General features: G+C 65.7%; 52 protein-coding genes and 3 pseudogenes (2 of these 55 cut by a window edge). 22 read left to right on the forward strand and 33 right to left on the reverse strand.

The window, feature by feature from the left end:
* From DEU38_RS29435 to DEU38_RS22670, 3 genes are all read right to left on the reverse strand, one after another.
* Positions 1-66, reverse strand: partial view of a DUF1214 domain-containing protein gene (locus DEU38_RS29435; RefSeq protein WP_258558109.1) — the 5' end (the start) only. The gene continues 528 nt to the left of window position 1, outside the view; 66 of the gene's 594 nt are visible here — the first part of the coding sequence; it begins with the start codon at positions 64-66; its stop codon lies off the left edge, out of view.
* Positions 67-300: 234 nt separating this feature from the next.
* On the reverse strand, positions 301-450 hold the full coding sequence (locus tag DEU38_RS29440) for a hypothetical protein (protein WP_258558110.1): 150 nt from the start codon (positions 448-450) through the stop codon (positions 301-303).
* Positions 451-477: 27 nt separating this feature from the next.
* The gene (locus DEU38_RS22670) at positions 478-1,395 is read right to left on the reverse strand and encodes a TauD/TfdA family dioxygenase (RefSeq protein ID WP_114723653.1); all 918 of its coding nucleotides are present in this window, start codon (positions 1,393-1,395) and stop codon (positions 478-480) included.
* A 479-nt stretch (positions 1,396-1,874) separates the two neighbouring features.
* Between DEU38_RS22670 and DEU38_RS22675 the strand changes: the two genes are divergently transcribed.
* Positions 1,875-2,411: an MFS transporter gene (locus DEU38_RS22675; RefSeq protein ID WP_254622788.1), complete on the forward strand. Its 537-nt coding sequence runs from the start codon at positions 1,875-1,877 to the stop codon at positions 2,409-2,411.
* Here the strand turns inward: DEU38_RS22675 and DEU38_RS22680 are convergent.
* Positions 2,354-2,986, reverse strand: coding sequence for a TetR/AcrR family transcriptional regulator (locus DEU38_RS22680; RefSeq protein WP_254622787.1), 633 nt, complete (start codon positions 2,984-2,986; stop codon positions 2,354-2,356). The two genes, DEU38_RS22675 and DEU38_RS22680, sit on opposite strands and share 58 nt — an antisense overlap.
* A gap of 179 nt (positions 2,987-3,165) precedes the next feature.
* On the opposite strand from DEU38_RS22680, the gene DEU38_RS22685 reads away from it, so the two are divergent.
* Complete coding sequence (locus DEU38_RS22685) at positions 3,166-5,505, forward strand: arylsulfatase (protein WP_114723655.1); 2,340 nt, start codon at positions 3,166-3,168, stop codon at positions 5,503-5,505.
* 67 nt (positions 5,506-5,572) lie between these two features.
* On the opposite strand, the gene DEU38_RS22690 is transcribed toward DEU38_RS22685, so the two are convergent.
* The 6 genes from DEU38_RS22690 to DEU38_RS22715 form a co-directional block, all read right to left on the reverse strand.
* Positions 5,573-6,742 carry a lipid-transfer protein gene (locus tag DEU38_RS22690; protein ID WP_114723656.1) on the reverse strand — a complete coding sequence of 390 codons (1,170 nt, stop codon included), beginning with the start codon at positions 6,740-6,742 and terminating at the stop codon, positions 5,573-5,575.
* Entirely contained in the window at positions 6,739-7,161 is a 423-nt protein-coding gene (locus DEU38_RS22695; protein ID WP_114723657.1) for a MaoC family dehydratase, read from the reverse strand. The genes DEU38_RS22690 and DEU38_RS22695 overlap by 4 nt, the downstream gene beginning before the upstream one ends.
* Positions 7,162-8,157, reverse strand: coding sequence for a bifunctional MaoC family dehydratase N-terminal/OB-fold nucleic acid binding domain-containing protein (locus tag DEU38_RS22700; RefSeq protein WP_114723658.1), 996 nt, complete (start codon positions 8,155-8,157; stop codon positions 7,162-7,164).
* Entirely contained in the window at positions 8,154-9,302 is a 1,149-nt protein-coding gene (locus DEU38_RS22705; protein ID WP_114723659.1) for an acyl-CoA dehydrogenase family protein, read from the reverse strand. Before DEU38_RS22705 ends, DEU38_RS22700 begins: the two co-directional genes overlap by 4 nt.
* Positions 9,287-10,360, reverse strand: coding sequence for an acyl-CoA dehydrogenase family protein (locus DEU38_RS22710; protein WP_114723660.1), 1,074 nt, complete (start codon positions 10,358-10,360; stop codon positions 9,287-9,289). The genes DEU38_RS22705 and DEU38_RS22710 overlap by 16 nt, the downstream gene beginning before the upstream one ends.
* 128 nt (positions 10,361-10,488) lie before the next feature.
* Positions 10,489-12,690 (reverse strand): acyl-CoA dehydrogenase, encoded by a 2,202-nt coding sequence (locus DEU38_RS22715; protein ID WP_114723661.1) that lies wholly within the window; start codon positions 12,688-12,690, stop codon positions 10,489-10,491.
* Positions 12,691-12,783: 93 nt separating this feature from the next.
* Between DEU38_RS22715 and kstR the strand changes: the two genes are divergently transcribed.
* Both kstR and otsB read left to right on the forward strand, forming a co-directional pair.
* Complete coding sequence (gene kstR / locus DEU38_RS22720) at positions 12,784-13,422, forward strand: cholesterol catabolism transcriptional regulator KstR (RefSeq protein ID WP_114723662.1); 639 nt, start codon at positions 12,784-12,786, stop codon at positions 13,420-13,422.
* Between the two features lie 68 nt (positions 13,423-13,490).
* Positions 13,491-16,052 carry a trehalose-phosphatase gene (otsB, locus tag DEU38_RS22725; protein WP_114723663.1) on the forward strand — a complete coding sequence of 854 codons (2,562 nt, stop codon included), beginning with the start codon at positions 13,491-13,493 and terminating at the stop codon, positions 16,050-16,052.
* A 7-nt stretch (positions 16,053-16,059) separates the two neighbouring features.
* On the opposite strand, the gene DEU38_RS22730 is transcribed toward otsB, so the two are convergent.
* A complete protein-coding gene (locus DEU38_RS22730; RefSeq protein WP_114723664.1) occupies positions 16,060-17,151 on the reverse strand; it encodes a LacI family DNA-binding transcriptional regulator in 1,092 nt (363 codons plus the stop codon).
* A gap of 180 nt (positions 17,152-17,331) precedes the next feature.
* On the opposite strand from DEU38_RS22730, the gene DEU38_RS22735 reads away from it, so the two are divergent.
* The 7 genes from DEU38_RS22735 (at position 17,332) to DEU38_RS22765 (ending at position 21,954) form a co-directional block, all read left to right on the forward strand.
* Entirely contained in the window at positions 17,332-18,285 is a 954-nt protein-coding gene (locus DEU38_RS22735; protein ID WP_258558111.1) for a metal ABC transporter solute-binding protein, Zn/Mn family, read from the forward strand.
* Positions 18,282-19,154, forward strand: coding sequence for a metal ABC transporter ATP-binding protein (locus DEU38_RS22740; protein ID WP_114723665.1), 873 nt, complete (start codon positions 18,282-18,284; stop codon positions 19,152-19,154). The genes DEU38_RS22735 and DEU38_RS22740 overlap by 4 nt, the downstream gene beginning before the upstream one ends.
* Positions 19,151-20,032, forward strand: coding sequence for a metal ABC transporter permease (locus DEU38_RS22745; RefSeq protein WP_114723666.1), 882 nt, complete (start codon positions 19,151-19,153; stop codon positions 20,030-20,032). Before DEU38_RS22740 ends, DEU38_RS22745 begins: the two co-directional genes overlap by 4 nt.
* Before the next feature lie 204 nt (positions 20,033-20,236).
* Positions 20,237-20,704 (forward strand): SRPBCC family protein, encoded by a 468-nt coding sequence (locus tag DEU38_RS22750; RefSeq protein ID WP_114723667.1) that lies wholly within the window; start codon positions 20,237-20,239, stop codon positions 20,702-20,704.
* Positions 20,701-21,039 carry a metalloregulator ArsR/SmtB family transcription factor gene (locus tag DEU38_RS22755; RefSeq protein ID WP_114723668.1) on the forward strand — a complete coding sequence of 113 codons (339 nt, stop codon included), beginning with the start codon at positions 20,701-20,703 and terminating at the stop codon, positions 21,037-21,039. The genes DEU38_RS22750 and DEU38_RS22755 overlap by 4 nt, the downstream gene beginning before the upstream one ends.
* 19 nt (positions 21,040-21,058) lie before the next feature.
* The gene (locus DEU38_RS22760; protein ID WP_114723669.1) at positions 21,059-21,502 is read left to right on the forward strand and encodes an SRPBCC domain-containing protein; all 444 of its coding nucleotides are present in this window, start codon (positions 21,059-21,061) and stop codon (positions 21,500-21,502) included.
* Between the two features lie 47 nt (positions 21,503-21,549).
* Positions 21,550-21,954 carry an amidohydrolase gene (locus DEU38_RS22765; protein ID WP_220181952.1) on the forward strand — a complete coding sequence of 135 codons (405 nt, stop codon included), beginning with the start codon at positions 21,550-21,552 and terminating at the stop codon, positions 21,952-21,954.
* A 111-nt stretch (positions 21,955-22,065) separates the two neighbouring features.
* On the opposite strand, the pseudogene DEU38_RS22770 reads toward DEU38_RS22765, so the two are convergent.
* The 5 genes and pseudogenes from DEU38_RS22770 to DEU38_RS22790 form a co-directional block, all read right to left on the reverse strand.
* Positions 22,066-22,238, reverse strand: a pseudogene (locus DEU38_RS22770) (IS701 family transposase); the annotation flags it as partial.
* Between the two features lie 52 nt (positions 22,239-22,290).
* Positions 22,291-22,760 (reverse strand): annotated as a pseudogene (locus DEU38_RS29895) (N-acetyltransferase).
* Between the two features lie 83 nt (positions 22,761-22,843).
* On the reverse strand, positions 22,844-23,026 hold the full coding sequence (locus tag DEU38_RS22780) for an SDR family oxidoreductase (protein WP_114723670.1): 183 nt from the start codon (positions 23,024-23,026) through the stop codon (positions 22,844-22,846).
* 231 nt (positions 23,027-23,257) lie between these two features.
* Positions 23,258-23,677 carry a hypothetical protein gene (locus DEU38_RS28665; protein WP_181818901.1) on the reverse strand — a complete coding sequence of 140 codons (420 nt, stop codon included), beginning with the start codon at positions 23,675-23,677 and terminating at the stop codon, positions 23,258-23,260.
* Positions 23,678-24,422: 745 nt separating this feature from the next.
* Positions 24,423-25,064 (reverse strand): nucleoside hydrolase, encoded by a 642-nt coding sequence (locus DEU38_RS22790; protein WP_309473109.1) that lies wholly within the window; start codon positions 25,062-25,064, stop codon positions 24,423-24,425.
* Positions 25,065-26,185: 1,121 nt separating this feature from the next.
* Here DEU38_RS22790 and DEU38_RS22795 point away from each other — a divergent pair.
* Entirely contained in the window at positions 26,186-27,793 is a 1,608-nt protein-coding gene (locus DEU38_RS22795; RefSeq protein ID WP_114723700.1) for an AMP-binding protein, read from the forward strand.
* Between the two features lie 133 nt (positions 27,794-27,926).
* Here DEU38_RS22795 and DEU38_RS28670 read toward each other — a convergent pair whose 3' ends face one another.
* Positions 27,927-28,358 (reverse strand): hypothetical protein, encoded by a 432-nt coding sequence (locus DEU38_RS28670; RefSeq protein ID WP_181818902.1) that lies wholly within the window; start codon positions 28,356-28,358, stop codon positions 27,927-27,929.
* Positions 28,359-28,384: 26 nt separating this feature from the next.
* On the opposite strand from DEU38_RS28670, the gene DEU38_RS22810 reads away from it, so the two are divergent.
* Positions 28,385-29,377 (forward strand): acyltransferase domain-containing protein, encoded by a 993-nt coding sequence (locus DEU38_RS22810; protein WP_181818903.1) that lies wholly within the window; start codon positions 28,385-28,387, stop codon positions 29,375-29,377.
* A gap of 38 nt (positions 29,378-29,415) precedes the next feature.
* Here the strand turns inward: DEU38_RS22810 and DEU38_RS22815 are convergent, their stop codons facing one another.
* On the reverse strand, positions 29,416-30,150 hold the full coding sequence (locus DEU38_RS22815) for a response regulator transcription factor (RefSeq protein WP_147283569.1): 735 nt from the start codon (positions 30,148-30,150) through the stop codon (positions 29,416-29,418).
* A gap of 277 nt (positions 30,151-30,427) precedes the next feature.
* On the opposite strand from DEU38_RS22815, the gene DEU38_RS22820 reads away from it, so the two are divergent.
* Both DEU38_RS22820 and DEU38_RS22825 read left to right on the forward strand, forming a co-directional pair.
* Positions 30,428-31,609: an acyl-CoA dehydrogenase family protein gene (locus DEU38_RS22820; protein ID WP_114723672.1), complete on the forward strand. Its 1,182-nt coding sequence runs from the start codon at positions 30,428-30,430 to the stop codon at positions 31,607-31,609.
* Positions 31,610-31,629: 20 nt separating this feature from the next.
* A complete protein-coding gene (locus DEU38_RS22825; RefSeq protein ID WP_114723673.1) occupies positions 31,630-32,709 on the forward strand; it encodes an acyl-CoA dehydrogenase family protein in 1,080 nt (359 codons plus the stop codon).
* 66 nt (positions 32,710-32,775) lie between these two features.
* On the opposite strand, the gene ccrA is transcribed toward DEU38_RS22825, so the two are convergent.
* From ccrA to DEU38_RS22895, 14 genes are all read right to left on the reverse strand, one after another.
* Positions 32,776-34,005 carry a crotonyl-CoA carboxylase/reductase gene (gene ccrA, locus DEU38_RS22830; RefSeq protein WP_114723674.1) on the reverse strand — a complete coding sequence of 410 codons (1,230 nt, stop codon included), beginning with the start codon at positions 34,003-34,005 and terminating at the stop codon, positions 32,776-32,778.
* Positions 34,006-34,042: 37 nt separating this feature from the next.
* Positions 34,043-34,999: a hypothetical protein gene (locus tag DEU38_RS22835; RefSeq protein ID WP_114723675.1), complete on the reverse strand. Its 957-nt coding sequence runs from the start codon at positions 34,997-34,999 to the stop codon at positions 34,043-34,045.
* Entirely contained in the window at positions 34,996-35,865 is an 870-nt protein-coding gene (locus tag DEU38_RS28895; RefSeq protein WP_220181953.1) for a beta-ketoacyl synthase N-terminal-like domain-containing protein, read from the reverse strand. Before DEU38_RS28895 ends, DEU38_RS22835 begins: the two co-directional genes overlap by 4 nt.
* Positions 35,862-36,986: a beta-ketoacyl synthase N-terminal-like domain-containing protein gene (locus DEU38_RS22845; protein ID WP_220181954.1), complete on the reverse strand. Its 1,125-nt coding sequence runs from the start codon at positions 36,984-36,986 to the stop codon at positions 35,862-35,864. The genes DEU38_RS28895 and DEU38_RS22845 overlap by 4 nt, the downstream gene beginning before the upstream one ends.
* The gene (locus tag DEU38_RS22850; RefSeq protein WP_114723676.1) at positions 36,970-38,703 is read right to left on the reverse strand and encodes an NAD(P)/FAD-dependent oxidoreductase; all 1,734 of its coding nucleotides are present in this window, start codon (positions 38,701-38,703) and stop codon (positions 36,970-36,972) included. Before DEU38_RS22850 ends, DEU38_RS22845 begins: the two co-directional genes overlap by 17 nt.
* A complete protein-coding gene (locus DEU38_RS22855; RefSeq protein ID WP_220181955.1) occupies positions 38,684-39,367 on the reverse strand; it encodes a 2-hydroxychromene-2-carboxylate isomerase in 684 nt (227 codons plus the stop codon). The genes DEU38_RS22850 and DEU38_RS22855 overlap by 20 nt, the downstream gene beginning before the upstream one ends.
* Positions 39,364-40,113, reverse strand: a complete 750-nt coding sequence (gene fabG / locus DEU38_RS22860) for a 3-oxoacyl-[acyl-carrier-protein] reductase (RefSeq protein WP_114723678.1) — start codon at positions 40,111-40,113, stop codon at positions 39,364-39,366. Before fabG ends, DEU38_RS22855 begins: the two co-directional genes overlap by 4 nt.
* Positions 40,110-40,592, reverse strand: coding sequence for a 3-hydroxyacyl-ACP dehydratase FabZ family protein (locus DEU38_RS22865; protein WP_114723679.1), 483 nt, complete (start codon positions 40,590-40,592; stop codon positions 40,110-40,112). Before DEU38_RS22865 ends, fabG begins: the two co-directional genes overlap by 4 nt.
* Positions 40,589-40,963 (reverse strand): hypothetical protein, encoded by a 375-nt coding sequence (locus DEU38_RS22870; RefSeq protein WP_114723680.1) that lies wholly within the window; start codon positions 40,961-40,963, stop codon positions 40,589-40,591. The genes DEU38_RS22865 and DEU38_RS22870 overlap by 4 nt, the downstream gene beginning before the upstream one ends.
* A complete protein-coding gene (locus tag DEU38_RS22875) occupies positions 40,960-42,054 on the reverse strand; it encodes a beta-ketoacyl synthase N-terminal-like domain-containing protein (RefSeq protein ID WP_114723681.1) in 1,095 nt (364 codons plus the stop codon). The genes DEU38_RS22870 and DEU38_RS22875 overlap by 4 nt, the downstream gene beginning before the upstream one ends.
* Before the next feature lie 28 nt (positions 42,055-42,082).
* Entirely contained in the window at positions 42,083-42,877 is a 795-nt protein-coding gene (locus DEU38_RS28160; RefSeq protein ID WP_147283570.1) for an alpha/beta fold hydrolase, read from the reverse strand.
* Entirely contained in the window at positions 42,874-44,112 is a 1,239-nt protein-coding gene (locus DEU38_RS22885; RefSeq protein WP_114723683.1) for a beta-ketoacyl synthase, read from the reverse strand. The genes DEU38_RS28160 and DEU38_RS22885 overlap by 4 nt, the downstream gene beginning before the upstream one ends.
* Before the next feature lie 24 nt (positions 44,113-44,136).
* Positions 44,137-44,388, reverse strand: a complete 252-nt coding sequence (locus tag DEU38_RS22890) for an acyl carrier protein (protein WP_114723684.1) — start codon at positions 44,386-44,388, stop codon at positions 44,137-44,139.
* Positions 44,389-44,516: 128 nt separating this feature from the next.
* On the reverse strand, positions 44,517-45,728 hold the full coding sequence (locus tag DEU38_RS22895; protein ID WP_114723685.1) for a cytochrome P450: 1,212 nt from the start codon (positions 45,726-45,728) through the stop codon (positions 44,517-44,519).
* A gap of 278 nt (positions 45,729-46,006) precedes the next feature.
* On the opposite strand from DEU38_RS22895, the gene DEU38_RS22900 reads away from it, so the two are divergent.
* Genes DEU38_RS22900 through DEU38_RS22910 form a run of 3 tightly spaced genes read left to right on the forward strand, consistent with a single transcriptional unit; the run spans position 46,007 to position 51,473 of the window.
* Entirely contained in the window at positions 46,007-46,966 is a 960-nt protein-coding gene (locus tag DEU38_RS22900) for a hypothetical protein (RefSeq protein WP_147283571.1), read from the forward strand.
* The gene (gene car / locus DEU38_RS22905) at positions 46,956-50,420 is read left to right on the forward strand and encodes a carboxylic acid reductase (protein ID WP_114723703.1); all 3,465 of its coding nucleotides are present in this window, start codon (positions 46,956-46,958) and stop codon (positions 50,418-50,420) included. The genes DEU38_RS22900 and car overlap by 11 nt, the downstream gene beginning before the upstream one ends.
* An 18-nt stretch (positions 50,421-50,438) precedes the next feature.
* Positions 50,439-51,473 (forward strand): zinc-dependent alcohol dehydrogenase family protein, encoded by a 1,035-nt coding sequence (locus tag DEU38_RS22910; RefSeq protein WP_114723687.1) that lies wholly within the window; start codon positions 50,439-50,441, stop codon positions 51,471-51,473.
* Between the two features lie 926 nt (positions 51,474-52,399).
* Here the strand turns inward: DEU38_RS22910 and DEU38_RS29445 are convergent.
* Complete coding sequence (locus DEU38_RS29445; RefSeq protein WP_258558112.1) at positions 52,400-52,528, reverse strand: hypothetical protein; 129 nt, start codon at positions 52,526-52,528, stop codon at positions 52,400-52,402.
* Positions 52,529-52,826: 298 nt separating this feature from the next.
* On the opposite strand from DEU38_RS29445, the pseudogene DEU38_RS29450 reads away from it, so the two are divergent.
* The 4 genes and pseudogenes from DEU38_RS29450 to DEU38_RS22935 form a co-directional block, all read left to right on the forward strand.
* Positions 52,827-53,616: pseudogene (locus DEU38_RS29450) on the forward strand (transposase); the annotation flags it as partial.
* Between the two features lie 155 nt (positions 53,617-53,771).
* Entirely contained in the window at positions 53,772-54,989 is a 1,218-nt protein-coding gene (locus tag DEU38_RS22925) for an ABC transporter substrate-binding protein (RefSeq protein WP_114723689.1), read from the forward strand.
* Positions 54,990-55,052: 63 nt separating this feature from the next.
* Positions 55,053-55,910, forward strand: coding sequence for a branched-chain amino acid ABC transporter permease (locus tag DEU38_RS22930; protein ID WP_114723690.1), 858 nt, complete (start codon positions 55,053-55,055; stop codon positions 55,908-55,910).
* A gap of 1 nt (position 55,911) precedes the next feature.
* Positions 55,912-57,671: the 5' portion of an ABC transporter permease subunit gene (locus DEU38_RS22935; protein WP_114723691.1), read on the forward strand. It continues 100 nt past the right edge of the window; only the first 1,760 of its 1,860 coding nucleotides appear in the window; it begins with the start codon at positions 55,912-55,914; its stop codon lies beyond the right edge, outside the window.

Below are 57,671 nucleotides of genomic sequence, written 5' to 3' on the forward strand. Positions count from 1 at the left end.
CGGCAGCCAGTTACCCTCGTGCGGCTGCGCGCTGATGACGACCTCGAAATCGCCGTTGTCCTGCAACGTGATTCCACCCGGGTTCGACGTCGCACCCAGCCCGGATCCGGTGGCCGCCTTGAACGCCGCCCGGTAGTCCTTCGGCCCGCCGTCGCCGGACTGCGCCTTCTCGTAGAGATCGTGGGTGTCGTACAGCGTCAGCCCGATGTACCGGACCCGGCCGCCGGTCCCGGTGAGCCGGTAGGTCCCCTCGGGGTCGAGGACGGCATGGCCGAAGAGACAGTCCGGCGACTCGGTCGCCTACCGCTTCGTATTGTCCTGCAGGTGAACAACTTCCGGATACTCCGGATCCGCACTGAAGACGACCTGCTCGAGTCCTGCATTGAGAAGGTTGAGCAGGTAGCGGTAGCCGGCGGCCCAGCTCGTCGAGAGGTCGAACCATATCCACACTCCTGGCGTTCGTCGGAGGACTCGAGATCAGGCGGGAACATCTCCGAGAATGGCCACGCGTTCCATGACCCGGCGGTGCGGGAAGTAGTCGCTGGCCGCATAGTGCTGCGTTGCGCGGTTGTCCCAGAAGGCGATCGAGTTGGGCTGCCACTTGAATCGGCACTGGAAGTCGGGGACCTTGGCCTGGTCGAAGAGGTGCCGCAACAGCGCCTCACCCTCGGCCGGATCCATGTCCGGGATGTGCGTCGTGAACAGGCTGTTGACGAACAGGGTCCTGCGCCCGGTCTCGGGATGGATCCGCACGATCGGGTGTGCGACCGGCGGATACGCCTCCTTCATCTGTGCAAGTTTCTCGGGACCCATCGAGCGGCCGAAGGACGGCACGAAATCGTGAATCGCGACCCGGCCCTCGATCTTCGCCTTGACCTCGTCGGACAGGCAGTCGTACGCGTTGCCCATGTCGGCCCACAGGGTGTCGCCGCCGGCGGGCGGGACCTCGAGCGCGCGCAGAACCGAACCGAGCGGGGGACGCTTCTGCCACGTCACGTCCACGTGCCAGATGTTCTCGGTGCCGGGGTTGTCCTCACCGCGCTCGAAATGAACCACCTCGGGGACCTCACCCTGCGGGAGAAGCGGGTGGATCTCGAGGTCGCCCCAGTGGCGAGCGAAGTCTCGGTGCTGCGCGCCCGTGATCTGCTGACCCCGGAAGAACACGACCTTCCACTCGAGCAGCGCGCGCCGCAAATCCTCGATGACGTCGATACTCGGATCGCGCAGATCCACGCCGCGAATCTCCGCGCCGATGTATGGCGTCACAGGCCGCAACTCGAATCGCTCATACGGTAATGACTCGAATCCATCTGCACACCTACGCATTCCGCGAGGTCCGAATTCGATCGAATGGCCACCGATCGCCACCGTGCGACTACTCGTCAGCGCTGTCATACAAGACTCCTGTTACTGAGGGTTCCCGCCCTGAACACACCACCGCCGACGTCCGCCGCCCGGTCGATCCGACGAGGGACATCCTCGGCAAACTATCAGTCAGTGACTTAACTCGTCAAGACACTGACTTAATTCTTTAAACTAGCTGCACAGGAACACTATTGAGTGGCCACTCGAACCCGTACCACGAAGGCGATCCTCCCGTTTCCACTGAGCGGGACCGCGATCACACGCGTCCCGACACTGTGACTAAGCCCCCCTGGGGCGCCCACCCGCCCGCCCCATTCCTCATTGAACGCGCCGCCGCCTGGCACTATCACTCGACGACGAAACTATCTGCGCCCCAATATCACCGAGCGCATGCGTCGTCGATCTCTACCGACCCAAAGGACAACGATGGCGCTCGCTCTCACTTCAGTTCGAGGCAATGTTCCTCGAGCCCGAATGTCTCGATCGTCACGCTCACCGGGGCAACGCTCATGCCGCTCATCGGGAAGGCGTCGGACAAGATCGGCAAGAAGCGGGTGATCCTCGGCCTGGCCGGCGTCTTCGTGCTCGGCAGCGTTGTCTGTGCAACTGCAGACTCGTTTGCCGTCCTGCTCGCCGGTCGCGCACTGCAGGGAGTTCTCGTCGGGATCGTCGCGCTCTCGTACAGCCTCGTGCGCGACATCATGCCCCGCGACTTCGTCCCTGTCGCTCTGGGCATGGTCGCGACGGGTATCGGCATGTCCGCCGTCGCAGGACCGTTCATCGCCGGCTGGTTGATCGACGGGTTCGGTTTCCACGGGATCTTCTGGTTCATGGCGATCCACGCCGTCCTCTACGCGGACACGGCGCTCTCACGCGGCTTCCTGTACGCGGGAGCCGTCGGGCTCGTGGGCATCGCCGTCGCGCTCGTGATGAAGCACGGTCGCAAGCCTGCCACCGGTGGACTGGCGACCCCGGCCCCCGCCGGACTTCAGGCCGAGGCCGATTCCGGAGCCTCCAACGCCCCCACCGACATGTCGATCAGATGACGCACGGTCTCGTCGAAGTCGGTGTCCACGACCGGGTTCCCGCTGTTGCGCCGCTGCTCGAACACCGCGAGCGCCGACACCGCCATGTTGAGCATCAGGTCCACACGAACGACCGCGACACGGCGCGGCAGGTGACCGAGTGCTCGCATCAGCCTGGTGGACACCTCGCGGCTGACCTCCGTGACGTCGGACAGTTCCGTGTTCGCGATGTCCACCGACGGGGATACGCGAGCGATGAACTGTGCGTAGTACGAATCGGTCCCGGAGGTCCGGAGATAGTCGGCGAGCGGCACGACGACGGCCTCGACGAGTCCACGCACGTCGTGCCCGAGTCCCTCCTCGTCCAGTTTCGCCAGGAAGGCCGCGCGACTGAGATTGATTTCCCGCATGCGCCTACGGAAGACCTCGAGAACGAGACCGTCCCGCCCGCCGAAGTGGTACTGCACGGCCGAGTTGTTCTTCTGGCCGGCAGCGGCGGCGACGTCGCGCATCGACACGCCGTCGATGCCACGCTCGGCGAACATCCGCTCGGCGACCTCGATCATCGCGCTCTTCGCATTTCCGGGATTCGACACGCCGCGAGACTAGTAAGTCGGCGCTTTAACGGTCAAGGCGTGGCGGGTACGCTCCCCCGCATCTCCGGCACGACGGAGAACCGCTGCTCAACCTGCTGCCCACACACTCGAGACGAAACCAGCTTCGCCGCAACGAAACCGAACGCGTTTCCCCGTTCCATCATCCAGAGAGGCGCACCATGAATCGGCATTCGATTCCTATCGTCCGCACCGACCCGCATATCTCCGCCGCGGTCGACTACCGCGATCAGCAGGAACCGTTCACACGTCCGCAACCGGTGCGCCCACCGGAGGGCGCACCCAACGTCCTGCTGATCATGCTCGACGACGTCGGTTTCGGTACCGCGTCGGCATTCGGCGGTCCGTGCCGCACGCCCACCGCCGATCGACTGGCCGCGGACGGCGTCAAGTACACCCGCTTCCACACCACGGCGCTGTGCTCGCCGACCCGCGCGGCGACGCTCACCGGACGCAACCACCACAGCGTCGGCTTCGGCGTGATCGCCGAACAGGCCACGGCGGCACCGGGTTACAACGGGACCCGTCCGGCCTCGGCGGCGACGGTGGCGCGAATCCTGCAGGGCAACGGGTACGCGACCGGCGCCTTCGGCAAGATGCACCAGACGCCGACGTGGGAGATCAGTGAGGCGGGGCCGTTCGACCGATGGCCCACCCGTGAGGGTTTCGATCGCTTCTACGGCTTCCTCGGCGCCGAATCCGACCAGTTCTCCCCGGTTCTGTACCGCGACTTCACCGTCGTCGATCCGCCGTGCTCGCCCGAAGAGGGCTACCACATGTCGGAGGACCTGGTGGACCGCGCGATGGAGTGGATCGAGTCGGTCGGCACGATGGACCCGGACAAGCCGTGGTTCTGCTACCTGCCGTTCGGCGCGTGCCACGCCCCACTGCAGGTGCCGGACAGCTATCTCGACAAGTACCGCGGCGAGTTCGACCACGGCTGGGACCGCCAGCGGGAGATCACCCTCGAGCGGCAGAAGCAGCTCGGGGTGGTCGCGCCGGACACGGAGCTCGCCCCGTGGGCGCCGGACCTGCCGCACTGGGACGATCTGGACGCCGACCAGAAGAAGGTCTCGGCCCGGCTGATGGAGCTGTACGCGGCCTTCCTCGAGCACACCGACGACCAGGTCGGCCGGCTCGTCGACCGGCTGCAGGAGACGGGTGCACTCGACAACACCCTGGTGCTGTACATGCTCGGCGACAACGGCGCGTCCGCCGAGGGCGGCATGGAGGGCTCGTTCAACTACCTCGCCGGGCTCAACGGCTACAAGCAGACCACCGCCGAGGTGCTCGAGAAGTTCGACGAACTGGGCACCCCGACGAGCTACCCGCACTACCCGGCGTCGTGGGCGATGGCGCTCGACACCCCGTACCAGTGGACCAAGCAGGCCGCTTCCCACTACGGCGGCACCCGCAACGGGCTGATCGCGCACTGGCCCGAGGGGATCGCCGAGTCCGGCATCCGCGACCAGTGGCATCACTGCGTGGACATCACCCCGACGATCCTCGAGGCGGTGGGCGTGCCGGCGCCGGACACCGTCGACCGCGTGCCGCAGAAGCCCATGGAGGGTGTCGCGATGAACTACACGTTCGCCGACGCCGACGCCGAGGACCGGCACACCACGCAGTACTTCGAGATCTACGGCAACCGCGGCATCTACGACCACGGGTGGACGGCCGTGACGCTGCACCGGGCACCGTGGCTGATGGCGACGCACGGACTGCAGCTCCCTGCGTTCGACGAGGATCGATGGGAGCTGTATGACACCACCGTCGACTGGTCGCAGGCCCGCGACCTGGCGGCCGAGTACCCGGAGAAGCTCGAGGAACTCAAGCAGAAGTTCCTCGTCGAGGCGGCGCGCTACCAGGTGCTCCCCCTCGACGACCGCACCGTCACGAGGAACGCTGCACCCAAGGACCGCCCGCCGCATCCGCTGCGCGGACGGACGAGCATCACGTTGTACCCGCACATGAACGGCCTGCCGGAGAAGGCGGCACCGCCGTTCTTCAACCGCTCGTACACGATCACGGCCACGCTCGAGACCGGCGGAAACCCGTGCGAGGGAACGCTGGCGAGCGTGGGCGGCCGGTTCGGCGGCCTGGCCCTCTACGTTCTCGATTCGAAGCCCGTGTTCTGCTACAACTTCAGCGGCGGCGGCATGACGTTCGTGCGCGGCGAGATACCCCTGACCGCCGAGAACCGCGAGGTGTCCGTCGCGTTCGAATACGACGGCGGTGGGATCGGGAAGGGCGGAACGGCAACGCTTTCCGTCGACGGTGTCGTCGTCGGTACCGGACGGATCGAGAAGACCACCCGCGCGATCTTCAGCATGAACGAGCAGCTCGACATCGGCGTCAACCGCGGCAGCCCGGTGTGCGACGAGGTCGCCGGCCGGTTCGCATTCAGCGGACGCCTCCACCACGTCCGCGTCGACCTGCCCGGTGAGGGCCGACCGGAGACAGCGGAGGAACAGCGCCGCGTCGCCCTCGCGACCCACTAGTCTCTTCGCGCCGTGCGCCCTTCCGGTAGTTCCGACTGCCGGAAGGGCGCACGGGCGCCGCAGGCGCCTACGCCGTGAGCACGAGTCCCGAGGTGGGAACACCGGTGCCGGCGGTGACGAGCACGTTCTCGACGTCCGGAACCTGGTTCACCGAGGTACCGCGGATCTGCCGCACGCCCTCCGCGATGCCGTTCATACCGTGGATGTACGCCTCACCCAGCTGGCCGCCATGGGTGTTGATCGGCAGGCGCCCGCCCAGCTCGATCGCGCCGTCGGCGATGAAGTCCCGGGCCTCGCCGCGACCGCAGAAGCCGAGTTCCTCGAGCTGCATCAGCACGTACGGCGTGAAGTGGTCGTACAGCACCGCGGTCTGCATGTCCGACGGCCGCAGCCCGGACTGCTCCCACAACTGGTCGGCGACCAGGCCCATCTCGGGCAGACCCGTCAGCCCGTCGCGGTAGTAGCTGGTCATGATGTACTGGTCCGGCCCACTGCCCTGTGCGGCCGCCGCGACGATCGCCGGCTTGTTCGGCAGGTCCTTCGCTCGCTCGGGCGACGTCACGACGACCGCGATACCGCCGTCGGTCTCCTGGCAGCAGTCCAGCAGGTGCAGCGGCTCCGCAATGAACCGCGAGTTCTGATGGTCCTCGAGCGTGATCGGCTTGCCGTAGAAGAACGCGGCGGGGTTGACCGCCGCGTGCTTGCGGTCCGCGACCGCGATACGGCCGAAATCCTCACTGGTGGCGCCGTACACGTGCATGTACCGCTGCGCGACCATCGCGACGAACGACGCCGGCGTCCCCAGCCCGTGCGGGTACGAGAAGGCGTTGTCGGTGCCCGACGAGTTCACCTGCTGCACCAGGCCGGCGTTGACCTGCCCGAAGCGTGCGCCCGAGCGCTCGTTGAACGCGCGGTACGCCACCACGACGTCGGCGACACCGGTGGCGACGGCCATGGCCGCCTGCTGGATGGTGGCGCACGCCGCGCCGCCGCCGTAGTGGATGCGGCTGAAGAACTTCAGGTTCGGGATACCGACCGAACGGGCCACCGCCGCTTCGGTGTTGGTGTCCATTGTGAACGAAGTCAGACCGTCCACGTCGGACGGCTTCAGACCCGCGTCGTCGAGTGCGGCCTGCACCGCCTCCGCCGCAAGCCGGAGCTCGCTGCGGCCCGAGTCCTTGGAGAAGTCGGTGGCGCCGATGCCGACAATCGCGGCCTTCCCGGACAACCCGCTCATGCTCGTGCTCCATCCGAGTCGTCGTTCATCACCAGGGTGACCGTGGACGTGATGTGGTCGCCGAGGCTGTCCTTGCCGACCACCTTGACGGTGATCAGCCCGTCCTCGGCGGCCACCACCTCACCCGAGAGATTCAGCGTGTCGTACGCGTACCACGGCACCCCGAGTCGCAGCTTGATCGACGTGATCCGCGCCCGCGGACCGGCCCAGTCCGTGACGAAGCGCTGCACCAAGCCGGTGTCGGTGAGGATGTTGACGAAGATGTCCTTCGACCCGCGCTGCTGCGCCTTGTCCCGGTCGTGGTGGACGTCCTGGAAGTCCCTGGTGGCCAACGCCGTCGAGACGATGAACGTGGGATCACCGTGGATCGAGAGACCCGGCAGCGTGTCGCCGACGGAGATGTCGAGTGCGCTGGTCATTTACGACTCCTTCACTGGACGCCACGCGTACAGCGTCCAGGGTTCGTTCCCGGTCTCGTCATCGCCCGGGAAGTCGAGGAACTGGGCCTGCACCGGCATGCCGACCGCGACCTCCGACGGGTCGACGTCGCGCAGCTCACCGAGCATGCGCACGCCCTCGTCGAGTTCGACCAGGGCCACCACGAACGGCAGCGACCGACCGGGCACCTTGGGCGCGTGGTGGACGACGAAGCTGAACACGGTTCCGCGGCCGGACGCGACGACATAGTCGGTGGTCTCGGTCTTGTCCTTCCACAGCGCCGGCACCGGCGGATGCTGCAGACTGCCGTCGGGGCGCTGCTGGATCCTCAACTCGTGCGCGGCGACACCGTCCCAGAAGAACTGGGTGTCGCGCGACGGCGTCGGGCGCAGCATCCGCGAGGGATCGAGATCCTCGGGAACGGAAGATGATTCCGGCACCTGCGGCGCCTTGGCGGGCGGCGCGAACTTGAGGATGCGGAAGAGCATCTCGGCGACGATCTCGTCGCCGACCTTCCAGAAGTTGCGGGTGGTGAAGAACCAGCCCTCGCCGAGCCCGGTCTTCTTGGGCCCGACCACGTCCTCGAGGGTCGACTCGATCGTCACCTCCTCGCCGGGACGGAGATAGCGGTGGTAGATCTGATCACAGTTGGTCGCGACCACCGACGTGAAACCGGCGTCGTCGAGGATCTGCGTCATCCGACCCAGCGGGTCGTCCTCCTCGCGCACCGCTCCGAGGCCGCGCATGGTCCATACCTGCGCCATCGCCGGAGGCGCGACGATTCCGTCGTAACCCGCTGCGACAGCCGCATTCTCGTCGACATAGATCGGGTTCTCGTCGCCGATCGCCTCGAGCCAGTTGCGGATCATCGGCATGTTCACCGGATCGCGCCCGGCGCGGGGCTTACTGGCACCCCCGGCCTTGACCTGCTCGGCCCCGGCCAGAATCTGTGCGGTCGAATCTGTCGTATCGGTCATCGCGGCACCCTCGGCAGTCCCAGACCGGCCACCGCGATCAACTCGCGCATGACCTCGTTGACACCGCCACCGAACGTGATGACGACATTGCGCTTGATCTGGACGTCCAGCCAGCGCATCAGCGCGGCGGTCTCGGGATCACCCGGGTCGCCGTGCGCGCCGACGATCTCGTCGGCGATCCGACCCACCCGCTGAATGCGCTCGGTGGCGAAGACCTTGGTGGCCGACGCGTCGGCGATGTCGACGTCACCGGTCGCGGCAGCGACCTGCCAGTTCAGCAGCTCGTTGAGGCGGTACGTCGCGTGGATCTCGCCGAGCCCACGTCGGACGTCCGGCAGCGACAACAGATCCCGCTTCGCGGCCCACTCGTACACCTTCTCGTACAGCCCGGCGACGCGGCCGGCCGGCCCGAGCATGACGCGCTCGTGATTGAGCTGGGTCGTGATGAGCTTCCAGCCCTTGTTCTCCTCGCCGACAAGCATGCTCGCCGGCACCCGGACGTCGGAGTAGTACGTGGCGTTGACGTGGTGCGCGCCGTCCGCGGTGATGATCGGCGTCCAGGTGAACCCGGGGTCCTTGGTGTCCACGATGAGGATCGAGATACCCCGGTGCCGCGATTCGGCGTCGCCGGTGCGGACCGCGAGCCAGATGTAGTCGGCGTCGTGGCCACCGGTCGTGAAGATCTTCTGCCCGTTGACGACATAGTCGTCGCCGTCGCGGACGGCGGTGGTGCGCAGGGCCGCAAGGTCGGTGCCGGCGTCGGGCTCCGAGTAGCCGATCGCGAAGTGCACCTCGCCGGCCAGGATCGCCGGCAGGAACTTGCGCTTCTGCTCCTCGGTGCCGTACGTCATCAGCGTCGGGCCGACGGTCTGCAACGTCACCGACGGCAACGGAACATCTGCTCGCACAGCCTCATTGACGAAGATCTGCTGCTCGATCTCACCGAAGCCGCGGCCGCCGAACTCCACGGGCCAGCCGACGCCCAGCCAGCCGTCCTTGCCCATGCGGCGGATCACGTCCCGGTAGGTGGGGCCGTGGCGTTCGGTGAGCATGATCTCGGCCTCGGCCGGCGAGATCAGTCCGGAGAAGTAGCGGCGCAGTTCCGCCTGCAGCTCACGCTGTTCGGGTGTCAGATCGATGAACACCGGGCCCCCACGAGGTCGAGTCGGTACGAGGCGCCGCCGACGAGACGGGCCAGATCCTTGGCAATGGAGAAGTAGCGGTGCATGGGATAGGTGACGTCGACACCGAGCCCACCGTGCAGGTGGTGCAACGTGCGCATCGCGGCGGGCACCTCGGCCGCGATCCAGTACGCCATCACGTCGAGATCGTCCTCGGAGTCCAGGTCCTCGGACACCCGCCACGTGGACGCCAGCGCCGAGACGTGCAGCGTACGGGACGTGACGTACACATCGGCGATCTGCTGGGCCACCGCCTGGAACGCGGCGAGCGGCTTGCCGAACTGCTCGCGGGTGGTCAGGTGGTCGGCCGCCAGGCCGGTGGCGCCGGCGAGGAGTCCGTCGGCGTACGCGCCGAGGCTCGCGAGCGCGATCCGGTTGAGGGTCGCGACACCGTCGAGTCCGTCACCGAGGACGTCGGCGGACGGCACCCGCACCCCGTCGAGCCGGACCGAGAACTCCGGTCCGCCCGCGGAAGTCGCGCTCTTGGTGAGCGTGACGCCGGGAGCGTCCGGGGCCACCACGACAACGCCGGCGTCGGTGGGCACCAGGATCCGGTATGCGATGTCCGCGAACGGCACCGCGACCTTGTGCCCGGTCACGACGACGTGATCGCCGTCCGCGACCGCGGTGGTGGACGGCTTCGCAGGGAACGCCGAACCCTGTTCCGCGACGGCCGCGGTGAGGATCCGTCCGCCCGCGATTCCGTCGAGCAGGGCGTCCTGCTGCTCGGTGGTCCCCAATGCGAGAACCGGGAGGAGGCCGAAGCCCAACGTGGCGAGCGCCGGAACCGGCGCCGCGCCGCGGCCGATCTCGGTGAGCATGGTCGCCACCTCGGCGACGCCCAACCCGTCACCGCCGAGCCGTTCCGGCACCGCGAGCGAAAGCAGGTCCGCCTTCGCGAGCGCCTGCCACAACTCGGCGTTGAAACCACCGGTGTCGGCGGGATCGGAGTGCTCGCGAGCCAACAGGCCCACGACTATCTCCGCCACCGTTTCCTGAGTCTGATCCTGAGAGAAGTCCACGCTGCCAATCCCGCCTGTGATCTAGAACGTGTTCCTGTTCTATCACCTGCAGGTGAATGACGAAAGGCCCGGCGTGGCGAGAACACGTTCATCACGTTCTCGCCACGCCGGGCCCGGACGGGGAACCGTCAGTCGCGCGGCAGCCCCAGCAGGCGTTCGGCAGCCACCGTGAGCAGGATCTGCGTCGTCCCGCCCGCAATGGACAGGCACCGTGTGTTCAGGAACTCGCGGGTGAGCGGCCCCTCGACCCACCCCGCCTCACCGGCGAGCTCGACGGCGAACTCCGCGACCGCCTGACGGTTGCGGACACCGACGAGCTTGCGGACGCTCGACGCGGGCCCCGGATCCTGGCCGTCGAGCTGGCGCAGCGTGGTACGCAGCTCCAGCAGGGACCCGACGAGCGCCTCGGCGATCAGCGCCCCCAGATGGTCGACGGTCACCGGATCGGGATCGCCGGCCAGCTCGAGCAGTTCCTCGACGGCCTTGCCGAGCGACGACCCACCACTCATCGCGACCCGCTCGTTCGCGAGCGTCGTGCGGGCCAGCTTCCAACCGCCGTTCACCTGCCCCACGACGCAGTCGTCCGGGACGAAGACGTCGTCGAGGAACACCTCGTTGAACAGCGCGTCACCGGTGATCTCTCGCAACGGCGAGATGTTGATCCCGGCGGTACGCATGTCGAGCACGAAGTACGTGATGCCCTTGTGCTTGGGCGCGTCCTTGTCGGTTCGGGCCAGGCAGATCGCCCAGTCCGCCTCGCGGGCCAGCGACGTCCACACCTTCTGGCCGTTGAGCTTCCAGCCGCCGTCGACCTTCTCGGCCGTCGTCCGCAGTGACGCCAGGTCCGATCCCGCACCGGGCTCGCTGAACAGCTGGCACCACGTGATCTCACCGCGCAACGTCGGCAGTGCGAACCGCTCGATCTGCTCGGGGCTCCCGTGCTCGAGAACCGTCGGCACGGCCCACCAGCCGATCACGAGGTCGGGGCGTTCGATGCCGGCCGCGGCCATCTCCTCGCCGATGAGGATCTGCTGGGCCGCCGACGCGCCGCGTCCGTACGGGCGCGGCCAGTGCGGTGCCGCGTAGCCCGACTCGGCGAGCGCCACCCGACGCTCCGACTCCGGGACGGCGGCCAGCGCGGTCACCTCGTCGCGGATCGCGGCACGCCCCGACTCGGCCTGCGGATCGAGCTCGGACAGGTCGATCGTGAGGTGCCGGCGGGCGCCCTCCCGCGTCAGGTCCGCGACCCGCGCGCGCCACACGTTGCTGCCGCCGAGGATCTGCTTGAGCGAGACCGCACGCCGCAGGTAGAAGTGCGCGTCGTGCTCCCACGTGAACCCGATGCCGCCGAGGACCTGGATGCAGTCCTTGGCCGTCTGCACCGCGGCGTCGAGCGCGATCGACGCCGCGACCGCGGCCGCGATCGGCAGTTCCGAGGTTCCGGCGCCGCCCGTGTCCGGGTCCGGCAGGGCGTCCTCGGCGGCGACGGCCGCGTCCCACGCGACCGCGCGCGCTTGCTCGACACGGCACAGCATCTCGGCGCACAGGTGCTTGATCGCCTGGAACGAGCCGATCGGCTTGCCGAACTGTTCGCGGATCTTCGCGTAGTCGACCGCGGTCCGCAGGCTCCAGCCCGCGACGCCGGCGGCCTCGGCGGCCGCGAGGGTCGCGGCGAGGTCGCGCACCAGTCCCGGAGCGACACCGCTGACGATGCGATCGGCGGAGACAGCCACACCCTCACAACGGACCCGGGCGGTGCCGCGGCTCTTGTCGAGGATGTCGAGCGGCTCGACGGTCAGCCCCGGTGCCTCGCCGTCGACGAGGCACCACACGGTGCCGTCGGCGGAGTCGCCGGAACGCGCCGACACCAGCACCGCGACACCCGGCTCGCCGCCCAGCGCGTTCCCGGCGTCGCCGGTCAGGACCAGACCGCCGTCGGCGTCCGGGACCGCGGAGACCGCGGGACCGTCGACGACGACCGCACACGGCAACTCGCCCTCGGCGATCTGCGCGGCCCACTGCTTCGCCACGGCGCCGTCGGCGCGCCCGAGGACCAGCCCCGCGAGCGCGGTCGGTAGAACAGGACCGCCCACCAGTTCCGTGGCCGCCTGCTCCAACATCGCGGCCAGGTCGACCACCTGTCCGCCGACCCCACCGACGGACTCCGGAACGCCCACGGCGAACAGCCCCAGGGATGCCACCGAGGGCCACGTACGACGCCAGAAATCCGCAGGTCCTTCACGTAAAATGGTCAGTGGGGCCGCGGAGCGGGCCCACGCCTGAATCGACTCCTGGACGGCCCTCTGCTCGTCGGTGGTGGCGATTGTCACAACGTCTACCCGCCTCTCATAGATGACATTTTCATCTAGAACGTGTTCTAATATGCTCGGCCGTCAAGAGTCAAGGCGTGAAGGAAACTGTCGATGACCACCTCATCCCGATCCCGTTCTACAGGGGGCACGGTCACGACCCTCAGCGAGGACGATCTCAGCTCCAACGCTCAGCGCGAGCGCCGCAAGAGGATCCTCGATGCGACCCTCGCACTCGCCTCCAAGGGCGGCTACGAGGCCGTGCAGATGCGTGCCGTCGCCGAACGCGCCGACGTCGCGGTGGGCACCCTTTACCGATACTTCCCGTCGAAGGTGCACCTGCTGGTGTCCGCCCTCGCGCGTGAGTTCGAGCGGATCGAGTCCAAGGGCAAGATCCCCCCGGGCCGCAGCCCGCTCGAGCGGATGCAGCTCATTCTCGGCCAGATCACCAAGGCGATGCAGCGCGACCCCCTCCTCACCGAGGCCATGACCCGGGCGTTCATGTTCGCCGACGCGTCGGCGGCCGCCGAGGTGGACCAGGTCGGCAAGCTCATGGACACGCTGTTCGCGCGGGCCATGACCGACGGCGAACCCACCGAGGACGAGCTCGCGATCTCCCGCGTCATAAGCGACGTGTGGCTGTCGAATCTGGTGGCCTGGCTCACCCGCCGCTCGTCGGCCACCGACGTCGCGAAGCGCCTGGAACTGACCGTCGAACTGCTCCTCGGCGACGGGTCCCGGACACCCGTGTGACCCGGTGTGGCAGCCGGCACTTCGAGGGCGGCGCGCCAGCGCGCCCGTAATCGCTTAGGTTTGAACCTGTGAGCGCTCTGGATCTGCCGATCGAACTCCGCCGAGCCCTGGCCACCGTGGCACGGACACCCCGCCTGTTGGTGGCGTCCGACTACGACGGCACGATGGCGCCCATCGTCTCGGATCCGGAGAAGGCGTACCCCCACGCCGAGTCCGTCCGGGCCCTGCGTGCGCTGGCCGGACTGGCCGCCACCACGGCCGCCGTGATCTCGGGTCGCGCGCTCAAGGACCTCGCGACGCTGTCCCGGCTGCCCGCCGAGGTCCAGCTGGTCGGCAGCCACGGCTCCGAGTTCGACGTCGGGTTCGTGCACGCGATCGACGCGAATGCCCGCAAGCTCCTGGGCGAGGTCACGTCCGAGCTGTCCCGCATCGCGGACCTGCACCCCGGCGTCACCATCGAGACCAAGCCGGCCAGCGCCGCCCTGCACGTACGCAACGCCAGCCCCGAGGCGGGCGCCAAGGCGCTCGCGGCCGTGCACGCCGAGGCCGCCCTGTGGACCGGCGTACAGGTCACCGAGGGCAAAGCCGTCATCGAACTCGCCGTCGTCGCGACCGACAAGGGCAACGCGCTCGACATCCTGCGTCACCAGGAGGCGGCGACGGCCGCCGTGTTCTTCGGCGACGACGTCACCGACGAGAAGGCGTTCGACCGCCTGCAGGGTCCCGACATCGGCATCAAGGTCGGCGAGGGCGACACGCTCGCCGAATACCGCGTCGACTCCACCGAGGACGTGGCCGCGGCGCTGGCGTTCCTGCTCGAGGAGCGCCGGACGTGGCTGTCGGGCGCGGACGCGCCGCCCATCGAGCGGCTGACGATGCTGGCGAGCCCCCGCTCGGTCGCGCTCATCACGCCCGACGCCAACATGACGTGGCTGTGCCACCCCGAACCGGATTCGGCCGCGGTGTTCGCACACCTGCTCGGCGGCACCGAGGCCGGCCACTTCAGCGTGGGCCCCCAGCGCGAGGCGCTGCCGCTGAGCCAGCAGTACCTCGACGGCACCATGACCGTGCAGACCCGCTGGGCCAGCCTCACGGTCACCGACTACCTGCCGCACGACGTCCAGCCGAGCCGCACCGACCTCACCCGCGTCATCACGGGCCGCGCGAAGGCGGTCGTCAGCTTCGCACCCCGGCCGGAGTTCGGTCAGGTTCCCGTGCAGCTGGAGCCGGACGCCGACGGGCTCCGGGTCTCCGGCACGAGCGAGCCGATGGTGCTGCGCTCCCCCGGCGTGCACTGGGACATCACCACCGACGGCACCCAGCAGACCGCGCTCGCGGTCGTCGACCCGTCGCAGGGCCCCATCGTTCTCGAACTACGTTGCGGCACCGAAGATCTGGGACCCTCACTGCTGTCGGAGCCGGAGCGCCGGGAGATCGCCGAATCGTACTGGCGAGACTGGGTGAACACGCTCGACCTGCCGCCGCTCAAGCCGGATCTGATGAAGCGATCGGCGCTCACCCTCCGCGGGCTGGTGCACGCGCCGAGCGGGTCGATCCTCGCCGCCGCGACAACGTCGTTGCCCGAGGAGATCGGCGGCGTCCGCAACTGGGACTACCGCTACTGCTGGCTGCGCGACGCGGCGCTGACCGCGTCTGCGCTGGTGAGCCTCGGGTCGCTCGAGGAGGCCGAGAACTATCTCGAGTGGGTGCACGGAGTGCTCGAGACGCTGCACGGCCCGGAGCGGCTGCACCCGCTCTACACGCTGTACGGAACCGGCCTGCCGCCGGAGGCGGTCATCGACTCACTGCCCGGCTATGCCGGATCCCGTCCGGTGCGCGTCGGCAACGCCGCGAATCAGCAAGTGCAACTGGACGTGTTCGGCCCGATCGTCGATCTGGTCTCCAACCTGGCGCTGGCCAGGCAGAGGAAGGGCATCACCGGGGACGACGCACTCACCGACCGCGACTGGGAACTCGTGTCCGCGATGGTCGAGGCGGTCGAGCGGCGCTGGAGCGAACCCGACCACGGCATCTGGGAGATCCGCGACAACCCCCGGCACCACGTGTACTCGAAGGTGATGGGCTGGCTCACCATCGACCGCGCGCTCACGCTGGCCGAGAACTTCGGCCGGGAACCCGGCAAGAACTGGGCGGCGCTGCGCAGCGAGATCTGTGAGGAAGTGACCGAGAAGGGGTGGAACGCGGACGTCGAGTCGTACACCGCCGCCTACGACGGCACCGACCTGGATGCGGCCACGTTGTTCATCGGACTGTCCGGGCTGATCGACCCGAAGGACGAGCGGTTCGCCGCGACGGTCGTCGCGACGGAGGCCGAACTGCGCAGCGGCTCGACCGTGTACCGCTACCACCACGACGACGGGCTGCCCGGCACCGAGGGCGGCTTCCACCTGTGCGCCGCGTGGCTGGTGGAGGCGTACCTGCTGATCGGTCAGCGGTCGGACGCCGAGGCCCTGTTCAAGCAGTTGGTGAACGCCGCGGGACCGACCGGACTGCTGGCCGAGGAGTACGACCCCGTCGCCGAACGCTCACTGGGCAACCATCCGCAGGCGTACAGCCACCTGGGGCTGCTGCGGTGCGCGCAGCTGCTCAGCGCGGACATCACGGGCTGAGCACCGGTCAGGGCTCGGGCGGGGAGGCCGCGGTGTGGCCGCGCAACAGCTCCGTCTCGAGCATCTCGACCGTGGTGACGCCCGAGTCCGAGCCGGACAGCAGCAGCGCTCCCGCGCGCCTGCCCTTGTCCTCACCCGGCTGGCGCACCGTCGTCAGACCCTCCCGGAGTGCGTCCTCGACACCGTCGAATCCGGTGATCGACAGGCGTCCGGGGACGTCCACACCCTCGCAGCGCGCCCAGTCGAGTGCGCCGAGGGCGAGGACGTCGGTGGTGCACACCAGCGCGGTGATGCGCGGATTGACCGCCAAAGCCTGTGCGGCAGCGGAATATCCGTCCTGAGCCGTGTGCTCGTAGCGTTCGACGACCGTGAGCGCCTCCGGATCGAGTCCCGCCGCCTGCATGGCGTCGTGGATGCCGAGGATTCGCTCGCGCTGGACGTGGAAGTTCGACGCCTGCAGGCGTCCGCTGTCCACGACCTCGTCCGAGCGGTCCCGCCCCAGACGCATGCAGAGCACACCGATCTCCTTGTGGCCCAATGAGATCAGATAATCAGCGACCTTACGCATGGCACCACGGTCGTCGATGCCGATGAGCGATGCGCCCGGCATCTCGCGCGGCTGATCACAGATGACGGTGGGCAGGTGCCGTTCCCGCACCGCTGCCAGGTAGGGGTCGTCGGCGGCGACCGAGTATACGACGAATCCGTCCACGCCGGCCTGCTGGACCACCGCCGCGGCTTCCACCTCGTCGCGGCCGGGGCCGGCCGGGATGAGCAGCAGGCCGTAGCCCGCCTCCTCGCACGACTCGGTGAGTCCCGCGAGGAAGCTCATCGCCGCAGGATCCCGGAAGGAGTAGCTGAGCGCCTCGGTGAGAAGGAGGCCGACAGCGCCGGCGCGGCGGGTCCGCAGCGAGCGGGCCACCGGGTCGGGGCCCGGGTATCCGCGACGCTTGGCCGCGAGCAGCACACGTTCGCGGAGTTCGGCCGAAAGCTGGTCGGGACGGTTGTAGGCATTGGAGACGGTCGTCCGCGAGACCTTCAGCTCGGCGGCGAGCGACGCCAGAGTGGCTTGGCGGCGTGGCTGTCGAGACCTTGGCATAACGGGACGGTAGCGGTTCGGAGGCCGCACGGCGAACTCGGACGCACCTCACATACCACCTGGAGGGACGCGACCTGCAAACTTCCGCTAAAGTGTAAACGGAAACGGTTACCAATAACGTTAAGGGCCCGCCACCGGGCCACCCGATCATCCGATTCGTGACCAGGAGTAGTTGTGCGCATGTCCGGCATGTCCAATGCCTTACGTTCCGCCGCGGCGGCCATCGGGGTGACCCTCGCCGCGGTGACACTGACGGCGTGCGGCAGCTCCCCCGGGTCCGACGGCCAGATCCGCGTCGTCGCCTCCACCAACGTGTGGGGCAGCGTGGCGCAGGCCGTCGCCGGCGACCGCCTCGAGGTCACCTCGATCGTCACCGAACCCTCGGCCGATCCGCACTCGTACGAGGCCAGCCCGGCCGACGCCGCCAAGATCAGCGATGCGTCGCTGGTGATCCTCAACGGCGGCGGCTACGACCAGTTCGTCGAGGACATCATCGAGTCCACCGGCTCCAAGCCCACCGTCGACGCGTTCGACCTCTACGAGGAGCGCACCGGCCCGCACGCGACCGAGTCCGACTCCGAGCACGCGGGCCATTCGCACGGCTCGGTCAACGAGCACGTCTGGTACGACATCCCCACGGTCTCCGCGACCGCCAACGCGATCGCCGCGGAGTTGGGCAAGCTCGATCCCGAGGGCGCCGACGTCTACACCGGCAACGCCGAGGCGTTCCGTGCGCAGCTGCGCCAGGTGTCCGAGACGTCCGCCGGCATCGCGGCCGCACACCGCGACGCTCCCGTCGCGCAGACCGAGCCGATCGCCCACTACCTGCTGCAGGCCGCCGAACTGAAGGACCTCACGCCGGAGGCCTTCACGAGCGCCGTCGAGAACGGCACCGATCCGGCGCCGGCCGCGATCGCCGAGACACGGCAGCTGTTCACCGACAAGAAGGTCCGCGTGCTGGTCTACAACTCGCAGACCGAGGACAAGGTCACCCGCAACATGCGCGAGACAGCCGAGAGCGCCGGCATCCCCGTCGTCGAGATCACCGAGACCCTGCCCGAGGGCACGGACTTCGTGCAGTGGCAGGCACAGACCGCGCAGTCGCTGGCCGACGCCCTGAACTCCGGATCATGAGCACGGTGAGCACCGCGGCCGGCGCGGTCGCCGCACCCGCCGTCGAACTGCGCGACGCGCGGTTGTCGTTTGGTGAACGCACGCTGTGGTCGGGCCTGGACCTGACGATCGAGCAGGGCGAGTTCGTCGCTGTCCTCGGCCCCAACGGCTCCGGCAAGACCTCGCTCATGAAGATCCTGCTCGGCCAGCTCGCACCCACCTCCGGCACCGTGCGGATCGCCGGGACCCCGGCGAGGACCGGTAACTCGCACGTCGGCTACGTCCCGCAGCAGAAGTCGCTCGACGAGGGACTGCCCCTGCGCGGTCGCGACCTCGTCGGCCTCGGCTACGACGGGCACCGCTGGGGTACCGGGCTGTTCGGCCGGGCCGAGCGGCGCAAGGTCGTGGACTCCGCGATCGCGCAGGTGGGTGCCCAGTCCTATGCGGACGCCCCGATCGGGTCGATGTCCGGCGGCGAGCAGCAGCGGCTGCGGATCGCGCAGGCCCTCGTCGGCGACCCCAAGGTGCTGCTGTGCGACGAACCGTTGCTGAGCCTGGACCTCGCCAACCAGCACCGCGTCTCCGAACTGATCGATCGGCGTCGCCGCGAACACGACACCGCGGTGCTGTTCGTGACCCACGAGATCAACCCGATCCTGCCCCTCGTCGACCGCGTGCTGTACCTCGTCGACGGCCAGTTCCGGATCGGCACCCCCGCCGAGGTCATGACCTCCGAGGTCCTGTCCGAGTTGTACCGCACCGACGTCGAGGTGCTGCACGTGCGCGGCCGCCTGGTGGTCGTCGGCACCGGCGACGCGATCGACGCGCTCGGCAGCGGCGGCGGACCCCGCCCCGGCGAGGGCGTCCACCACACCGAGGACCACGCATGAGCAACAAGTTCACTGAGGCGATGTCGCACATGTTCGACTTCTCCGCCACCGCGGATCTGCTGCGGTACGACTTCGTCCAACAGGCGCTCATCGCGGGCGCGATCCTCGGCCTGCTCGCCGGCGTGATCGGTCCGCTGATCGTGAGCCGGCAGATGTCGTTCGCGGTGCACGGGACGTCGGAACTGTCGCTGACCGGCGCGTCGGCCGCCCTCCTGATCGGAGTCGGTGTCGGTATCGGCGCCGTCGTCGGATCCGTCGTCGCCGCAGTGCTGTTCGGGTTGTTGGGAACCAAAGCGCGTGAACGCGATTCGGTGATCGGCGTCATCATGGCCTTCGGACTGGGCCTGTCGGTGCTGTTCCTGTGGGCATACGACGGCCGCACCGGCACCAGCTTCTCACTGCTCGTCGGACAGATCGTGGCCCCCGGCAACTCCGGCCTGGCGCTACTGCTGGGCTGCGCCGTCGTGGTGATCGGCACGCTCGCCGTGATCTACCGCCCACTGCTGTTCGCGAGCACCGACCCCGATGTGGCCGCCGCGCGCGGTGTCCCGGTGCGCGGCCTGTCGATCGTGTTCGCCGTCCTGGTCGGCATCACCGCCGCCCTCGGTGTCCAGATCGTCGGCGCACTGCTCGTCATGGCGCTGCTGATCACCCCGGCCGCCGCGGCCGGGCACGTCACGGCGAGCCCACTGCGGGCCACGGTGCTGGCGGTCCTGTTCGCCGAACTGGCCGCAGTCGGCGGCATCCTGCTCTCGCTCGCACCCGGCGTGCCCGTCTCGACGTTCGTCACCGCGATCTCGTTCGTGATCTACCTGGTGTGCCGGGCGATCGGTGCGTCACGGCGCCGATCCGCCGGGCGGGTACTCGTCACTGCGTGATCGCGGGTGCGACGTTCCCGTAGTGCCGGGTGTTGCAGTTGCCCCGGATGGCCAAGTCATCCGGGGCACGTGTACTCCACCTCGGCGATCCGGCCCTGCGGTAAACCATCCGACCACCAGAACAAAGCGCAATGATTGGTTGCGCATACGGCCCGCGGCCGGATACCCTCATGTGCAACCAAACGTTGCGATAGAGGAGACGGCATGGAGTACGGACGAATCGAGCGCTCGATATACGTCGAAGCCGAGCCCGACGTGGTCTACGAGGTCATCAGCAGTCCCGAGCACCTGAAGGAGTGGTGGCCCGACGAGGTCGTCGACCTGGAACCGGTCCCGGGCTCCGTCGGCGAACTCGTGTGGGGCGACAGGACCTCCCCCGACGGACATGTCGCCCCGATCACGGTGATCGACGCTCAGCCACCCCGACTGTTCTCCTTCCGCTGGGTTCACCCGGCCGACGAGGCAGCGGCCCCCGGCAACTCCCTGTTGGTGACGTTCGAGCTCGTCCCCTCGGGAGAGGGCACGACGGTCCGCATGACGGAAACCGGCTTCCGTGAGATGGGTTGGGAGATCGCTGTTCTCGAGGAGCAGTACAACTCGCACATCGAGGGATGGGACCGGCATCTGCCGCGCCTCGTCGAGTACATCAGCCGTCTGGGTGCGAGCCGATGAACTCCGTTGTCGACGACGGGCTCTGGTCCGCGATCGGGGACCCGACACGGCGACGAATGCTCGACCTGCTGCTGGCAGACGGCGAGGGGACGGCGACCAGTCTCAGTGAGCAGCTACCCGTGACCCGTCAAGCTGTCGCGAAACACCTCGGAGTTCTCGACCGCGTCGGTTTGGTGCATGTGACGCCCGCGGGCCGGGAGCGGCTCTACCGGGTCGATGACGCACAACTCGCCCGCGCCGTAGAGCAGCTCAATGCCGTCGGGTCGACATGGGACGCCAGGCTGCAGCGCATCAAGCGGATCGCAGAAGCAATCCAACGCAACAGACAAAAGTGAGAAGAGAGAGGGACTCGAGATGGTTGACATTCTGCACAGGGTCGGGATCAAGTCGCCTTCCGTCGACGATGTCTATGCGGCGTTGACGACGGTCGACGGGCTTGCCGGCTGGTGGGCCAGCGACACAGACGGAGACGCGAACGTCGGAGGGACACTCCAGTTCCGCTTCGGAGCAGACGGTTTCGATATGAAGGTGATCGAGCTCCAGCCCGCGAAGCGAGTGCTGTGGGAGGTGATCGAAGGGCCCGAGGAATGGGTCGGCACCCGAGTGGTGTGGGACCTCCGACGCGACGGCGACTACACGGTCGTCCTCTTCACACACGAAAGGTGGAAGGAACCCGTGGAGTTCATGCACCATTGCAGCACCAAATGGGCACTCTTCCTGATGAGCCTGAAGGCGATGGTCGAAACCGGCACGGGCGCACCAGATCCTCGGGACGTCAAGATCGACAACTGGAACTAGATCCCGCCTCCTGGACGGGGCTTCCGACGGACGAAAGGTGAGCGCTCGTGGCGAGCCGAGTCCCACTCTTCGATGCCCCCTTCCATGTGATCGACAGCCGCTTCCCGCTGTTCGAGAACAACGGGTTCATACCCGAGGTCTTCACCGTCGCCCAGTACCGGGACCGCACCGCCGGTTTGCCGGTCGTCGGCGGCGCCGTCGTCTCCGGGTCCGTCCAACGGTTCGACCAGAGCTTCCTACTCGACGCCCTTACCCAGCTCGGTCGAGGTTTCGTCGGAGTCACCCAGGTCGCGCACGACCTACCCGACAAAGAGATCATCACGCTCGCCGAGCGCCGCGTCCGTGGTGTGCGATTCAAACCTGCGCCGCGGCGGATCCGCAGGTCTCGAGCACCTAGTACTGCAACGACAGTTTGTGATGTTGGTATTTGTAGTGGCTGGCGCGGGCTCTGACCTGGCTGGCACGGGGCCAGTTCGACCAGTGCCAGACGTGGATGAGGGCGTGGCGCACGGGGCAGGCGACGCGGTTGAACAATCGCCGTATCTCGTTGATTGTCAGAGGGATTAGATCTTTGGCGCCGGTCGGATATCCCCTCATCTCGAGCGCCGCGGCGCAGGATCGTCAGGAAGGCTGCCGCGGCCATCGACAAGGTGATGTGCCGGTACCGGACCTGGTAGTGGTCTAGGCCGACCTCGTTCTTGGTGGTCTGGAAGCACTCCTCGATCGCCCAGCGTGCGATGCGGGATCGACGCCAACAGTCGCCAAGAACCAGACAGGATCCACGGGCCTCAGCCCTCCAGTCGCTTCGTCCGTGAGTGCAACGCGTGATGACGTGCGCCCCAAACATTCGGACCACCGTCGGGAAGTGTCACACTGCCTGTCACCTCGAACCCGAGGTGTTCGTAGAACCTGGCGTTGGATTGCGACGATGTCTCCAGGTATGCCCGACTTCGGCTCGGTCTCCGTACAACCCGGTGACTTGGTCCGCGATAGATCTGAACGCCGCATCCAGTCCGGTCGACGACGGCGTGGTCCATACCGCTACCGCGGTAACGTCATCGGACACCCACACTTTCCCGCACTGCATGCCGATTTCGGTTAGGAACAGTCGTTGCAACGAACGGACATGGCTCTCGTGATCACGTGAATCGACGGTGTGGCGGGTGAACGGGTAGTCGGCAAAGGCATCCCCGAGGGTCTTTACAGCCTTGCCGGTGTCTGCCTCTGCCCCCTGCCTGATCGTGAAGGTTCTGGCCACGCGCTATAACACTACCGAGCCGACGTTCGGGCTGGATCAGCGCCGGGATTGACTTTCTGAAGTGTGCCGAGTGTGACGGCGCCTCAGAGAACCATAGGCCCGACACAGCCGGTGCCGCCCTCATTCACGAGCTCCGGTGGAGGGGTCCGCCCCGGCGTGAGGCCACCGTCAACAAGGAGAATGTGCCCGGTGACGTAGCTCGCCTTGCCTGAACCTAGGAACAGGACGGCCTCGGCGATCTCTTCCGGGGTGCCTGCCCAGTGCATGGGCTAACGTTGAGACTTCCCGGTGGTGGTAGCGCTCAGGTTTCGGAACGAACGTTGGCGCGCAAGCTCCGCGCGACCCGACTCTTCTCAACCTCGCCGACACCGTCGGCACACGGTACGAGCATTCGGTTCTAGGTCGTACTGCAAGCAGGATCGAAGCTGCCGTTGAAACCGTCATCGGGCAGGGCGTGTGCACCGCCGACCTCGGCGGAACCGCATCCACTGCCCGATTCATCGACGCGGTGGTCGCCGCGATTGCGCATCCACCTGACGCTGACGGCCGGCCCGAACACCACGCTCAAGAAGTTCACGCTTCGCCGCACCGATCGCGGCGTCCGCCGCCTTGCGTGTCATCGTCGACCGCGCCAGGAAACGCGGCTGGAAGTCCTCCACCGCGATCAGGTCATGACATTCGACAACGTGCTTCGCCCACACCCTGCTGTCGTGCTGGTTCTGTCGCGCCGCCTTCTTGTGCAGCTTCGTCGCCTCCCGCCGCGCACGCAGGTAGCCCCGCGACTGCCGCCCCCGCCGACCGGTGTGGCGGCGGGCCATCTTCCGCTGCACATTCGCCAGCTCCGCCGCGCAGCGTTTGCGGTGCCCGAGATACGGCAGATCGAACCCGACATCGGTGGTGGTCGCCGTCGTAGTCACACCTCAATCAACACCGATCCCACCCACCCCCTCCGGCACGGAAGGGGGCGCCGCGGCGGGCGACGAACGAGGCATACCAAGGGCCGAGCGCATCCCGCGTGAGCCGGACACTGGTCGGGTCCGACGGCAACTCCCGCGACCACACCACCGGCACCGAGACGCCCTTCGGCAACACCGGCCATCACGGATCCTGAACCCGCGGCGCGTGTACTCCAACGACAACAGCTCCTTCTTGCGGTTCTTGAACGTCGGCCGGCCGCGACCCTTCACCGTGACCGACTGCTCGAGTGCCTGTGCGTACGTCCGCAACATCTGCTGCTGCGCGACCTGCGACCCATCGCGCAACTACACATTGTGGGACCGCGCCGCCGTCAACAGTTTCGACAACTTCCGGAACAACGGTCTACCGCCCGACTTCTGCTGGTGGACAGCCTCATTACACAAAATCCCGCACCGACGCCAATCACCGGTCGGCACCCGCCGCGCCTGATGCCCGGCCCCAACCGGTAGCTGTACCACACCACCTCCCCCACACCCACCAACCTAACCCACCCCACCGACGGAAAACAGGACCCGCGCTTTCCCACCCCCCGTGAACAAAGCAGTATCCACGCCACACATCAGATGATCGCCGCGCACCTCGCAGGTGCGTCCGCCGGCCAATGTCCATTAGAGACATTTGTTGCACTGCAATACATCTCTAGCGATGAGGCTGCAGATCGAGCCGCGATCGGTGGATCCAGGTTCAGAAGCCCGCGAGCGTCCTGTTGATCCGTGTACGGACAGCCTCGTAGTCGATCTCGGTGACAACGCGGTGCACCGCGGCCGACTGCGTCCCACCAGGACTCAGACCCCACCAGCTCGCACGACCATCCGCCGACCACTCGACGACGCCGGTCGCCTCCTCGCTGGCAAGGATCACTGCCGGGTCGAGCATCACCGCTGCGGCCACACCGTCGTGCGAGGTGTAGATCGGATGGTCGACGTCGTAGGTACTCGTGCAGTACATGTGGTAGTCGGCGGTAATCGCGTGCACGAACCGGGCGATCTTCGTGGTCCCCGCCAGCTCCCCCGACTCAGTCCACGGCATCTGGAGGCGGCCGGTGACATCCATTCCCACCCAGGTGACAGGGCCCGGCGCGGACGCAACCCGAGCGGCGGCTACGGGATCGTAGTTCGTGTTCGTATCTCCCTTGGCGAGGAACGTCGGCAGCGTCGCCGCGACCTCACCGCGGCGGTCCGCCGCGCCCATCCCGCCAATGATCGTCACGGACCGGAACCGCTGCAGAGCCGTTGGGTCACGGTCGACGGCGGCAGCGAGATTGGTGAGCGGGCCGAGGCACAGCAGATCGGCCTCGCCAGGAGGGTCGTGGCTAATGCGGAGCAGTTGGTCGACGGCCTACTCACAGCTCACGTGTTGCCCTGCATGCGGGCGCAGACCACAGTCGCCAAAGCCATCGGCACCATGGAGCGAAGGTGCCGATGGTTGCGGGCCGGGCCTCGGACTACCCATACACCGGGATGTCGGTACAACCGGAGGCAGCAAGAACCGTCAACATCGTTAGCGCGTCGTCGACACCGGTGCCGGAATCGACGAGGACCAAACGAACATCAGTAGCGCCTGTCGACTGGTACCTCTCCCCTTACACAACGCGGCGCCTCCCAATTGTGGAGGGTGATCAGCCATCCTGGATGTTGGTTGTGCCGGCCGCCCATGGCGAGCAGGTGGACACACAGCGGACCGACTCGACGTACCAACCCGGACGCCCCTCCCGAGCCGTAGATCACGGTCCCGATCAGAAAGACCTGTGAGGCAATCGTTCTGGGTTGGGTCCTGGTCTCAGGAGCGGCCAGCGGTCGCATTGGCCCACGATGCCCACAACGATGACGGCGTTCAGTCAACCCAATCCGAATGACCGGCGTCGAAGGTAGGAAGACCCAACGCCTCGCTGTGCGAGTCACGACGAGTTACGTTGCGAGCCGGTTCATCCGAAGAGAATGGCGACTCATACGAAAGGGACATGCCTGTATTGCATCCGGGCGGTTCGGCGCTGCCTGGTGCTCGGTCCGAGCTGCCGGGAATCGACAGGAAGATGCCGTGAAAGTCGTCCGGCATCAGCACTTTCCGGTAATCGCAGCGAACGCGATCCGGAGGATCGCATCTTCCTGCCAGATAGCGGGATCAGCGTCCGGCACCGACTAGAACGGGTTTCAGCAATCGTTCGGATTCAGGGAGCCAGGCGTGGATTTCACACCCACCGATGTGCAGCGGGAGATACCCGACCTCATCGCGCAGGTGCCGGACAAGGTGCGCGATCAGGGACAGATCGACCTGGATCCCCACATCGGATACGACGTACCTGTTGGGCCGCGTTGGCCAAGCCCGGGCTCCTTTCGTTGGCGCTGCCGACCAGGCCGGGCGGGAGATCCGCTGGGCATCGCCGAAGCTTCGGCGGTGCTACACCAACGGTGCCCCGACCCCAGAGACGTCTTATGAAAGGAATCATGATGCAGTTCAACCTCGCCGATGTCTTCGAATCGGTCGCCGCGGCGGTCCCCGACCGCGTCGCATTGACGTACGAGGGCCAGCATCTCACCTACTCCGTCCTGGACGCCGAGGCTAACCGGACCGCCAACCTGCTGACGAAGGCCGGTGTCCGGCAGGGCGACCACGTGGCCCTGTTCCTGAAGAACAGCATCGAGCACGTGACGTCCGTCCTCGGACTGATCAAGATCCGCGCGGTGCCGATCAACGTCAACTACCGGTACACGCCGTCCGAACTCGAGTACATCTTCACCACCTCGGACTCGGCCGCGGTGGTCGTCGAACTGCCCGAGCATCAGCGCACGCTGGCCGATCTACTCGACCGCTGCCCGCTGGTCCGGACGGTGCTCGTCATCGGCGATCCGATGGTGGAGTTGCTCGCGGCGGCCGCGGCGCGCTCGATCACGGTGGTCCCGTTCTCCGACGCACGCGATCTGCCGACCACCGCCGAGTTCCCCGCCCGTTCGGGCGACGACGTGTACGTGCTGTACACGGGCGGAACCACCGGGTACCCGAAGGGCGTCATGTGGCGCCACGACGACTTCTTCCGTAAGCCGCTCTCCGGCGGCAACCCCTACGGCGAGGACACCCGGCAGGATCTCGCGGAGGTCGCCGCTGCAGCAAAGGAATTCCGCGACCTGGCGTTCCTCATCGCCGCACCGTTGATGCACGGCGCCGGGATATACTCGCTGTTCACCTTCTTCACGCTCGGCGCCCGCGTGGTGCTCATGCGCGACTTCGACCCGAAGAAGGTCGTCGAGGCCATCGAGAAAGAACGATTGCAGGTGATCCTGATCGTCGGTGACGGCATGGGGTTGCCACTCGTCGACGAGATGGAACGACGCAAGGGCAAGGTCGACTTCAGTTCGCTCTTCTCGATCACGTCGGGCGGAGCGATCTGGTCGGTCGGCGTTCGCGAGCGGATGCTCGCGGTCAAACCGGAACTGTTGTTGCGGGACAACTTCGGCGCCTCGGAGTCCGGGAATGACGGCGCCTTCACGGTCGACGAGGACGGCAATCTCCGCATGGCGTCCTCGCCCAACATGATTCTCGTCGACGAACGGCTCGAGGAGATTGCGCCGGGGACCGACGAGATCGGGTACATCGCCCGCATCGGCTCCGTCCCCCTCGGTTACTACAAGGACGAGGAGAAGACAGCCCGCACCTTCCCGGTCCGCGCCGACGGCACCCGCATCTCGGTCCTCGGCGACATGGGCCGGCTGGAGGCCGACGGCACCATTGTCTTCCTCGGACGCGGCTCACAGTGCATCAACACCGGCGGCGAGAAGGTGTTCGCCGAGGAGGTCGAGGCCGCGCTGCACGCGCACCCGTCGATCGCCGACGCCCTCGTCGTGCCCAGGCGCGACGAGCGGATGGGCCAGCAGGTGGCCGCGGTGATCGCGACCTACCCCGATGCACCCGAACTGACGGTCGACGAGGTCCAGGAGCACTGCCGCAAGACGTTGGCCGGCTACAAGATCCCCCGTGCGATCGTGCTGGTCGACGAGGTCAAGCGCACCCCCGCCGGCAAGGCCGACTATCGCTGGGCCACCGAGACGGCCTCAGCCTAGCCGGTTGGTGAGCACTACATATTTCGCGACCTCGGGTCGACGGCTGCCCACACTGGTCATTCTGCTCGAGGACACCGGCAGACGCTACGGCCTGCAACCATGTGCGAGGGCGTCGGCATGGAGAACGCCATCGTCATCGAACGAATCTGAACCACAAGCACATCCGGGAGAGAAGCGCATGACTGTAACGGACAGCGTCGCACTTGTCACCGGCGGCGCCACCGGCCTCGGTCTGGCCACCGCCAAAGAACTCGGCGAACGCATGCCGCTTCGCCGCGAAGCGGCATCTCCTAGCGGCCGCGATGGTCGCGCCGAACGACATTCTCGCCGACGGCTGGCCGAGAAGCGCGAGTCGGGCCGGAAAGACCGCGGGCTCGGGTCGGTTGTCGAACGTGTCGTCGATCTCCGCACGCGGCACATGAAGGCTTTCCAGCGTGGCGAGAACTTCGCCCGCCTCGAGGTCGGATCGTAGACCTCCGACGATCCCTACGCGCGCGACACGCTCGACGAGCGTTCTGCCGCCAACCGGACAGCGTTGTTCGAGCGGCGGCGGACCCTTACCCACCACGGCACACTCGACTGGAGTTATCTGTGACCCCTTACACTCTCTGTTTTCTGTTTCCCGGGCAAGGTGCCTATCTCGAAGAGGTATTCACGGTACTGGCTGCCCGTAAAGGCGAAGTGCGGAGCACATTTCAGGAGATAGACGCCGCACTCAACGAGATCGGCGAGCCACCGGTGTCTCCGCTGCTGTTCGTCGATAGCCCGCCGCGCCTGGATCACCTCGCCCGGGAGCATCCGGATGCGCTGCAGGTAGCGCTATACGGTACCGCTGTCGCGCTGTATCGGATACTCCGGTCCGAGGACGTCATCCCTGACGTGCTCACGGGCCACAGCCTCGGGGAGATCGCTGCTTTGGTCGCGGGTCGAGCGTTCACAGTCGCCGACGGCGCGAAGATCGTGTCCGCACGCTCAGCCGCACTGCGAACCGTTGCTGGTGTGGGAGGAATGCTGGCGCTGCGTGGTGAGGCGCGCCGCGCTTCGGCGCTGGTCGACCTGCTGGAAGTCGAGGGCCTCACCGTCGCTGTCGAGAACGGGCCGCAACAGACCGTGCTGTCCGGCCGCACCGAGTCACTGCACCTCGCGGAGGTGATCCTTCGGGACGCAGGTATCAAGAGCACCAGGCTGGCCTCGCCGTATCCTTTCCACAGCCCGGTGCTCCTGACAGTGGCTGAAGCATTTCACCATCGAATGACGACCGCGCTGAGCATCTCACGTGGCCCTCTGGAAGTTCCGGTGTACTCACCGATCCTCGGCCGGATCTACACCGACGACGATGATCTGCTTGCCGCCTTGGCGAGCCACCTGACACTCCCTGTGAGGTTCGAAGCCGCACTGGTGGATCTGTATGCGCACGGGGCGCGTGTCTTCATCGAGTCGGGCGCGCGTAGTGCGCTTTCGGGAGTCGCGCGAGCTGTACTACCCGACGCCGCGGCGCTGCCGACCGTGGTCCGCGGCCGGCCGCCGTACGACTCGATACAGGCCGTCATCGATACGGTCCGGAATCAGACCGTTCCCGGATAGGAGGTTCACGGGTCACCGGTCGACTCCAATGCCCGAGATCAGTGTTCCGACAATGCCTTGAGCAGACCAAGCTCTGCCGCGCGAGCGCCGACTTGGAACCTGGTGGTGACACCGAGCCGGACCATGATGTCGGCGACATAGCGGCGGTAGGTTCGTAGCGAAACGGCGAGTCGGCGCGCGGCGAGCTCGTCCTTCAATCCGAGGTCGAGTGCGCGCAACACAGCCAGCGTCATCTGGTCGGATTCCGGTTGTGACAATGTGCGATGCCTGGACAACTGCGGCGCCGATGCCCAGAGGGCCATAGCGAATTGATGCAGCACCCGGAGCAGTTCGGGATTGCTGATGACGAACCCGTAGGGCCGTTGCTCACCGGTCCCGCCCCAGACCGCTGCGACCTGTCGATCGATGATCACCATATTGTGGAAGTCGGCATCGGACACCCGGATCCGGTCGCACAGCTCGGGCTGTCGCTGCAGCGATTCATAATCGCGCGTCTCGGCGTAGCACGGGGTGTAAAGCAACCGGACTTCTTTGCCGGTCGTGACCATATCGGCGACCGTTTGCCGACCTGGCTTGTATTGCTGGATCCGCAGCGGGCTCGCCACCGTGAGCATGGCCTCTTTACGAGCTCGTTCCAGCAATTGCTGCAGGTTGTGTTCCCACCCCATATCGGGGCGCAGCCGGACGACGTCCCCGGCCTCATGGCGGACACCTCGATGTTCGGCTATCGCTTGATCAAGCAGGCGGCGCGACTCCGCCAGCAACGAACCCACGTCCATCCCACCCCGGCCTGGTTGCTTCGCCCCAGTTTCAAAGTACTGCTTGCCCTCTGGATGCATAGCTATGTGACCCCCCACGTTGCCAATGAGTACCAGGCTACCGGCATCCGGCAAGCCGACAGCCTAAGTGATGCATATCACTACCACCCTCCGCGGCGTGGCAATTGGCTGCCACGCGGGGCGGCAGGTTCCTGCTACTCGACGGCCTTCTTTCGAGGTGCAACCTGTTCTATTTTCGGAAGGGTTCAGACTTCCGAATCCAAGGACCACGATGCACATCGACTTCACGGACGAACAACAGCAGCTCCGCAAGCAATTGCGCTCGTACTTCACCGACCTGATGACGCCCGAAATCCGAGAGGCGCTGGCCGGATCCGGCGGCGAATACGGCGATCCCGACGCCTACAAGGAGGTCGTTCGCACCCTCGGCCGCGACGGCTGGCTGACCCTGGGCTGGCCTGAGGAGTTCGGCGGCCAGAACCGACCGACAATGGACCAGCTGATCTTCAATGACGAGGCCGCGGCAGCGGGCGTCCCCTTCCCCTTCCTGACCGTGAATACGGTCGGCCCGACCATCATGCGCTTCGGCACCCCTGAGCAGAAGGCTTTCTTCCTGCCTCGAATCGCCAAGGGCGAGTTGCACTTCTCCATCGGTTACTCCGAGCCCGAGGCGGGTACTGATCTGGCGTCCCTGCGCACTCGAGCGGTGTGCGACGGCGACGAGTTCGTCATCAACGGCGAGAAGGCATGGACCAGCCTCATCGAATACGCCGACTACATCTGGCTGGCGGCCCGGACCGATCCGGAGGCAACCAAGCACCGCGGCGTCTCTATTCTGATCGTGCCCACCACGACGCCGGGATTCTCATGGAGCAAGATTCACACCATGGCCGGTCCGGGCACCAGCGCGACGTTCTACAACGACGTGCGGGTGCCTGTGACCAATGTGATCGGCGAGCTGAACGCCGGCTGGCCGCTGATCACCAATCAGCTCAATCATGAACGAGTCGCGTTGACTTCGGCTGCACCACTTCAGGAATCGCTCCGCCAGGTGTGGGAATGGGCCGAGAGCGCCACACGCGCCGACGGTACTCGGGTTATCGACTCCGAGTGGGCACGACTGCACCTCGCTCGTGTGCACGCCCACATCGAGTACCTGAAACTGCGAAACTGGCGCATCGCCTGGGCTGCGGACTCCGGTGAACTCCACCCCGCGGACGCCTCGGCAACCAAGGTGTACGGCACCGAATTGGCCACTGAGGCGTACCGGCTGCTCATGGAGGTACTGGGCGCCTCATCGGTAGTACGGCAAGACTCCGCTGGCGCGCTGCTGCGCGGCCGAATCGAACGCTTCCACCGTTCATCACTCATCTTGACCTTCGGCGGCGGCACCAACGAGGTCCAGCGCGACATCATCGCTAAGACCGCGCTCGGCCTGCCCGTCACCCGCTGACCCTACTTCGAGGACTTCTCATGGACTTCACTCTCACCGAGGCCCAGCACGATCTCGGCGGACTTGCCCGCACCGTGCTCACCGACTGGACCACCAAGAACGCTCCGGATGCAACGGGGTATGACCGGGAGCTCTGGTCGGCCCTCGCCCGCGCCGGTCTACTGGAGGCCGCGCTGCCCGCACCGGTCGGCGGCGGTTTCGACCTGCTCGAACAGTGCAGTGTGCTGATAGAGATCGGCCGCACCGTCGCGCCCGCGCCGTACCTGACCAGTGTGGCGGTCGCAGCTGCCGCGATCGCGCAGTTCGGCAGTAGAGAGCAGCGGACCCGGTGGGCCACTCCGGTCGCGGCGGGAACCGCCACCTTCGCTGTTGCCCTCTCCACGGAAGACGACCGCTTCGCCGCCGAGCGCACCGATACCGGCTGGCGCATCCACGGTTCGCACAGCGCCGTTCCAGCGGGCGCGTTCGCGGATACGTTCCTCGTCGAGGCGGCTACCGCTGAAGGGCCGCTGCTGCTTGTGCTTGATCGCGCTACTGACGGGCTGCGGGTTACCGGGCAGCATGTCGTCGACGGCTCCGACGCCGCTCTGCTGGAACTCGACGCGATGGTAGATGACACCGCCGTGCTCGGCGCGCCTGGCGACGGCTCGGCCCGGTGGGTGCATCGTCGCGCCACCATCGCAGCCTGCGCCTACCAGCTCGGCGTCGTCGAGCGCGGCCTGGAGCTCACCAGCGAGTATGCGCTCACCCGAAAGCAATTTGACAAGCCGATTGGCACGTTTCAGGCGGTTAGGCAACGTCTGGCCGATGCTTACCTCGACGTCGAGGCGGTACGGCTATCCCTCTGGCAGGCGGCCTGGCGCGAATCCGAAGGCATTCCCGCGGATGCCGAAGTCGCCACCGCAAAGTTCTGGGCGGCCGACGCCGGCCATCGGGTGGCGCACACGATGGTCCATGTCCACGCCAGCATCGGCATCTTCCTGGAGTACCCCGTGCACCGCTACTTCACGGCCGCCAAGCGCACCGAGTTTCTGTTCGGCGCGGCCACCGAACAACTTCGGACGTTGGCCGACGCCCTCACTACGGCCCCGCGACTCTAGCGAGTAGCGGAACCCAGGGGCGGGCCTGGTGGCGCAGGTCCAAGTCGATCTGCGCCACCAGCGCTTTCATTCGCGGTCGGCCATCGCGTTGACTCGAACAGCCAAATTCCCTGCCGGGTGTCGGTTGTCGCGCATGATTTGATGCACCTGACCGATGTCAGCGAAGTCGGCGACATGACCTAGGCACGGATCCACGTAGCCGTGCGCCACCAGTTCGGTCAGCTCGCGGCATTGCCGGCGATTGGCGAAGTGTGAACCCTGTAGCCGCTTCTGACGCATCCAGAGAAAGCGGAGATCCACATCACCGTGGTAGCCCGTCGTACCGCCGCATATCACTACCATGCCAGCGTTGTCGCAGAGATACAGCGAGGTGGGCAGGGTTTGCTGGCCGGTGTGCTCCAGCACCACAGCGGGGGATCGCATCTCCCCCAGTTCCTCCCAGTACTTACGGCCGAAACGGCGCACTTCGTTCAGCCACTCGTCGAATGCCGCGGTGTCACCGATGTCCGGCAGCCGTCCCCAGTGGGTGAAGTCGGTCCGGTTGATGACGCCCTGTGCTCCCAGCTTCCGACAGTATTCGGCCCGGTCTGGATTGGAGACCACCGCGACTGGAAGGCCGCCGCACACTTGTGCGATCTGAATGGCCATGGACCCAAGACCCCCGGCGCCGCCCCACACCAGTACCGGGTCACCGGGCCGGACGACATTGGGGTGCCATCCGGTCAGCTGCCGGTATGCGGTCGCACCGGTGAGCATGAATGCGGCCGCCTCTGTCCACGACAGGCGTTCCGGCTTGGGTACGCACTGATACTCGTAGACCGGTGCGAACTGGGCGAAGGCGCCATAGTTCGTCTCATAGCCCCAGGCCCGCTGGGTCGTCGAAGCGATCGGGTCCGCGCCATCGCGGATGTCGACCGCAGACTCGTCCCAGACCGCCGAGGAAACCACAACGTGGTCACCTACCCGCAGGGTGCGCACCCCGTCGCCAACGGCCCATACGATGCCCGAACATTCCGAGCCGCCGATGTGGAAGTCCTCCGGCGCGCCGGCGCGTTGCCGCGCGTCGATGACATCAACGGGGTGTCCGAGGGCCGCCCAGACATTGTTGTAGTTGATGCCGGCCGCCATGACGTAGACGAGCACCTGATCGCGGCCGAGCGGTGGGACATCCACGATCTCGGTCCGGAAGGCGTGTTCAGGCGGCCCGAAACGGTCCTGTCGGATCACCGACGCATACATGTGATCCGGTATCGCACCGGTCGGCGGCATCTCACCGAGATCGTAGAGCTTCTTCATGAGACTCCTTGTCTGCCAGTGGAAATAACCAGTGTGACTACGTCGCAGACAGCGCGCGACACAGCCGCTCGTCGAGCTTGCTCAGACCCCACCGGCCACGGTCCTCCAACATTGCGTAGCCGTGTGTGATGGCGCCGACGGCTACGTTCACCAGGGCACCATCGCGCACGACATAACACTCCATACGCGCGGTGAACGTTAGGTTCTTGAACACGTCGTCCACCACGAAAACGATGTGGAGGTCTTCTTCCATGTACACCTCGTCGAGCATGCTGATCCGGGACCGGGGAACGGCCGGGATCAGCTGCTTGCCATCGAGCAGGGAGCGGATGGACACACCTCGATCAGCGAGGAAGCGATCGACCACCTCTTCCATGATGCGCAGGTAGCCGGACATCTGTAGCCGTTCGGTGAAGTGGCAGTAGAAGTACGGGACCCGCAGAGTCCACTGGAATGCGTTGCGCCCCTCAGTGAGTAGAGATACATCGGTCGGAATATCACCGCTGGGCATCGCACCAAAACCGGCGGCTGGCGCCTGCCGCCTGATCCGGGAGACGACGGCTGTCTCAAGTGCCGGCGAAACGGCCGCGCGCGCGGATGCCCACCTCGAGTCCAGGCGCAACGATACCGAAACCCTCGAACGGGCAAGCCTGACATCCTCGCCCAGTCTTCCCCCCAGGATCAGCACCTCGAATGTGTGCTCGCCGCCGGACGGAGACGCGACCGGACGAACGCGAAGCCGCACTGTCTCGTCCAGATTGAAGACATGGATGATTCGGGTATCGATATCCACTATCTCCCAGCATAATCCGCTATCGACGTAGAGGCTTCGAACGTCGCTCCCGGTGACCCGGAAGTGGTTGAGCACCGCTTCTTCGACGAGGTAGTTGACGTGTTTGAAGCCGATCCACGGTCCGATGTTCGCGCCCTCGTAGCCAGGGCGCAGTTCGATTTCGGTGGTCAGCTCGGCCGGGGTGGCGTCCAAAGTAGTCATGACAGTTCTCCTGAGTTGGTGAGGGATATTGGTGTGATCAGGCAGGCGGCCAGGGGGTCCGCGCCCCCGCCGACGGTGAGGAGTGAGGCGCCGGGGGCAGCCGCCGCCGATGCTGCCTGCAGGACGCCGAGCGCGCCGGAGGCCGCGCCGACTCGTGACGCGATGTCGATCACCTCGGCCCCCGCGGTCACGTCAGCAAGTGCTGTGACCGGCCCGAAATCGGGTACGTACCACTGATTCACCTGACCGGTAGCAAGCAAATCAGCGATGGCCCCCCCGTGCGCACACCCGCCGAACACAGCCCGCGGTACGGAGTCCGACAGCCCCGCCCGTTCGAGGACGACACAGGCGGCCCCGTGAAAGAGCCCGGAAGGTTCCCGAGCCGTCGCGAACTGGCTCACCACCGCGTTGTCTACCTCGACCCCAACGACCAGCACGCGCGCCGCTCGGCCTGCCTCGAGCAGTCGGTGGGCCCAGATCACGGCGTCCAACCCGGAAGTGGCGCCACTGCATACCATGAGATTGGGGCCGAAGTACCCAAAACGGATAGCTATGGAGGAAGCCACTACGTTACTGGAGGCGTTGGGAAGATCCATTGGACCGCGCTCGCCCGGGCCGCTGCCATCGCCAGCTACCCGGCACACTGTGTCGAGATTGCCGTAGTTGGAGCTGACCACCACGGCGGTGGTCATATCCGATGAATCGACGATACCCGCGTTCCACAACGCCAATTGCGCCGCCGACATGGCGAGGCGTGTCGCCTCATCCTTGTACCGAAGCCCCTTCTTTCCGAGGATCGCGGCCGGATCGTGGTCGGGGAAGCGAGTTCCGACGACTCCTGTCCCCACGATCACCGAAGGGCTCATGCCGCACGCTCCACGATCGCCACCGCATTGACTCCGCCGAAGCCGAAGGCGTTCACCTGTGCAATGCTGAGTGCCGCGGTATCGACCCGCTCGGTCACCAAGCTCAGTGGCATCGCCTCGACTATGGGGTGTTTCAGGCCGACAATCGGTGGCACCGACCCGGTGCTCAGCGCCTCAACTGCGGCGACCAGACTGTGCAGTCCCGAACTACCTGAGGTGTGCCCAGTCATCGCCTTGATCGCGGTGACCAGCGGCCGCGATGCGCCGAAGACAGTTGTCAACGCCGTAGCCTCAGCCGCATCATTGAGCGCCGTTCCAGTGCCGTGCGCCATCACCAGATCGACTTCGCAAGCCTGTACGCCGGCGCGAAGCTGGGCGTCGTGCATAGCGGCCGCAATGCCCACTGGGTCGGGCGCGGTGACATGATTGGCATCGCAGGTGATGCCGACGCCACGAAGCCGGGCTCGCGCCGGCCCCTCGCGGCGCAGCACCACGGCCGCGGCGCCGTCCCCCATGAGTACCCCTTTGGGTCCGGAATCGAAGGGACGCAACGCCTCCATCCGTGGCTGTACCACGTCCAGCGCGGCGAACATGCTGACCGCGATGGTGTCCACGCCCGCAACTACGACAGTGTCGGCATGTCCGAGCAGCAACAGGTCATCGGCTAATCCCAGGGCATGCAAGGACGCCGCACAGGCATTCGACAGTGTGTGTACTTCGGTGCACCCGAACCGCTCACGCAAGACGGGGCCGAAATCCAGATGTGGCGCCTCGCCGTCGAGACCCGCCTGCCATGCCAACTCGGCCGCGCGAAACTCGCGCAGGCCGGTTCCTACGATCACAGGCACGTTGGTCAGATCGTCGCCCAACCCAGCTTGCGCGGAGGCTTCCGCGATCGCTCGGATCAGCCACTGTTGGGCATGGTCGGGGCGGTCCGGCGCGGTGTTGGCTATTGGGTATCCGTGCCGAGTGCGGTAACCGCGAGTGTCAAATCGCTGGATTTCGGCCAGGCCTGATGTGCCGACGCACAAGGCATCGAACACCTCAGCGGCACTGTCGCCAATTGCCGCGACCGCACCCACTCCGGCAATCGCTCGTCCCACGTCAAAGTGTTCCATCATCAACTCTCACTAGTGGTTGGTTAGCGGCTGCGACACGACTGTCCGGTTGCAGCAGGGTCAATTTCGGCAACCCGCGTGCGTCTCGTCGGAGCTGGCCGCGGGATATCGCGAGAGGGTCCCGGTCAGGCGTCCGATCCGGCAAACGCGTCGCGTCGGCGACGACAGCGCCCGCATAGACTTCACGCATGAGGTCGCGACCCAGAATTTCTCCGGCACAGCGGATCCCGCTGACCGCCGTGCCGGCGATACCGCTGCCGTAGCGGGTACTCTGCCCGACCATGTGCAGCCCGGTGATCGGTGTAGTGGTTTCGGGTCTCCGTGCGATACCACCCCATTCGGCCAGGCCATAAGGTGTGCCCCCGCTGGACCGCGTGTAGCGCTGATGACTCAAGGGGGTAGCGGTTTCCTGGTGGATAACCTCGCCCAGCGGGCCCAGTGCCTGTTCCGCGGCGTTCAAGAGCGCAGTGGTGAGCCAACGTTTACGTGATCGGTATTCGGGATCACGGCGGTATCGCCCGTCCCTTGCCTCCAAGCCCTGCATCGCGGCTGGGCAAGGGGCCATGACCTGGACGCTGCCGTGTCCGGGCGGGCATGCCCACGGCTGTTCGGCCGGCCGGGCGGACGCAGAGGACACGAAGATGTACGGCAGTCGTTCATCGCCGGCTTCGGACCGCCGGTACGCGCCCTCAATGTCCTCGTGATCGAACCACCACAGATTGGCCGATCCCAGATTTGACGGTTGCGCGGCCAGCCCGAGGTACAGGATTGCCCATGGATGCCGCATGACCGCAGCACGGGTACGCGAAAGAACAGCTTCGGGGAAGGCGGTTGTGTCGCTGCATAGTTCGAGAAGCGTGCGGCGATAGTCCGCGTTGGAAACCACAACCTGGGCACTCAGGTGTTCGTCGTCGTCCAGTGTCACCCCAGTGACGACGCCGCCATCACAATGGATCGTGCGTACTCCGGCCCTGGTTCGGACCTGTCCACCGTGAGCTTCCACGACGTCGACAAGTGCGGCGACAAGTGTCTGGCCTCCACCGTCTAGGTAGTAAGCGCCACGCACGTAGTGGTCAATGACGCTGGCGTGAGTCGCGACCGTCGCGCCAGCTGGGCTCGCACCGTAATTGCCCGATTGTGCGGCGAGCACCGTCCGGGCCAGGGGTGAGAGCCTGTGCTCGTCGAATAGTCGAGTCAGCGAGCGCTGGCTCCAACCCAGCGCACCCGGGTAGCGCCGGGTAAGTCGCGCAACCTCGGGCGGGTCTACCAACACTGCGCGCATGATTGCACCGACTGCCTCGAACACCTCCAGGCAGGCGGTAATACCGGCGCGTTCATCGGGCACCGCCGCGCACAGCCGTTCCCGGTACGCCTCCCAGCCGACGGGGACGTCAATGACCTGGCTTGGCAGGACGATCCGATCGAATCCCTGGACATCCATGGGGCGCAACCGGATTCTGTCCAGGGCCGCCAGACCACGCAGGATGGCCGGGAGTATGCCGTCAGGTCCACAGTCGCCGAGATAGTGGACGCCCACGTCGAATTCGTAAGCACGCCGACGACGGAAGACGTGTGCGTTTCCGCCCGCTACGTCGTGCTGTTCCAGGACCAAGACACGCCGACCGGCGGCGGCCAGATAGCCGGCGCATACGAGTCCACCAATGCCCGCGCCGACCACGATCGCGTCCCAGCCGGACCCGTCAGCCGCAGCCACCGGCATGCCCCATATCCGCACCGACCGGAATTGGTGGGGCGTAGTCGGCAGGATCGGCGGGCGGCACGCCCGTCTGGGATGCAAAGGCATCCAGGCGATCCATTCCCCAGAATCGATTCACGCCGCGGACGAAGAACGGCACCCCGAACACACCGTCGCGATATGCCGTGAGCATGGTTTCGACGGCCGCAGTACGCACCTCCGGGTCTGAAACCGCCTGTGCCATCGCTGGCCCGTCCAACCCGATCTCCGCGGCCACCTCCGCGACGGTGTCCGGATCGCAGATGTCACGACCCTGGCGCCAACGAGCACGAGTGAGCGCAAGTGCGAGGTCAGGTAGACGGCCATGGCGATCAGCTGCCAAACAGGCCAGATGCGGTACCTCCCACCAGGGGCTTCGGTCGACCGGCCATGTCACGGCCAAGCCGCGAGCAGCTGCGGAACGACGCACATCCTGCAGGATGTAGAAGTGCTTCTCGCGAGACATCGGTGTGTAGCAGTAGCCGCCCCCCGCCTGTTCGAGTTCGGCGAGCATGGATCCGTCGGGATCCCAATACGGCAGCCAGGTCGCAGTCTCGGCAAGTGTGCGATAGCGCGAGATCAGGTCCTCGAGCGCAAGCCAGGAATACGGGCTGCGCAGGGAGAAGTAGAATCTTGGTGTCGCTGTCACAATGACATACCCCCATCGATCTGAAAGACGCCGGCGGTGGCGTAGGACGAGCGCGGCGATGCCAGGAAGCTCACAAGGTCTGCGACCTCTGATGCGGTTCCCCAGCGTCCCAGAGGAATTCTCTTCACCGCCGCGTCGCGTAGACCAACGTCAAGTGCGGCGGTCATATCAGTGTCGATGAAGCCCGGGGCGACCACGTTGGCGCGCACGCCGAAACGCCCCACCTCCTTGGCCAACGCCTTCGTCATGCCGATGATTCCGGCCTTCGCCGCCGAATAGTTGGCCTGACCGACGTTGCCGTGGATGCCGGAGATAGAGGAGATGTTGACAATGCTGCCGGCGCGGCGCTTCATCATGGGGAATACGGCCGCACGGCACACAGTGAACACTCCAGTCAGATTGGTATCGATGACTGTGCGCCAGTCGGTTTCGGCCATCCGGAGCATCGGGCTATCGCGGACCACCCCAGCGGAGGTCACCAATGCCTGGATCGGCCCCATCTGCTGTTCGGTGCCGTCTACCCAGGCGCGGACCGCATCCGCGTCGGTGACATCAACCTGGGTACCTACAACGCGCGCACCTGCCGCCCTCGCCTCCTCGACACATTCGTCTGCCGCATCAGAACGCGAGTGATAGCAGAATGCGACGTCATAGCCATCGGCCGCGAGACGAGCAACCACCGCCCGGCCGATACCGCGCGATCCGCCGCTGACCAGCGCCACCGGCCGTGATTCGGTAGTGCTCATGCTGTGTGACTCCGTTCGGGAGCAGCCAGTGCGCGCTCGGCACGCAGTGCGACGATCATCCGGTCAACGGTCAGGACGGGCTCACCGCCCACGCGGCTGACGCCTCCGAAGATCGCGCTGTCGCTGAGGATTCGATCGACGTGAACGTCATGCTCGACGACGTCGCCAGGAAGGACGGGGCGGCCGAATCGTGCGCCGGACATGCTGCCGAAGATGGGTACGCCGGAACCATCGCCGTCTCGGGCCCAATGTTGGGTAATGAGGATCGCGGCAGCTTGCGCGAACGATTCGACTAACAAGCAGGAGGGGTATGAGTAGTCCGGGACCGGCAAATTGCGATACCAGGGCGCTTCGGCGGAGATCGCCTTGAGAGCCAGGACCCGTTCACCGGGCACCAGCTCGGTGACTCGGTCCACCAGTAGCATCGGCGCCCGGTGAGGCAGAATTCGGGTGATCTCGGCGCAATCTAGCGGCCTCATTCGTCCTCACTTCGAAACGAGAGTCGGACCCGGGCCGCCCGTACCGGCTGCGGCTGGTGGGCGACATGAATGTCTACCGCGCAACGCATTCCGATAGCCTTTCCTGAAATCAGAAGTCGGTCGCCGGGCGCGATGGGGTACAGGAATCGGGAGCTTTCGATCTCTGCCAGCCTGATATCGGGGCGGCCCAGTGCGGTGAGCGCGACCCGGTGCGCTACCTCGGCCAAACACACTCCCGGATAGATCGGGAACCCCGGGTAATGTCCCGCGAAGATCGGGTCATCGGGGTCAACGACCATCGAACCCTCGAAGGCACCATCCGCGTCCGGTCGTATGACGATAGCGGTGGCGACCGGCGTGGCCGCGCTCATCGAGCGGCCTCCGACCCTGCGTCGCGACGGATTAGCGCGCAGCCGACGACACCGTCCACGTCCACCGAGGTCATGATCGAGAAGGGCTTGTGTGCATCCGGAGTCGTGCTCAGCAGCGTCGCCAGCTGAAACCCGCCGGTCGCTGCGCCGGCGTCGCCGACCATATTGGCGACGGTGCGCACGTCCGTCTGCGGAAGCACTTCTCGTACCGCCGCCAACTCGTCGTCGGAGAATCCGTTCCAGGGATCCGTGTCGGGTGTGCCACTGACCGCCACGGTCGCAACCTCGTCGGCGCCGATGTCGGCGGTGGAGAGAAGCGTTCGCAACAACCGCGCCAGGACCTCACGCACCGACACCTCAGTGCTCCAGACGCCCTGCCCGACCCGTACCAGTTCTGCCAGCGCGGTACGACCGGCTCGGTTCGCGGACTCCGCTGATTCCAGGGCAAATACGGCACAACCCTCTCCGAGAGGACGCTGGACCTTGCCCGCGGCCAAGTACTCGAGCCAGGCGCGGTGCGGCGAGAATTCCTCGACCACACCGCACAGCACCATCCGTGCCCGGTCCCGATCGTGCAGCCGCGAGGCGTACTGCAGGACCGCCACACCGGCTGCCCGTCCGCCTGCAATGGTGGCGTTCGGACCGCGCAATCCGTGCCAGATGGCGCACTGTCCCGCGGCACGGTTCATCACGGCATTCGGGAAGCGGGCCGGATCCACTTGAAATGGCTTGTCCTGGATGAACGAATCCTTGACGAACTCCATCATGCTCAGCAGGCTGCCGGTGGTCGTTCCGAGAACCAGCGCAGTTTCCGCATCGGTACCGGTCAGCCCGCCCAGGTCGTCGAGGACCAGCCCGACCGTTTTGACCGCCAAGCCGGTTACCCGGTCCATGGCTCGGGTCCCCCTCGAACCTAGGGTGGTACGCACGTCGAAATCTCGAACGAGGCCCGCTTGAGTCATCGGTATGCGGTCCAGGCCGGGTTCGACGGAGCGCAACCCGGTCGTTTCCGACTGAATGCCCTGCCGGAATTCCTCCCGACCCACGCCGTACGGGGATAAGGCGGACCAGCTGGATAACACCAGAGTCATCGTGTTCTCGGCTCCTGTTCTGTGTCAATTAGGCTCGTGCAGGCCGCAATTCGGTGACTTCTTCGCGCGATGTGGCGAACTCGTTCACGGCGTCGGTGAACTCCCGTTCCCGATCGATCATCGGGAAATGCCCGCTGCCGACGAGCAGTTCGAACCGTGCATCGGGTAGTCGGCCGGCAAGCCGCTCGACGTCAACTGCTGCCGTCACCCGGTCGGCGCTGCCAGTGAGGACGAGTATCGGCATGGTGAGCCGAGTCGTGTCGAGGAGCGCGCTGCGCAGGCCGTATTCATAGGTACGCAGCCACGGCAGCGGACCGATCAAATCACGCAGTCGCTCGGCCAGCTCTCGCCGCATCGACGGTGACAGCCGCCGCGCCCGTCGGCCGATTCCTTCTTCCAGGAGAAGTGGGAATTCTTCTACCCGACGGCTGATTTCTGACCAGTCGAAGGGTTCCGGACAGGTTAGTGGCGCCACCAGGACCACTCGGTCGGCATGTGGTCGAGGACTACCCGCCAGTAGTTCCAAAAGGGCACTGGCCCCGAACGAATGCGCGATGATCAGATCTACAGGCGGTTGCCCTCCGGCGCGTTCCGGCAGAGAGCGCAGGACAGAATCGATCGTGTCCGGAATGTCGCCGAGCGCCCATTGCCTGTCTCCCGCTCCTGCCCAGGGCAATTCCACATCCCACAGCTCAAGCTGGTCAGAGGCGCGGGCCACGAAACCATCCCAGACCGCCGGTGATCCGGCCACACCGTGGATCAGCAGGGTGCGCACCGATACGTTGCCGGCGGCGGAACGCCGCAATCGGGCGCGCGGCGTCATCGCTCCTCGCGGTAACGGCTCATGATGAGCACAGCGTTGTTGCCGCCGAACGCCAGGGCATTATTCTGTACCACCCGAAGATCCGCGGGCCGAGCATGATTGGGCACCACATCGAGCCCGCACTCGGGATCGGTCCGTCGGTGGTTTGTGGTCGGGGGAATGAAGCCGCGAGTGATGGCCAGGGCACATGCGATCGCCGCGAGGGCGCTAGCCGCGCCCATCGCATGCCCGATCATGGACTTGATCGAGCTGGTGGGTGGCGGCTGAAGACCGAACACCTGTCGGATCGCACCAGCCTCGGTGACGTCGTTGGCACTGGTACCCGTACCGTGCGCCGAAATGAAGTCAATCTCGCCCGGTTCGACCCCGGCATCCTCGTGTGCAAGCCGCATACAGCGGCCGAAGCTCTCCAGATCCGGTGCAACGGGATGGTTTCCGTCGCAGTTGAGTCCATATCCGAGGATCTCCCCATAGATCCGGGCGCCGCGCGCGAGTGCCGACTCGAGACTCTCCAGCAGCAGGATACCGCCTCCTTCACCGGTGAGGATGCCGTCCCGGTCGGCGTCGAACGGCCGGCAGCGCTCTGCAGCGATAGTGCCCATCCGATAGAAGCCGGAGAAGGTCTTGCGGCACACCGCATCGGCCCCGCCGACCAGCGCGAACTCGACTTCGCCGCTGCGCACCGCGTCCGTCCCGTAACCGATCGCGTAGTTTCCCGCCGCGCATGCCGTGGGGATGGTCACGGCCTCGACCCGAGTCAACATCAGTTCGCGGGCGACAGCGGCAGACAAGCGGCTGACCGGAACCCGTCGCGCCAGCACGGCATCCATGGCCTCGGGGCCATTCTCTATCCAGGTTTGCATCATCTGGTCGAGGTCACGGGATTCGCCATCGGTGGTACCGATGGCGACGAGCCCTGGCCGATCCCGTAGTCCGTCCTCGGACAGACCCGCATCGGCCAACGCCATACGGGCCGCGGCCACCGCGAACTGCGTTGCTCGGCCCAATTCTTCGCTGCTGTGCCGGGTAATCCACTGTTCCGGCACGAAGTCCGGCACCTCGCAGCCCATGTGATGCGGATATCCGGTGGTGTCGAACGCAGAAATTGGCGCGGCGCCCTGTCGCGCCGCGCGCAGCGCCTCGACGAATTCCTCTGCGCCGCTACCGATGCTGGTAACCGCGCCCAGCCCCGTGATGACAACCCTGCCGCTCGATCTCCCCGCGGTTCCGTTCATGACGCCCTACCCCCGATGGCTGACTCAGGCCGCCATCGATTCGGCAACGACCGCGTACACGCCTTCGAGGTTCACCATGCGCTCGAGTTCCGACTGGTCAATCGTGATCTTGAAGGTGCGCTCCAGCTGTGCCAGGATTTCGATGGCGAGCAGCGAATCTGCTCCGTGGTCCTCCTTGAACAGGCTGGTGCCGGTGACCTCCTCCTGCTCCAGCTCCAGAATCTCACAGACGCTTTCCTTGATCTGGTCCTTGTCGGCAGCGACGAGAATGGACATTGTTTCTTCCCTTCGTAATTGGGTGTGATCAATACGTTCGATCAGGATGGAGTGGAGCATACGACCGATTCGACTTTCAATCCAGTCGATGGCAACAAGCTGCCAGCAGGATTGTATCGAAGGTCAATTCAGAATCGAATGGGGAGTCTGTCGAATCCGCGCATAAGATATCCTGGGCGCCAAGCAAGTTTCTCCGGCAAGATGTCCAGGGCGATGTCAGGAAATCGCTCGAAGAGTTTACGCAGAGCGATGCGACCCTCCAAGCGAGCCAGCGCAGCACCCTGGCAAAAGTGAATACCGTGCCCGAAAGCCAGATGGCCGCCGGCGTCCCTTCGGATGTCGAAATTGTCAGGTTCGGGATATCGTGACGGATCGTGCGAACCGGAGGCGAGGGCGACCAAGACCTCCGTACCGCCGCCAGGAATAGTCACGCCGGCAATCTCGACCGGATCGCCAGCAAACCGCCATGTGGCGTTCTTGATCGGTCCCTCGTAGCGAAGGATCTCCTCGACAGCGTTGTCGATCAGCGTGTAGTCCGCGCGCAGTGCCGCGAGTTGATCGGGATGGCTCAGCAGCGCGAAGACCCCGTTCGCGATCAGCGTCAGGGTCGTTTCATGTCCCGCACCCAGTAGCAGGAACGCCATGGCCCGCAGCTCACTCGCCGACAGCCCGCCGCCGGCGTCGTCGGTGGCGCCGATCAGCGCTCCGAAGAGATCATCGGTGGGCCGGTTCCGTTTGCTCTCGACTAGGTCGTTCAGGTAGTCGCCGAGTTCGCGGGCCGCGGTCGAGATGTCCTCCCCGACCGGGTTGACCACCTTGTTTGTCCATTCCCTGAACTTGTCGCGGTCCAGCGAATCGACGCCGAAGACCTCGCAGATCACCGAGATCGGCAAGGGGAAGGCCAGTGCATCCACCAAGTCGACGTGGCCGTCCGCCGGAAAATCGTCCAGCAGCGAATCGGTGATCTCCTCGATGCGCGATGTCAATGCGGCGATCCGCTGCGGCGTGAACGCCTTGGCAACGAGCTTGCGTAGACGTGTGTGATCGGGAGGGTCCGTCATGAGCATGTGCTTGCCGAACGAGGGCGATTCGGCGTCCGCATCGCCTGCGAACCAGGTCCGCCAGCGGGGTGTCGCGGTACGCCAATCCTTCGTCAACCCAGGATGCGACAGCGCCGCTTTGGCCGCCGCGTATCCCACTACAACCCATGTTTCGCCGAATTCGGGAAGAATCACCCGATGCACCGGACCACCCGCTCGTAGCTCGTGCAGAAAGGGGTACGGGTCGACCAGGAAATCGGCGCTGTGTTCGCGTAAGTCGACTACGTCGATGGTTGTCATAATCACCTCTCAACCGCACTGTCGGTTCACCGACGATATGGCGAGAGCAATTGAACCCCGGGCCCAAGTGCACAAAGTTGCCAGCCGATGATCCCGGATCCGCAACTTGCTGCACGAAACGCACCCGAACCATGTCACTTTCTTGCGCACCTAGACAGCTTCCTGCCGGGCAGGGTGCCGGGTAATACCTCCTGGAGCATCATCAGCTCGCCCGTGTAACGACAGACTCAACGTGTCGCCGGGTATTTCGCAGCCTTCGGAACCGACGAGGAGTACCGGTGAGCATTTCATTTGTCATGGGCGGTCACGTCGCTGGAGACCCAGCAGTTCTCGATGAGTTCTGCGCGCGATATCCCTTGATACACCGAGCTTTCGAGGATGCTGCCAGGTCTACTGGAGTGCCGGTGGCCGAGATCCGATCCGGCGCAGCACGCCAGGAACTGGAATCTGGCATGCAGGACACGGTCAGCAAGCTGGCACAGGCGGCTCTGATCATCGGAATGCACGATGTGCTGGTCGCCCACGGCATTCGCCCCCGGGCGGTTGGCGGCCTGAGTCTCGGCTCACGCATAAGCGCCTACCTTGCAGGATCAGTGAGCCGATCTGAGCTGTTCGCGATGTTGCACCACGAACGCCTCGTACCCCCGCCCGCCGGTCCGCCCCAGGGCCTGGCCGCCCTGGTCCTGCCGCAGACCGACGACCCCGCCGAGTACTACGGCCCCCGGCGGTCCGGAATCCATCTGGCATGCGATCACGGTCCGGCACGCGACGGCGAATGTCGACGAGTCCTTGTCGGCGGATATCTCGACGCCCTCGCAGATCTATCGAAAGCCCTTCCGCCGGAGTCTTTCCGAATGCTGGAGCTCTATGAAGGCGCGTACCACACCCCACTGGCTGGGCACTTCACCGACTTCATGACGCCCTACATCGCCCGCATGACCTTCAACGATCCGCTGATCACCCTCGCCGTACCGAATGAGCAAGGGCCCTTGACCACTGCGGACCAGGTGCGCATCAGCTACATCGAGCACGGCGTCACCTCGGTCCGGATGGACCTGCTGCTGGAGCAGTTGGCCGAGGCAGGCGTCCAGACGGTGATCACACTCGGCCCCGGCCTGGCACACGGACTATCCGTTGCTCCAATGGAATTGATTCGAGTACGCGAGCCCGGCGACCTTTCCTCCGTGCTCGCGACCCTCGGCCATTCCGGGGAAGGTGCTGCCACCGATGCCGAATGACCCGCGTGCCATCCTCGAGCAGCGCATTGCCGCCCTGGCCATCGCAGATCCGCAAGTCCGCGCCGCCATGCCCAGCCAGGAAGTGGTCTCTGCCCTCGGACAACCTGATCTGAGCCCCGCGCAGATCGCCGAGATAGTCCTTGCCGCCTACGCGGACCGTCCAGCGCTGGCACATCGGGTAGGAGAGATCACCACCGACCCCCGGACCGGGCGGCGTACTCGGCGCCTCCTTCCACAATTCGTTGCGCTCAGCTATGCAGAAGTGGCCGCTCGGGTAGACGCCGTCGCCGCTGCCTGCCGCGCGACCGCGCCTCTGGCAGTCGCTCCGGGCGACGTCGTCTGTATCGTCGGTTCCCCCGGCATCGATTTCACCACCCTCGATCTCGCATGTGCCCGAGTCGGGGCGACCGTGGTACCACTCCACAGCGATGTCTCGTCGGACCTACTCGCGGCGATCGTCACCGAAACAGAACCGACAATGCTGGCAGTCGCGACCGACGAACTGTGCGTCGCCGTGGAGAGTCTGCGGCACTCCCCGGCGCCGCGACACCTGATTTGCTTCGACTACCACGCCGAGGACGACGACCACCGCGACGCAATCGATGCCGCCAGAAGCACGTTTGCCGCGTGTGGAATCAATGTGGTCATCGAGACGCTGCCCGAGCTGCTCGACCGGGGTGCGCTGCTACCGCCGCCACCCCCAGTCGCGGTCTCACTCGATGCGACGGCGATCCTGCTGTACACATCCGGTAGTACCGGGGCACCCAAGGGCGTGATCTACACCGCCAAGACGGCCGCCGCGATGTGGGCAGCGAAAGGCGAAATACCATCCCTCACAGTCCACTTCATGCCTCTAAGCCATCTGGCTGGACGCAACGCATTGTTCTCGACTCTGGCGGAGGGCGGTACGGTCCACTTCACCGGACAGAGCGACATGTCGACGCTACTCGAGGACATCGCATTGGTGCGTCCTACGCGATTGCGACTAGTGCCGCGGGTATGTGAAACTCTCCATCAGCGGTACCACGGCGATGTCACGCGTCGGATCGCCGAGGGATCCAAACGCGCTGACGCCGAAGCGAATGCCCGGGTAGTATTCCGCCGGGAACTGCTCGGCGGGCGCGTGGTATGGGCGCTGTGCGGTACCGCGCCACTACCCACCGAACTCCGTGAGTTCGTCGAATCAGTGTTGGAACTCAAGCTCCATGACGCCTACGGGTCGACGGAGGCCGGCGCGATCTTGGCCGACGGACGGCTGATGCGGCCTCCGATCCTCGACTACAAACTCGCCGATGTACCCGAACTGGGCTACTTCTGCACCGACCAGCCGTACCCGAGAGGCGAACTGCTACTGCGATCCCAGACACTCACCACCGGATACTTCCGGCGGCCGGAGGCGACCGCCGCGGCGTTCGACGAGGAAGGCTATTACCGTACCGGCGACATAGTGGCCGAGATCGAAACCGACCGGCTTCAGCTGATCGACCGCCGAAGCAGCATCCTGAAGCTGGCGCACGGTGAATTCGTAGCCGTATCACGACTCGAATCGACATTCGGAGCCGCACCCGCGATCCGCCAGATCTTTATCTACGGGTCAAGTGAGCGTTCATACCTGCTCGCGGTCGTCGTACCTACCGATCCGACACGGTCGAAACTCGATTTGTTGCAGTCGATTCGAGAAACCGCTCGATCAGCCGGTCTGAACGCCTACGAGATTCCACGCGACATCCTCATCGAGCACGAACCGTTCAGCGTCGGCAACGGCCTACTTTCGGGCGTCGGTAAGTTGCTGCGCCCGATGCTGCACCGAACCTACAGCGAAAGGCTGGAACAGCTCTATCGCGAACAGACCGAACGCAGAGAACAAGAACTGAGCGCGCTGCGCGCTGGCCGCGACGAATCCGCACTAGGCACGGTCTACCAGGCGGTGGCTGCGGTGCTCGGCTGCCCGACCACCGACCTTCGACCTGACGTGCACTTCGCCGAGCTAGGCGGAGATTCGCTGGCGGCAGTCTCCTTCGCGGGACTACTGGCTGAGACGTTCGATATCGATATTCAAGCTGCAACCGTCACCAATCCCGTTCACACTCTGTGGCGGCTAGCCGAGCACATCGAATGCCTTCGGATCGGAACTCGTCGTCGGCCCACCTGTTCCTCCGTCCACGAAGATCCCACCGCAAAGCTGCACGCACATGAGCTGACCCTAGAGAAGTTCTTCGATCCGATGGCTCTGCCCGTGCCGGACCGGCCACGAATCGCTGCCGCACCAACCGTGCTATTGACCGGCGCCAACGGGTTCCTCGGGCGATTCTTGTGCCTGGAATGGCTGCGGAAACTAGCTGATTCCGGTGGCAGACTGATCTGTCTGGTGCGCGGTGTCGACCGAGCCGACGCCCGAGCACGGCTGGAGGCCCCGTTCGGCAATGTGGATCCACGTTTGGCTCGCGACTTCAGGGCACTTGCCGATCGGTTGGAAGTAGTGGCCGGCGACATCGCAGAACCGAACCTCGGTTTGAGCGAGGACGACTGGCAGAAGCTCAGCGAGAACGTCGACGTCATAGTGCATGCGGCGGCGGCAGTGAACCATCTTCACGGCTACGGGCCACTATTCGGTCCAAATGTCGCCGGCACCGCCGAGATCATCCGACTGGCGCTGACCACCCGACTCAAACCAGTCGACTTCATCTCCAGCGTCGCTGTCGCAGCTGGCTCCGACACCCCTCCAATCACCGAGGACGACGACCTCCGGTCGGTGCTTCCGACCCGCATGGTCAGCCAGGAATACGCCAACGGATACGGCAGCAGCAAGTGGGCAGCGGAGGTGCTCCTGCGCGAAGCCCACGACCGATACGGCTTGCCTGTCACGGTGTTCCGATCGGGAATGATGTTGGCACACCGCCACTACACTGGGCAGCTCAACAATGACGACACCTTCACACGGTTACTGTTCAGTGTCATCGCCACCGGCGTCGCACCCAAATCCTTCTACCGCGCGAACGAACAGGGCGAGCGGCAACGCGCACATTATGACGGCCTGCCGGTCGACTTCGTCGCCTCGTCGATCACCGAACTCGGCGCCCGCCAACAGTGTGGTTACCGCACGTTCCACGTCGTCAATCCACACGACGACGGCGTCTCGCTGGACACTCTCGTCGACCATCTCGCCGCATCCGGGCACGCCGTGCGTCAAGTCGACGACTACGACGAATGGTTCACCCGGTTCGGCATCGCTCTCCGCTCCTTACCGGTGGCCGGGCGACAGCAGTCGATACTGCCGCTGCTCCATTCGCTCCACCAGCCCGCACCCGCTCAATGCGGCTCCGCGGTGTCAGCGGATCAGTTCCGCACTGCCGTGCGTGTAGCCGCACCCGGTGGCTCGCCGGACATCCCGCACCTGCCAGAGGGGCTGATCGACACCTACCTGGAGAACTTCCGGTCGCACGGAATCATATGAAGGCTTAGGAGAACCGTCATGCGAGCAACACTGTTATACGGCGCCGGTGACATCCGTGTCGACGACGTGCCCGATCCCGCAATTTGCGAACCCACTGATGCAGTGGTGCGAATCCTTCGTTCCTGTATCTGTGGTACCGACTTATGGCCGTATCGGTCGATGGCACCCACAGAGCAGGGTCGGCGAATGGGGCACGAATTCCTCGGGGTCATAGAGGATCTGGGCCCCGAAGTGCCGGGGCACAAGCGGGGGGATCTGGTCCTGGCACCTTTCATGTGGTCCGACGGTAGCTGTGAGTACTGCCGCGCCGACCTGCCCACCTCCTGCCGGAACGGCGGGTTCTGGGGAACCCCGGGTGCGGACGGCGGCCAGGCGGAAGCGATTCGTGTGCCACACGCGCAGGCCACACTGGTGAAGTTGCCAGTTGGCGCGGATTCGGCGTTGCTACCTTCTCTGCTGACTTTGTCGGATGTGCTGCCAACGGGCCATCACTGCGCCGTAAGCGCAGCTGTCGGTCCACATATGACCGTGGCCGTTATCGGGGATGGAGCCGTCGGGATCGCCGCGGTGCTGGCCTCAAAACGTCTGGGCGCGGAACGGATTCTGCTGATGGGCCGGCACCAGGACCGCACCAGGCTCGGACGTGAGTTCGGCGCTACCGATGTGATTCCCCAACGCGGTGAGGAGGGCATCGAGCGCGTCCGCGAATTGACCGGCGGTCACGGGGCGCACGCCGTGCTCGAATGCGTGGGGACCGCCGAGGCCATCGGTACAGCCTTCAGTATCGCCCGGCCTGGCGGTGTAGTCAGTCGCGTCGGAGCTCCGCAGTACGCCTCTATTCCGGCCGGATTCGAGGCATTCCTGCACAACGTCCGACTTACTGGAGGCATGGCTCCCGCCCGCGCCTACATTGACGAGCTCCTACCCGACATTCTCGACGGTTCAATCCAGCCCGGGCGAGTCTTCGATCGTTGTCTCGACCTGAAAGCCACACCCGAGGGCTATAGCGCGATGGTCGATCGCCGAGCGCTGAAGGTACTGATTGAGCCATAGCCCGCGCTTCACGCCCCCGCGGCATTCACCTATGCAATCGCCACGTATCGAAGCGTCGCGCTCGCACGCCCAGAGCGACCTCGCGAGCGATTGCTACTCGCCCTTGCGAGCAGCCCTATTGGTGGAGAACGCCTGCTGGTGAAGCTCGGGGGGTGCACGGGCGGTCGAAAGGAGCTTGCCGCCATACCCGAGGGCTACCGCGGTTCTGCCCCCGTCCGGGGCGGCGGGGTGCAGGAAAGCGATCCGGGAGGTGTTCCACGACACCCGCGAGCAAACGCTGCTGGTTCCACAAGCAGGCGAGTGTTATTGCTGCATAGACGAAGTCGGAGTAGCACACCTCCCTGACGGCGATAAGGAGATCAAAGCCGCCGAGAACATCGCCAAGGCAGCTCGCGATCGAAGATCACCGACGAAGCCGGTCTGCTGCTCGAGTACGTCCGCCGCCCGCCCAAGCACGGGTGCACCTGCGCACAACCAACCCGATCGAGTCCGCCACCGATCCGACGGTCCCGCCTGATCACCACGCTCGCCGTCGATGCACCGAAGGCGCCCGCCGATCATCGACCTGGACGCCACCCTGGTTACTGCCCACTCGAAGAAGGAATACGCAGCACCGAACTTCAAACGCGGCTTCGGTTTTCATCCGCTGTATGCCTTCGTCGATCATGCGCTGCACGCGCGCCCTGGATTGAGACGCCACGGCCTGGGAATCGGATGCCCTTTCGTCTCGACTGGCCGGATTCGGGACCCTGCGATCGCAACGCAGCTCGCCGCCGTGGCCGGCACCAGCATAGAGACACTCAAAGACATCATAGCCATACCGGCTCCCGTGCCTGGACCTTCTGGGCCTTCTGTAACTCCGTAGGCAAGTGCCCCCAACCATCGCGGAGATGGTTGGGGGCACATCGTCATGCCCGTGGTCGGTCTCAGCTGAAGGCTGCCAGCGCGCCGACCAGGCCGAGGATCGCACCGATGCCACCGATGACGGTGCCGATGCCACTCACGACTGGCTGAATCTGCTTGATCAGGGCGAGGTCTGCATCGGAAGAACCCATGGTCATCTCCTTGTATTGTGGTGTCGGTCGCCAGGTCGACGATGCACGGCGACCTGATCCCCCTTTGCGACCACTGATGAATGGGGCCGATAGGCAAAGTTGGCGCGCGGTGGGTGACGCCGCCCTGACCACTACTCGTGGGTCAGCTATGCGATCCCGCGTTCTCGGCACCGAGTACTACCGGGGGCGTGGAGACGATAACCCGGATCGACAGCAGAGTCAACCAATTCGGCTGCAGAGCAATCATATTCACAATCTGAGGGGCTTCACACGGTCCACCATTCTGCGTCGTCGGCAACTGCAGGGCAGCAGGCGGCCGCAACGACCCGGCACGCAACAGGGTGTTGGCCCCAGCGCTGCGGGCCATCCGAAGCAATCCGCATCCGCCACCGGGGACGGCGTCGACGCATCGCACGTCGGCACCGTCCTGGTGGTGCGGGCCGCCGAGAAGTCTGGGCCGCCCACGGCCCTGTCGGTGGCGTTGGAGCCATGGCGAAAACCTCTGGTCAGGAACGATCCCGGCAAGATTGGCCTCGACCTCGCCATGACGCTCGCGCTTGGAGACGACTGCCTGGCCGACATCGCCCAGCTTCATGCACACCCCGAAATCTTTGGCCCAGCCCCCCGATCCGACAGTGTCCCGCCTGGTCAAAACGCTCGCCACCGATGCACCAAACGCGCTCGCCGCGATCGCCACCGCCTGCGCTGCGGCCCCGAGGAATGCTCAGTCCGCGGCCGGCGGCGCCGCTCCCGACCACGCCATCGACGAACAGCTCCCGCCGATCATCGACCTGGACGCCGCCCTGTCACCGCCCATTCGGAGAAGGAATACGCGGCACCGAACTTCATACGCGGCTTCGGGTTTCATCCGCTCGACGGCGGACACGCCGCGAGGATCGGATCCGTACCGCGAAAAGCCCCGGGCTGAGCAACCTTCCGCTACACAGGTTCGACCAGAACAGGATCTGGATCCAGCTCGTGCAGTTTGCCTACGAGCTCGTTGCTTGGACACAGATGCTCGCCCGCACGGGCACCAGACCCGATGGTGGGGACCGAAACGGCTGCGGCTGCAGCTCTTCCAGAGCGCCGACGGCGCCACGGGCCGCAGAATAGCCACGGGAGGCGACGAATTCAGATCGATGACAGGAACGTGTCAGCTACGCAGAGTTTTGGACATTCAGGGAAGCGGGCGATCTACCTTGCTCCCAAGCGATGCTGGTCAATTGGCTTTGAGGGGATTCGAATGAAGGTTCGGCACACTACTGTCGTGGCGGCGCTCGCCGTCTCCGCTCTCGCGCTCGCGGGATGTTCCGGACTGAGCTCCGGGAAGGCCAGTGGGGCAGACGATCCCTACCAGGTGCTCGTCACCGGCGCAGTCAGCGGTCAGGGTGCCCTGGCCGCCAATGCTCAGACATCAATCCTCGCGGCGAAGGCGAGTGCCGAGGCCGTGAACAGCGCCGGTGGCATCGGCGGTCGGCAGGTCGAAGTCACAGTCATCGACGACGGCGGCAATGCCACCAATGCCGTCTCGAAGCTGCGTGAGGCTATCGCCTCCGGCCACAAGCCCGATCTCTTCCTCAACTCGGGACCGTCGACCATCGCCACGGCCACACTTCCGATCCTCAAGCAGAACAAGATCCTGTCTTTCAACATCGGGCCGACCGCGGACTCGTCGAACCCGAAGGAGTTCCCGCTCAATTTCGACCTGGGGTCGGGCCCTGACGAGAACGCCGCCACGATGGCGCGGTACATCAAGGGGAAGGGCTACCAGTCGGTGGGAACCATCCATGGCAGCAGCGCCTACGGCGAGATCTTCGGCAAGGCGATGGCGGACGCGCTCGGCGCCGAAGGGGTGAGCAGCACGGGATCCGAGGAGTACGACGTCGCCGCGCTCGATATGACGGCGCAGCTCCAGGCGCTCAAGAACAAGGGAACCCAGGCCCTGGTCATCGATGCCTACGGCGCGCCGCTCGGCTATTTGCTGAACAGCCTGCAGCGGCTCGAATGGAACATTCCCTTGATCGGCAACACCTCTGTCTCGAGCACATCGCTCATGTCCAAGCCCGCGCCCGAGGGTGTGCTCGGCACCCCGGCCACCGCGAACCTGGTGATGCACGTGCTGTCGAGCACCGTCTACAACGCGGACGATACGGCCGTCAACGCCATGGTCGAGAATATGAAGGCGGTCGGCGACATCCCGTCGACGCTGATTCTCGCGGACAACTACGACGCGCTGCCGCTCGTGGTGGCGGCGGCGAGCAGGGTCGGATCGTCAACCGACCCGGAGAAATTAGCCAAGGCACTGGAGAACCCGGAAGTCCTCGACACTGCCAAGACCGCCTTCTCGCCGGCCTATCACTTCACAGAGGACTCGCACGCGTCGAGGCCCGGTGACGTGGCATACGCGTTCGTGGCGCCGAGCAAGTTGCTCAACGGGCAGTACGGCAATCCGGCCGCCTGATCGATCCCCGATTGCTGACGGTGCGGCCGCGCTGGCGGCTGCCCCGTCGTGAGGAGTGAACAAATGACCATGCTCTGGTCTGGCTTCGCACTCGGCGCCATCTACACGCTGGTTGCGATCGGCTACAACATCGTTTTCGTCTCGTCCAACACCTTCAACTTTGCGCAGGCGCAGCTGATGATGGTGGGCACCTTCGTCGCCTACACCGGTCTGGTGACGCTGAAACTGCCCGTCCTCGTCGTCGCTGTTATGGCGACGGTGACGGTGATGATCCTGGCCGGACTCGAAGAGGTCATCGCGGTCCGGTCGGTGAAAGACCACCAGAACCAACTAGTCACGACCTTGGGCGTTGCGACCCTGATCAACGGCGTAACACAGTTGATCTGGGGAAGCGAACCGCTGACGGTTCCGTTCTTCGGGTCCAACGATCCGATCACCCTACTCGGTGGACGCACCTATCCCGTTGAGATTGCCCTGCTCGTGATGGCGGTGGTACTGGTGGTGGCGCTCGGTCAGTTCAGTAAGCGGACCGTGACCGGGCTTGCACTCCTTGGCATCTCAGAAGACCGCGAGGCCGCGATGTTGCGCGGCGTCAACGTCCGTGCGCTCGCGCTCGGTGCATTCGCCGCGTCCGGCGCACTCGCAGGCTTCCTCGGGTTGTTCGTGGGGCCCAAGACCTTCGCGGTGGCCACTCTCGGTTCCGCGCTAGCAATCAAGGGGTTCGTCGCGTTGGCCATCGGTGGCTTCGGGTCCCTGCCCGGCGCACTGGTCGGTGGCCTCACTGTCGGCCTCGTCGAGTCCTACGCCGCGCTGGAACTGGGCAGCGCCTACAGCAACATCGCGGTGTTCGTGGTTCTCATCGTAATACTCATGGTCCGGCCGGCCGGACTGTTCGGCCGAGTCCGGGAACGGGTGGTGTGAGATGTCAGTCTGGCGTTCGCTGAGAGCGGCCCCGAGCTGGATCTACCCGCTCGCCCTCGGAATTGTCGTCTTGCTGTTGCCGGCGCTCGGTCTGAGCTTCGCGATGACCAGGCAGGTTCAGCTTGCGTGCATCATGGCCCTGGTGGTCAGTGGCCTGAGCCTGAGCCTCGGGTACGCCGGCGAACTTGCTCTCGGTCAGCCTGCGATGTACGCCGCCGGGGCCTACACCGCGGGACTGATGTCCATCGCGGGATACACGGACATCGTCGTGCAGCTCGTAGTGTCGGGCCTGGTCGCGCTGGCGGTCGGCATTGTCACCGGCATCCCCGGCCTGCGTCTGGGCAGCTGGTCGTTGGCCATGACCTCGTTCTTCCTGGTGCTCCTTGTTCCCGACGTCATCGCGGTCTTCGGTGATACCACAGGAGGTCGGAATGGGCTCAGCGGCATCGAGCCGGCCACCCTGTTCGGCCACGTGCTCGATGCCGCGAACAACGAGTTCTACCTGGTGATCGTGGTCGTGACCATTGCGTGGTTCGCGGTGATGCGAAATCTCGTCGTATCCCGCCACGGCATCGCCTTCCGCACTCTCAAGCAGAGTCCGGTGCTGGCCTCGTCGGTGGGCGTGTCGGTGTTCCGGATGAAGCTGCTCGGCTACGCGATCGGCGCCTTTCCGGCAGGCCTGGCCGGCGCGCTGTTCGCGAACATCGACATGTTCGTCTCGCCCGAGGCCTTCGGATTCACCTTCGCAACTGCGGTTCTCGCTGCTTGCATCCTCGGCGGCGCGGCAAGTGTATACGGCGCCCTGATCGGCGCGGCGATCATGCAGTTCGGCCCCAACCAGGCGTCGGACTTCCAGCAGTACGCACTGGTGTTCTACGGCGGGTTTCTGATCGTGGGGGGTGTGCTACTCAGCGGTGGTTTGGGCAAGCTGGCCAAGGCCGGCCTCTCCAAGCTCGACCGGGCGGCCGGACTATCCGGCGCCCGGGCGGCCGAGCGAGAGGCGAACGCCATACTGCCGCAGATGGACCCGATGGAAGGACAGCCCCTCGCGATCGAGGGCATTTCCAAGGCGTTCGGCGGCAACCAGGCGCTGAGCGACGTCCGGTTGTGTGCGCAGCCCGGTCAGGTCACCGCATTGATCGGACCGAACGGTTCCGGCAAGACCACCACCCTGAACATGATCTGCGGGTTCTACAAGCCGGACTCCGGACGAATCCTGGTCGGCGACACAGCGGTCCAGGGACTGGCCCCGGACCAAGTCGCCCGAGTCGGTGTCGCCCGCACGTTCCAGACCCCGAACATCCCGGAGCACGTCACCGTCCTCGAGGCAGTGGCCTCCGGTCGGTACAGTACCGACCGGGTGTCGATGTTCGCCGCGGTGTTGCGGCTCCCGCGTTTCCGCAAGGTTCGATCAGCGGACCTCACCGAGGCGAAGCGGGCGCTGGAGATGGTCGGCATGGCGCACCTGGCTGACGAGACCGCTTCCACGCTGCCACTCGGCATGCGCAGATTGCTCGAGGTGGCGCGGTCCATGGTCGCGAAGCCCCGGGTGCTGTTGCTCGACGAGGTGGCTTCAGGGCTCGACGAGAACGAGGTGGAGCGGCTCGCGGACGTTATCCGCGGTCTGCGTGACGCCGGCGCCACCGTGGTGTTGGTGGAGCACAACTTCCAGCTCGTGCTTGAACTCGCGGACCGGATCGTGGTGCTTGCCCAGGGCACCGTCATCGCGGACGGCAGTCCGACCGAGATCGAGCACGATCC

The sequence above is a fragment of the Rhodococcus sp. AG1013 genome, assembly GCF_003350365.1.
Lineage (GTDB): Bacteria > Actinomycetota > Actinomycetes > Mycobacteriales > Mycobacteriaceae > Prescottella.

Bases quoted from the DNA above. Each gene is read 5' to 3' on its own strand.
- DEU38_RS22875 (WP_114723681.1), bottom strand. From the start codon at position 42,054: ATGACTCTGGTGTTATCCAGCTGGTCCGCCTTATCCCCGTACGGCGTG.
- ccrA (WP_114723674.1), bottom strand. From the start codon at position 34,005: ATGAAGAAGCTCTACGATCTCGGTGAGATGCCGCCGACCGGTGCGATA.
- DEU38_RS22730 (WP_114723664.1), bottom strand. From the start codon at position 17,151: ATGCCAAGGTCTCGACAGCCACGCCGCCAAGCCACTCTGGCGTCGCTC.
- DEU38_RS22795 (WP_114723700.1), top strand. From the start codon at position 26,186: ATGCAGTTCAACCTCGCCGATGTCTTCGAATCGGTCGCCGCGGCGGTC.
- DEU38_RS29445 (WP_258558112.1), bottom strand. From the start codon at position 52,528: ATGGGTTCTTCCGATGCAGACCTCGCCCTGATCAAGCAGATTCAGCCA.
- DEU38_RS22820 (WP_114723672.1), top strand. From the start codon at position 30,428: ATGCACATCGACTTCACGGACGAACAACAGCAGCTCCGCAAGCAATTG.
- DEU38_RS22695 (WP_114723657.1), bottom strand. From the start codon at position 7,161: ATGACCAGCGCACTCGACATCTCCGTCGGCGACACGCTGCCGGGTCTC.
- DEU38_RS22930 (WP_114723690.1), top strand. From the start codon at position 55,053: ATGACCATGCTCTGGTCTGGCTTCGCACTCGGCGCCATCTACACGCTG.
- DEU38_RS22870 (WP_114723680.1), bottom strand. From the start codon at position 40,963: ATGAGCGCGGCCACGCCGGTCGCCACCGCTATCGTCATACGACCGGAC.
- DEU38_RS22685 (WP_114723655.1), top strand. From the start codon at position 3,166: ATGAATCGGCATTCGATTCCTATCGTCCGCACCGACCCGCATATCTCC.
- DEU38_RS22825 (WP_114723673.1), top strand. From the start codon at position 31,630: ATGGACTTCACTCTCACCGAGGCCCAGCACGATCTCGGCGGACTTGCC.
- DEU38_RS22895 (WP_114723685.1), bottom strand. From the start codon at position 45,728: ATGACAACCATCGACGTAGTCGACTTACGCGAACACAGCGCCGATTTC.
- DEU38_RS22835 (WP_114723675.1), bottom strand. From the start codon at position 34,999: ATGACTACTTTGGACGCCACCCCGGCCGAGCTGACCACCGAAATCGAA.
- DEU38_RS28895 (WP_220181953.1), bottom strand. From the start codon at position 35,865: ATGAGCCCTTCGGTGATCGTGGGGACAGGAGTCGTCGGAACTCGCTTC.
- DEU38_RS22760 (WP_114723669.1), top strand. From the start codon at position 21,059: ATGGTTGACATTCTGCACAGGGTCGGGATCAAGTCGCCTTCCGTCGAC.
- DEU38_RS22885 (WP_114723683.1), bottom strand. From the start codon at position 44,112: ATGAACGGAACCGCGGGGAGATCGAGCGGCAGGGTTGTCATCACGGGG.
- DEU38_RS22850 (WP_114723676.1), bottom strand. From the start codon at position 38,703: ATGCCGGTGGCTGCGGCTGACGGGTCCGGCTGGGACGCGATCGTGGTC.
- DEU38_RS22750 (WP_114723667.1), top strand. From the start codon at position 20,237: ATGGAGTACGGACGAATCGAGCGCTCGATATACGTCGAAGCCGAGCCC.
- DEU38_RS22700 (WP_114723658.1), bottom strand. From the start codon at position 8,157: ATGACCGATACGACAGATTCGACCGCACAGATTCTGGCCGGGGCCGAG.
- DEU38_RS22735 (WP_258558111.1), top strand. From the start codon at position 17,332: ATGTCCGGCATGTCCAATGCCTTACGTTCCGCCGCGGCGGCCATCGGG.
- kstR (WP_114723662.1), top strand. From the start codon at position 12,784: ATGACCACCTCATCCCGATCCCGTTCTACAGGGGGCACGGTCACGACC.
- DEU38_RS22690 (WP_114723656.1), bottom strand. From the start codon at position 6,742: ATGAGCGGGTTGTCCGGGAAGGCCGCGATTGTCGGCATCGGCGCCACC.
- DEU38_RS22890 (WP_114723684.1), bottom strand. From the start codon at position 44,388: ATGTCCATTCTCGTCGCTGCCGACAAGGACCAGATCAAGGAAAGCGTC.
- DEU38_RS22845 (WP_220181954.1), bottom strand. From the start codon at position 36,986: ATGATGGAACACTTTGACGTGGGACGAGCGATTGCCGGAGTGGGTGCG.
- DEU38_RS22865 (WP_114723679.1), bottom strand. From the start codon at position 40,592: ATGAGGCCGCTAGATTGCGCCGAGATCACCCGAATTCTGCCTCACCGG.
- DEU38_RS22675 (WP_254622788.1), top strand. From the start codon at position 1,875: ATGCCGCTCATCGGGAAGGCGTCGGACAAGATCGGCAAGAAGCGGGTG.
- DEU38_RS22925 (WP_114723689.1), top strand. From the start codon at position 53,772: ATGAAGGTTCGGCACACTACTGTCGTGGCGGCGCTCGCCGTCTCCGCT.
- DEU38_RS22670 (WP_114723653.1), bottom strand. From the start codon at position 1,395: ATGACAGCGCTGACGAGTAGTCGCACGGTGGCGATCGGTGGCCATTCG.
- DEU38_RS22745 (WP_114723666.1), top strand. From the start codon at position 19,151: ATGAGCAACAAGTTCACTGAGGCGATGTCGCACATGTTCGACTTCTCC.
- DEU38_RS22755 (WP_114723668.1), top strand. From the start codon at position 20,701: ATGAACTCCGTTGTCGACGACGGGCTCTGGTCCGCGATCGGGGACCCG.
- DEU38_RS22780 (WP_114723670.1), bottom strand. From the start codon at position 23,026: ATGCACTGGGCAGGCACCCCGGAAGAGATCGCCGAGGCCGTCCTGTTC.
- car (WP_114723703.1), top strand. From the start codon at position 46,956: ATGCCGAATGACCCGCGTGCCATCCTCGAGCAGCGCATTGCCGCCCTG.
- fabG (WP_114723678.1), bottom strand. From the start codon at position 40,113: ATGAGCACTACCGAATCACGGCCGGTGGCGCTGGTCAGCGGCGGATCG.
- DEU38_RS22910 (WP_114723687.1), top strand. From the start codon at position 50,439: ATGCGAGCAACACTGTTATACGGCGCCGGTGACATCCGTGTCGACGAC.
- DEU38_RS28160 (WP_147283570.1), bottom strand. From the start codon at position 42,877: ATGACGCCGCGCGCCCGATTGCGGCGTTCCGCCGCCGGCAACGTATCG.
- DEU38_RS22740 (WP_114723665.1), top strand. From the start codon at position 18,282: ATGAGCACGGTGAGCACCGCGGCCGGCGCGGTCGCCGCACCCGCCGTC.